The organism is Pseudomonas sp. MS01C9 (assembly GCF_058202755.1).
Genome location: NZ_CM177073.1, coordinates 4,649,193 through 4,704,870, shown reverse-complemented (window position 1 = coordinate 4,704,870; position 55,678 = coordinate 4,649,193). Strand labels below are relative to the sequence as shown.

Here is a 55,678-nt window from a genome sequence, read left to right as displayed (position 1 = left end):
GGCGAGGAAAATCACTTCAGGGTACTGCGCCCGCACATCGGCGATCAGCCACTGCCAGAACGGCAACGGCTTGGTGTGGGGGTTGTCGACACGGAACATCTTCACGCCTTCCTTGACCCAGCCCACCACGATGTCCCGCAGCTCCAGCCACAGGCTGGGAATGGCGTCCGCCGCGTAGAAGTCGACGTTGACAATGTCCTGGTATTTTTTCGGCGGGTTTTCCGCGTATTTGATCGTGCCGTCCGGCCGCCAGCTGAACCAGCCCGGATGCTGCTTGAGCCAGGGATGGTCCTGGGAGCACTGGATGGCGAAATCCAGGGCGATTTCCAGGCCATGGTCGGCGGCGGCTTCCACCAGGCGGCGGAAGTCTTCCCGGGTACCCAGTTGTGGATGGATCGCCTCGTGCCCGCCGTCCTCGCTGCCGATGGCATACGGGCTGCCCGGGTCATCGGGGCCGGCAGTCAGGGAGTTGTTGGGGCCTTTGCGGAAACTGCGGCCAATGGGATGGATCGGCGGGAAATACAGCACATCGAAGCCCATGTCCCGGATCATCGGCAGGCGTGAATGCACGTCATTGAAGGTGCCGTGGCGGCTGGGATCGTCTGTTATCGAGCGGGGAAACAGCTCATACCAGCTGGCGAACTCGGCTTCTTTGCGTTCTACGTCCAGCGGGTACTCGGGACTGATGCTCAGGTAGGGTCGATGATCGGCCAAGGACATGAGATCGGCACTGCGTGGTGCGAGAAACAGCGCCACCTGCTCTTCGGGCAACAGGCCCGAAAGCTCATGGTGCAACGCTGCCAACTCCTCGCTCAATTCGCCGTCGCTACGCTCGGCGGCCAGTTGCACCTGGTTGCGCCCTTCCTGCAATTCGAGGCTGATGGGCACACCAGCGCCGTACTTCTTCTCCAGTTCATAACGGAAGCTGGCGAACTGATCGAACCAGGCCTCGATACAGAACACGTAACGGCCCTGTTCGGGTACGTTGAACTGGCCTCGCCAGCTGTTGTTACCAAGGTCGGTCATGACCTCGCTGTTCCAAACCTCATCCTCCAGCGCCCGCCAGCGGATCCGCACGGCCAGCTTGTCATGACCGTCGGCGAAGACCTTGCTGGTCACGGTCACATCCCGCCCGGCGACGACCTTGGCGGCGAATTGCCCACCGTCGATCACCGGCATGGTGTTCTCAATGGCGATACGTGGCAGCAACAAGGCGTGGGACAGTGGCAAGTGCGGGTTGTACGCCAAGTCAGTCAAGTGTTCAGCAGTCATCGAGCATCGCTCCTTTTACGCCCCATGGACGTGCTTGTGACGATAAAAAACTCACTTAACCTCCGAACCGGGCCGGCGACCAAAAGTTCAGCGAGATTTACCCGGGACACTGGGGGGATCGAACCTGGTCCCGGATGGTCAACAAGGATAAGCACGACTCAAGCCATGTGCCTCACGGAGACCCGTCCCGATGAATATTCCCATCCCGGCCGAAACACCTGATCCGAACATCGACGACCCCACTTTGCCACCGCCTGGCCCCGACCCGGAGCCCATACCGGAAAAGGACCCGCCCCTCGACCCGCAGCCGCCCGTGGGCGACCCGCCGAACGAGAATTCGCCGGAGCGGGTTTGAGGCGTCATTCATAAGCATCATGGGGCGTTAGCGGCAACGGACTGTCAGCCACCGTCAAGGTCGGCTGGCAGGCCACGTCGCCAGCAGTTGTGTGCAAGATGGCGATGAAATCAGGGTTTGTCGTCTCGCTCCTTTTCCAGGGCCCGGACAATCACTGGCATCACGCTGAAGATCGCCAGTGCCAGCACCGTGCTCAATACCGCCGTTCCTTCCTTGCCCAGGCCCGCCGCCACGCCGATGGCCGCAGTCATCCACAAGCCGGCGGCCGTGGTCAGGCCCTTTACCTGGCCTTCGTCGCCTTCATTGTTTTTCAGGATAGTGCCGGCGCCGAGAAAACCGATGCCCGCCACCACGCCCTGTATCACCCGGCTCATCGCATCGGCCTGGGAACCGGACATCTGCGGTACCAGCACGAACAGCGCAGCCCCCAGGGCAACGAGCATATGGGTGCGCACGCCTGCGGCCTTGCCCTTGTGTTCTCGCTCGAATCCCAGGATGCCGCCCAGCAGCGCGGCCATCACCAGGCGCACGGTGACCCGGGTCATCTGTTGTGTGTCGCCGATATCGGCGAATTCCGACTGCATAGTGATCCAGACCTGATGCCACCAGGTTTCCATAGGTGCCTCCTCTTTCAGTCCATGAACGATGGACCGCAAACGACGCCAGAGGTGCGCCCGACCGCTGATCCGACGCAACGAACCCTGCCTTGCCGGCGACGCCTAACGCTTATCAACGTGAAGGAGTGACACCATGACTATGAACATCACTGACGGCATCTGCGAATTCCAGACAGCCGACGGCACGCTGGAGTGTTCCGCCAGCGAGCTGACGATCATTACCGACGCCGATAAAGCCATGTCCGCCGTGGACCTCAACGGCAAACGGATCTACCTCACCGAGGCCGAAGTCGACGCATTGACGGTAGCCGGAGCGAACGATGGGCGCCGCAACCTCAAGGCCACCGACAGCGGTTCGGCCATTTGAGACTCCCTGTGGGGCTGCCCTTCTTCCCTGGCACCCGGGTGGCAGGCGCAAACAGGATGGCAGCCTCGAGCAGATCAATCAGGGTGCATCAAAGTGTCGCAGGGCCTGGGCTACAGGCCATCTGATCCGGTTTTAATCGAAATACCTGAGCCTGTTATGCAAACAGTTTCGTGGTCATAGTGCCCCGGCCAGATAACGGCTGATGAGCGACCGACCATGAGCGACCGAATCCCCGTCCAGTTGATACAGACCTTCGACCCCACTCCAGGCAAGATAAAGGCCCGGAGCACCGATAACCTGATCCACACCCGCAGCTTCACCGGTTTGTTCCGCACCTTGCGCATGAGCGGCGCCGGGTTTCTGTTCCTGCTGTTCTTCGGCACCGTATGGTTGAACTGGGGCGGCCGCCAGGCGGTGCTCTGGGACCTGTCGGAAAGCAAATTCCACATATTCGGCGCGACGTTCTGGCCGCAGGATTTCATCCTGCTGTCGGCGCTGTTGATCATCGCCGCCTTCGGCCTGTTCGCGATCACCGTATTCGCCGGGCGGGTGTGGTGCGGCTACACCTGTCCGCAAAGTTCCTGGACCTGGATCTTCATGTGGTGCGAGAAGATCACCGAAGGTGATCGCAACCAGCGCATCAAACTGCAGGCGGCGCCCTGGAGCCTGAACAAACTGCTGCGTCGCTCGGCCAAGCACACACTGTGGCTGGGCATCAGCCTGCTCACCGGCCTGACCTTCGTCGGCTACTTCACACCGATCCGGCCGCTGGCCGAAGAGTTGCTCACCCTGCAGATAGCCGGCGTCAGCCTGTTCTGGGTGCTCTTCTTCACCGGGGCCACCTACCTCAACGCGGGCTGGTTGCGCGAAGCCGTGTGCATGCACATGTGTCCTTATGCACGGTTCCAGAGCGTGATGTTCGACAAGGACACGCTGACCATTTCCTACGACTCGGCCCGTGGCGAGATCCGCGGCCCGCGCAAGCGCGACGTGAAGCCGGCCAATATCGGCCTGGGGGATTGCATCGATTGCCAGATGTGCGTGCAGGTCTGCCCCACCGGCATCGACATCCGCGATGGCCTGCAAATGGAATGCATCGGTTGCGCGGCGTGCATCGACGCCTGCGACTCGATCATGGACAGGATGGGATACGCCCGCGGCCTGATCAAATACACCTCCGAGCATCAGTTGCAAGGGGGCAAGACGCATCTGCTGCGGCCTCGGCTGGTCGGCTATACCGCCGTGCTGCTGGTGATGATCGCGGCGCTGACGATCGCGCTGGTGCAGCGGCCCATGGTCTCCCTGGATGTGAGCAAGGACCGTGGCCTGTTCCGGGAAAACAGCCAGGGCCTGATCGAAAACATCTATAGCCTGAAGATCATCAACAAGACCCAGCAGCGCCAGGATTACCACCTGTCCCTGGTGGACGGCGACGGCTTCGTCCTGCAGGGCAAGACGCAACTGAGCCTGGCGCCGGGGGAGATCGTCGACGTACCGGTGTCGGTGGCGATGCTCAGCGAAAGGCCCCGCAGCGGCTCCCAGGACATGACCTTCAAGGTGACCGATAGCGACGACCCCGGCATCCACAGCGTGGCCAAGAGCCGTTTTGTCGCGCCGATGAACCGCTGAAGCATTAAGATGCCGCACGCGTGTGGACACGAGACTGAAACGCCGATCATCCATGGCCCCGAATCGTTCATGACTGGACCGAAAATGAAACGCTACGAGAAATTCGCCGACGACATCGCCGAACTGATCCGCTCCGGCATGCTCGGGCCAGGGCAGCGCGTGCCGTCGGTACGGTATGCCAGCCAGACCTATGGGGTCAGTCCGTCCACGGTGTTCCAGGCCTATTACCTGCTGGAGCGACGCGGCATGATCCGGGCCCGGCCGCGCTCCGGCTACTTCGTCAACAACCTTGCGCCGAGCCCGTTTTCAGAGCCCGTGATCAGCAGCCAGGTCCATGAGTCGACCGAAGTCGACGTCAGCGAGCTGGTATTCTCGGTCCTGGATTCGATCAAGGACCCGGCCACCATCGCCTTCGGCTCGGCGTTTCCCAGCCCGACGCTATTCCCGCTGCAACGCCTGTCCCGCTCGCTGTCCAGCGCCACGCGGGACATGGACCCGCGGGTGGTGGTCACGGACATGTCGCCTGGCAATCCGCAACTGCGCCGGCAGATCGCCCTGCGCTACATGGTCGGCGGGCTGATGCTGCCCATGGAGGAATTGCTGGTCACCAACGGCGCCCTGGAAGCCTTGAACCTGTGCCTGCAAGCCGTGACCGAACCCGGCGACCTGGTGGCCATCGAGGCGCCGGCGTTCTACGCCAGCCTGCAGGTGCTGGAGCGACTCAAGCTCAAGGCCGTGGAAATCCCGGTACACCCACGCGACGGTATCGATCTGGAAGTCCTTGAACAGACTCTGGAGCGTCATCCGGTCAAGGCCTGCTGGTGCATGACCAGTTTCCAGAACCCCATGGGCGCGACGATGCCCGAGGAGCGGAAAAAGGCGCTGGTAGCGTTGCTCAGTCGCCATCAGGTGCCCTTGATCGAGGACGACGTCTACGCCGAACTCTATTACGGCCAGCAGGCTCCAAAACCGGCCAAGGCCTTCGACACCGAAGGGTTGGTGATGCATTGCGGTTCGTTTGCCAAGAGCCTGGCGCCAGGCTATCGCATCGGCTGGGTCGCCGCCGGACGCTACGCGCAGAAAATCGAGCGGTTGAAACTCATGACGTCACTGTGCGCCTCGATGCCGGCCCAGGCCGCTATCGCCGACTACCTGCAACACGGCGGCTACGACCGGCACCTGCGCAAACTGCGCTACGCCCTGGAAGAACAGCAACGCGCGATGCTCGCCGCCATCGCCCGCTACTTCCCCCCACAGACCCGCGTCAGCCAGCCAACGGGAGGCTACTTCCTCTGGCTTGAACTGCCGGAGCTGACAGACTCGCTGAAACTGTTCCAGATGGCCCTGGCCCAGGGCATCAGCATCGCACCGGGCCCGATCTTTTCACCGACCCAGCGGTTCAGGAACTGCATTCGGTTGAACTATGGCAGCCCCTGGAACGAGGCGTCGGAGAAGGCCATGGAGACGCTGGGGCGGATCATCCGTTCGTTCTGAGACGGGTGGTCCGTACCAGCCTCACCGCGAGCGTGATTGCGATGGAGTCGGTACTGACGACACTCAGCGCCCGCCTCCCAGCTCCACGAACGTCCCGGTCGCATACGAAGCCTTGTCCGACAGCAACCAGATGATCGCTTCCGCCACTTCGTCCGGACGACCGCCCCGGGCCATGGGAATGGCCGATTCCAGCTTGCTGACCCGGTCCGGGTCGCCGCTCAGGGCGTGGAAATCGGTATAGATATAACCGGGGCGAACCGCATTGACGCGGATCCCCTCGCCGGCCACTTCCTTGGACAGACCGATGGTGAACGTGTCCAGGGCGCCCTTGGAGGCGGCGTAGTCGACATATTCGTTGGGCGAACCCAGGCGGGCCGCCACCGAGGAGACATTCACGATACTCCCGCCCTGCCCGCCGTGCCGGGGCGACATGCGCAGCACCGCGTGCTTGGCGCAGAGAATCGGCCCCAGCACATTGGTCTTCATGATCTTGAGAAGGCGGAACTCGGACATTTCATCGAGCCGGGACTTGTGGGCCACCGTGCCGGCATTGTTCACCAGGGCCGTCACCCGCCCCAGTTCGGCGTCGACCCGGTTGAACAGGCCGACCACCTCGTCCTCGATACTGACATCGGCCCGCACGGCGATCGCCTGGGCGCCCTTGGCGCGGACCTGTTCGAGCACGTCCTGTGCGGCGTTCTCATCGGCCTGGTAGTTGATGCAGATCCGATACCCCTGCTCGGCAGCCAGCAGCGCCGTGGCCGCGCCGATACCGCGGCCACCACCGGTGATGACGATGACTTTATCCACTTTGCTCTCCCGTTCCCCGGATAGACGTCCGGCCCAAGAATAACGTTCAGGCACGCTTTTGCACAAAGCGCTCCGCTTAGCGGGCCAGCGCCCGCAGATCCAGGTGTCCGTCCAGCAGCGGCGGGCACCAGTAGTAGCCGCCGGTGATCGGCCGGCTCATGCGATACAGCCCATCGGTGATGCCGTCTTCCAGGCCGCTCATGCGGCGCAATTGCGCCTCGAAAGCGTCGAGGGAAAAGCCGAAGGCCAGGAACATCAGGCCGGCACGATCGCCTTCGATCCACGGCATGGAGCGACGCACGACGAACGCCTGCGGGGTGAAGCTTTCCTGGGCGGTGCGTTTGACGTGGGCCGACTCCGGCGCGTCATCGAGTTCCTCGTTGTCGCTCAGGCGGCGTCCCATGATGTTGTCACGCTCATGGGGCTGCATCGCGGCAAAACCGTCCAGATCATGCTGCCATTGCTGGATCGCGGCGAAACTGCCGCCGCGCACGCCATCGACGCCCTGGACCAGGGCCGCGGCAACGGCGGCTTCGTCATGGGGGTTCTCGGTGCCGTCTTCGTAGCCGGTCAGGTCATGGCCGCTCATGTGGCGGAAGGTTTCGTTCATCTGCACAAGGCGCAACGCCGGGGCCAGCGCCGCTTCGATGGCGCGACTGCGATGCAGCAATTCGCCGCGGTCTTCGCCGTGCAGCCAGCACCACAGGGCATGCTGGGTCGATGGGTTGTCCACGCCCACGCCGGCCAGGGCAGGAAACGCCCGCAAGCCTTCGACCTGCGCACCCAGCGCCTGGACCAGCGACTCGCCGAAGCCGATCACCGCGCGGCCATCCAGTTGCAGCGACAACCGATCGATCGCAGCCGGCAGCGCCTCGACCGATTCCAGGGCGAAGAACAAATGACGAGCCTGAGGCGGGACAGGGGTGGCGAGAATGCCGGGCTGGTAGTAGCTCATGTGGACTCCTTTAGAAAGACTGCGAGTTTACCCGGCGGCCGTGGGTTTGTGGTGGTTGCGTGGGCTCGCGGACGCGCCCTGGCGACACAGGTTTGCTGTAGGACCACTCTTGCAACTTCGTCGGATGGCTCGGATCTTCGCCTGGCAAGCAAGTCTCCGGTTGCCCGGCAGCCAAAAACTTCCTAGATTGACCGCCCCCCCAAAGTGCGTCACGCACCGGGCTGCCGTACGCAGAGCGGCTGAACCCTCGCCCCCATGGAGAACGGTCGAACATGCAAATGGCCAAATCGATACTCGCCGGCACTTTCCTGCTGATCGGCGCAGTCCCCCAGGGCTTTGCCCAGGAACGCCTCGAAGACACGGTCAATGCGGTTATCCAGCCCTTGATGAAACAGCAGGACATCGCCGGCATGGCGGTGGCGATCACCCAGGATGGCAAACGTCATTTCTTCAATTACGGGGTCGCCTCGAAGGACACGAAAGCGACGGTCACCGACCAGACCCTCTTCGAAATCGGCTCGGTCAGCAAGACCTTCACCGCGACCCTTGGCGCCTATGCCCAGGCCCGGGGCAAGCTGTCCCTGGCGGACCCGGCCGGGCGCCATGCCCCGGAGCTGCAAGGCAGCGCCCTGGAACATGCCAGCCTGCTCAACCTCGCGACCTACACACCCGGTGGGTTGCCATTGCAGTTTCCCGACGATGCAGACCGCCCGGACCGGATGTTCGGGTATTTCAAGACCTGGAAACAACTCTACCCGGCCGGTACCCAGCGGCTCTATTCGAACCCGAGCATCGGCCTGTTCGGCTATCTGGCGGCCCGCAGCCTGGGTCAGCCATTCGATGAGGCGATGGAGAAGGTGCTGATGCCGGCGCTGGGCCTCAAGCATGGTTATCTGCATGTACCCGCGCAACAGTCGGGCCGATACGCCCAGGGATATGCGAAGGATGGCAAGCCTGTCCGGGTCGGGCCCGGCGCGCTGGATTCCGAAGCGTATGGCGTGAAGATCAGTTCGTCGGACCTGATTCGTTTCGTCGAGGCCAACCTGCACCCGGAAAAACTCGGCGCCGATCTGCAGCAGGCCATCGGCACCACCCACACCGGTTTCTACCAGGTTGGAGGTATGACCCAGGGCCTGGGCTGGGAGTTCTACCCTTACCCGGTCAGCCTGGAGCAACTGCTGGCCGGCAATTCTCCCCAGATGGCCCTCACCCCGCAGAAGGCGACGTTGCTCCAACCGCCTCGCCCCGCACCGGACAATGCCTGGATCAACAAGACCGGTTCCACGGGAGGCTTTGGCGCCTACGTGGCGTTCGTACCGGGCAGGGACATGGGCATCGTGCTGCTGGCGAACAAGAATTATCCCATCGAGGAACGGGTGAAAGTCGCCCATAGGATCCTGACGGCACTGGACAGCCAATAACGAGGGCCACGAGTTACCTGTGTCGAGGGGATTTACCCCGCTGGGGCGCGCAGCGGCCCTGGAATTCTGGCAACCTGGTGTATCAAGCAGATCGGGGTGGCCGCTCGGCAGGGCTGCTGTGCAGCCCAGCGGGGATAAATCCCTTCGCCACAAGGGCGGTCGGCCTAGCGGAAAATCAGTCCTCCAGCGGCTTCGGCGCCTTCGTTGCCTTGGCCGGCTTGGTGGCTTTGGCATCCTTGGCCGGGGCGGCTTCGGTGACGGGAGGTGGAGCGGGAGGCGTGGCTTGCTTTTCGGTCGCGGGCAGCTTGTCGACGGTGTCGAAGATGTCTTTCAGCTCGATCGCCCCGGAATGTTCAAGCTTCTTTTCCCCATCCTTGCCCACCAGGATGACCTTGGTCTGGGCGCCGGCCCCCAACTTCAGAGAACGGATCAAGGCCATGGTGCTCTGCGGGTCCAGGTCCTTGCCGTCCCGCTGCCCTATTGTGTTGAGCACGGTGTAAAGCACCATGTTGCGCTCGGAAAAGCCTTGCTTGCCTGCCGGTTCCTCCAGGGCCTTTTTCAGGCTGACCCAGGTCGGGTCGACGGTGCTGGGAGCGATGACGATCAGCGGGCGGGTTTTGCCTGTCTCCGCCATCAGGGGCGAGTCGCCATCGGCGGCGAACAAAGGGCCGGCGAAGGCCAGCAAGGTAGCGAAGGTCAACGACCGAATGAGCATGCGCCTCTCCTTTTGATATTCACGCTGTACTGATTGCACAGGGCGGCGAATGTTCCGCGAGAGAGTCCCCCGATACTGCGCCTGTCTGCCTTGAAGCTTAGGCCAGCGGGTCCATTGCGCAACCGGGATACCAGAGCGATCTTGCCCACTGAAGTCGTGGGCCAGTCGGCGAAGATGCTGGATGTGCAGCGGCTTTCACGGTCGAGGCGCGCCCACCGAAAAGGGTCGAGGGTGCTGCGCCTGGGTCAGGTGGCGGATCAGAACGCCAGTTTGAACCCGATCATTGCCAGCATCACCGCCAGGCACGGGCGCAGCAGCTCGTCGGAAATGCGTCCCGACAGATGACTGCCAAGGTAGATGCCGGGCAACGAGCCAACCAGCAGGAAGCCCAGGATGTGCCAGTCCATGTTGCCCATGCTCGCATGGCCGAGGCCGGCGACGAGGGTCAGTGGCACGGCGTGGGCGATTTCGGTGCCCACCAGGCGCCTGGTCACCAGGAACGGGTAAAGCACGAACAAGGCAACGGTACCCAGGGCGCCGGCACCGATGGAGGTCAACGCGACCATCGTGCCCAGCACCACGCCGGTGACGACTGTCAGCAGGTTGAGTCGCGAGCCGGTGGGATTGTAATGGCCGCCCGCGCGGTCATGGGCGAATTGCAGCAGGCGCTTCTTGAACAGAATCGCCAGGGCCGTGGCGAACAGTACGAACCCAAGGGCCTGCTTGATGATCGCATTCATCGCATCGGGAGAACTGTGCAGGGTGCTGAGAAACCACAGGGTCAGGCCCACCGCTGGCACGCTGCCCAACGTCAGCCAGCCCGTGATGGCCCAATCGATGTTGCGGTTCCTGGCGTGAACCAGGACGCCGCCAGACTTGGTGATGGCCGCATAAAGCAGATCCGTCCCCACCGCAGTCGCAGGGTTGATACCAAACCACAGCAGGATGGGGGTCATCAGCGAACCGCCACCCACGCCGGTCATTCCGACGATGAAGCCGACCACCAGGCCCGCTACGACTAAACCGACATTACCGAAATCCATCAACCCGTCTCAGCGCAACCGCGTGAAAAATCTGGCCGCGAGCATAGCGATTTTTCTTATAACCCCCTATATCGATGTGATCTATCTTTATGCCTTTTCTACCTATTGAACCGGTAGGAAATTGAGGAACAGCAGGCTCTGGGCATAGTTGAGGCCGATACGCCGGTACCGCTCGTCCAGCATTTGGGTCAGCAAATCCAGGCGCGCGACGATTTTCCCGAACTCCACAGCGAAACTCAGGTTGCTGCCCTCCTCCGAGATCTCGTTGGAAAACAGCAACAATTTGCCATCTTTATCCTGCCGCTGGCTCAACAGCCAGGTGGCTTTTTCGATGTTGCGCGCCGCGTTGCTGACAAAGCGCGGGTCAATGGTGTCGGTCATGTAGAACTCGAGCCGATTGCCATGGGCCGTCACCAGCATGCTGCCGATGGCGTAGATGAAGGCGCCGACCCGGTCGCCGAGAAACTCGGGGCTCATGGCATAGCTCAAGGCCGCCAGGTCCTTCTTTCCACCCAGGGTCGGCAATGGCTGCTGTTGCTCGATGGCCATGCGCACCTGCTTTTCCGCGCTGCGTGCGTCAAGGAAGCCGGACTTGCGCAATTCTTCAGGGTTGCGCAGGTACAGCTTGTTCATCAGCAGATACAGACTTTGCAGGTTGTCATGCATTGCCAGCGTCGCCATGCGATCGACGCTGGTCTGCAGAAACTCCTGGGGCTTGGTGTTGCTGAACTGCGTGACCATGTCCTGCCCCTGCTGATGACTGCAACCGACATTGGACAACGCCAGCGCACCGACCAGAAGCGCCGGGCAGCAACGTCGCAAGACCATCAGTGGGCAAAAAACACCGGCCATCGAATCTCGATCTGGGCATGGGGAGGCGGTGGGGCTCGCCGCTTCCTGGCCATGGATAGAGCGGCAAAAATCATAAAAGTGCGGTGCCCGGCGAAATCAGCTCAGTACGAGGAAAGCTGCGCGCACCTAATTAGTCTTACTTTTTAATTGAAAAATCCTGGTTAATGGCTATAAATCCTCTCGCAGCACGCAAATAGAAAGACTACTGAACAGAAAAACCTTCAGCGCTGTCCGACCAGTAACGGACTCGACGCGTTCAAAACAACAACAAAACCACAGGAAGGTCTCACCATGCTTGAATCCAGACATTTGCTCACGGCCCTCGGAGTCGCTCTGATGATCGCCACCCCTGCTTCCCAGGCCGCAGGCCTGACCAATGAACACGGCCCGTTCGGCAAGACCGATGATGGCTCTCCGGTCGAGAAGTATGTGCTGCGCAACAGCCATGGCATGCAAGCCACCGTGATCACCTACGGCGCAATACTCCAGTCGCTGGTCGTACCGGACAAAAACGGCAAGGCCGCCGACGTGGTACTCGGTTTCGACGACGTCCAGGGTTATCAGAAAAACGGCAGCGTGTATTTCGGCGCCACCATCGGCCGCTTCGGCAACCGCCTGGCCGATGGCGCCTTCGAGCTGGACGGCAAGCGTTACCAGGTACCGCAGAACGACCATGGCAATTCCCTGCACGGCGGGCCGCAAGGCTTCGACAAACGAGTGTGGAAGGCCGTGCCCCATGACGGCAAGGATTCGGTGGGGGTGACCCTCACGTACCTGTCGGCCGATGGCGAGATGGGCTTCCCCGGCGCGCTGAAGACCGACGTCACCTACAGCCTCAACGAACAGAACGAACTGCGTATCGACTACCAGGCCACCACCGACAAGCCCACGGTGCTGAACCTGACCAACCACAGCTACTTCAACCTCGCCGGGGCCGGAAACGGCGACATCCTCAAACAGGTGGCGACACTCCACGCCAGCCATTACACGCCCGTGACCGGCAAGCTCATCCCTACCGGTGAAATGGCCCCCGTGGCAGGCACCCCGATGGACTTCACCAAGCCCATCGCCATCGGCACCCATATCAAGGCTGACCATCCACAGCTCAAGTTCGCCGAACCGAAACAGGGTGGCTTCGACTTCAACTGGGTCCTGGACGCCAAGGGTGATGTGAGCAAACCGGCCGCCGATGTCTACGACCCGCAATCGGGACGGCGCCTGCAGCTCTATACCACCGAGCCTGGCGTACAGTTCTACACCAGCAACTTCCTCGACGGCACGGTCAAGGGCAAGCAAGGCAAGACCTACCCGCATTGGGGCGCGTTTACCCTGGAAACCCAGCACTTCCCCGACTCGCCCAACCAGCCGAATTTCCCTTCGACACGGCTCGATCCGGGCCAGACCTACACCCAGACCATGGTGCTGAAGTTCTCCGCCAAGTAAGCCGCCCCCCGATCGCTCCCACATCCGCCGCCTGGCGTGTGGGGGCGAGTCTCGCTGCGAAAGGGAATGGCGCAGGCCTCCCGTCGATCCACCAGAACACTTGGTCTATCCTGCTGCCACACGTCTGATGTTCAAGCACATAGGAGACAGGCATGAAGACTCTGGAGTTGGCTGGCGTGTCGGTACCCGTCATCGGCCAAGGCACCTGGCGCATGGGAGAGGAGCCGTCCCAGCACAAGAAGGAGGTCGCGGCCCTGCGCCTGGGCATCGAGCTGGGCATGACCCTGATCGACACAGCGGAAATGTATGCCGAGGGTGGCGCCGAGACGGTGGTGGGCGAAGCGATCACCGGCCTGCGGGACCAGGTGTTCCTGGTGAGCAAGGTCTACCCACACAACGCCAGCCGCAAGGGGATCCCCCTCGCCTGCGAACGCAGCCTGCGGCGGCTCGACACCGACTACATCGACCTCTACCTGCTGCACTGGCGCGGCCAGTATCCACTGGAAGAGACCGTCGAGGCCTTCGAACGCCTGCGCGAGGAAGGCAAGATCGGCCGCTGGGGCGTATCGAACTTCGACGTCGCGGACCTTGAGGAACTGGCCTCCCCTGCCTGCGCCACCAATCAAGTGCTGTACAACCTGCAAGAACGCGGCATCGAATACGACCTGCTGCCCTGGTGCCAGCGATCATCCATGCCGATCATGGCGTACTGCCCGGTCGGCCAGGGCGGACGTCTGCTCAAGGACCACACCCTGGCGCAGATCGCCGAGCGTCATGGGGCAACCCCGGCCCAGGTTGCCCTGGCCTGGTTACTGCGCCAGGACAACGTCATCGCCATCCCCAAGGCCGTGCAATCGGAACACGTGCGCCTGAATGCCGAAGCGGCGAACCTGAGGCTCGAACCCCAGGACTTCGCCGCCCTCGACCTGATCTTTGCGCAACCCCGAGGCAAGCAACGGCTGGCGATGGTTTGAAGCCAGGCTCTGGACGCAATTTTCATTGATCCTCTTTCGAAGGAACATCACCGCACCTGTTCCTTTTCCTGACTGACCGGTGGATGCAAGATGACGTTAGCGTTGCTGCTCGCCCTGTTTCCCATCGCACTGTTGATCGCCCTGGGGGCCTGGCTCAGGCAATCGGGCTTCCTGGCCGACAGTTTCTGGCCGCAGGCCGAACGCCTGGGTTACTACGTCTTGTTGCCATCGCTGTTCGTCCATGGCCTTGCCACCGCTCAACTGAGCGAGGTGCCGGTACGCGAGATGTTCGTGGCGCTGGTGATGTCGACTGTCACGGTAGCGATGCTGCTGGCGGGTTCGCGGCGCCTGTTCCAAGGCACTGACGCGGCCTTTACCTCGGTGTTCCAGGGTGGCGTGCGCTTCAACAACTATGTCGGCGTCTCTGCGGCGGCAGGTTTGTTCGGCACCTCGGGCATTGCCTTGGCGGCGGTGGCGAATGCGGCGATCGTACCGACGGTGAATATCCTCTGCGTACTGATCTTCGCCCGTTTTGGCCCAGGCGGACGGCTACCGCTGAAGCGGGTGGCCAGGCAGTTGGCGACGAACCCGCTGATACTGGCGTGCGCGGCGGGCACCCTTCTGCAAGGCACCGGTACGGGGCTCCCGCCGGGAGCGGACGCCGTGCTCAAGGCGCTCGGCCAGGCCTCGCTGCCGCTGGGCCTGCTGTGTGTCGGGGCCGCCCTGGAACTGAAAACGGCCCGGGCCTGGCTCAAGCCCATCGGCATGTCCTCGTTCACCAAATTCATCATCATGCCGGCCGTGACCCTGATCGCGTGCCGCCTGGTTGGCCTGCAGGGCGACGCAGCGATTGCCGTGTTGCTGTTCCAGTCGCTGCCGACCGCCTCCTCGTCCTACATCATGGCCCGGCAAATGGGCGGTGATGCCCCATTGATGGCCGGCATCATCGCCGGCCAGACACTGATCGCCGCCCTTGCCCTGCCGGTCGCGGTGCTCACCCTTTCGCCCTGGGTGACAGGCAACGGCTGACTTCGCAACAGGTTTCATGACTCCCCTCCGAAATCCGGCGGCGCTGCTAGGCTGGACTTACCGGTACTCACAAAAACAATAGTCTGGGGAGAAATTCATGTTCACGACAGTCCGTCGATTCAGCCGTTGCATCTGCATTGCCGCAGCCCTTGGCGTCACCACGCTCGCCACACCGGCCCTTGCGCTGGACACCGTCAAGTTCATGGCCCCTGGCTCCGTGGGCGGGGGCTACGACCAGACCGCACGGATTCTCGGCAAGGCCCTGGTCGAGGCCAAAAGCGCCAAATCCGTCACCTTCGAAAACAAGGGGGGCGCCGGTGGCACCCTGGGCCTGGCGCAGTTCGCCAACGGCAGCAAGGGTGACCCCAACGCCCTGCTGGTGGTGGGCGCGATCATGGTCACGGCCGTGGAGCAGAACAAGCCCCAGATCACCCTCAAGGATGTGACCCCCATCGCCCGGCTGTTCACGGAGTACAACGTGCTTGCCGTCCGCCAGGACTCGCCCTACAAAAACCTCGCAGACCTGCTCAAGGACTTCAAGGCCAACCCTTCCAGCATCAAGTGGGGCGGCGGCTCCAAGGGCTCCATCGACCACATCGGCATCGCGGAACTGGCCGGCAAGATGGACGTCCCGGTCAACCAGGTGAACTACGTCGCCTACGCCGGTGGCGGCGAAGTGGTTGCCGCCACCTTGGGCGGACATATCACGGTGATCACCGGCGGGTACGCCGAGCTGGCCAAGTACGTGCAGTCCAAGCAGTTCCGCTTGCTGGCCATTGGCGCCCCCAACCGCGTCGAAGGCATCGATGCCCCCACCCTCAAGGAGAACGGCTATGACGTGGTCATCGGTAACTGGCGCGGTGTCTACGGCGCGGCAAACCTGACGCCGGCACAGCGCCAGGAAGTGACCGACGCGGTCATGGCCGCCACCCACAGCAATATCTGGCAGGAGAACATCAAGGCCAACGCCTGGACCCAGAGCATTCTGACCGGCGACGAATTCGGCAAATTCGTCGATGAGGAGCATGCCCGCCTGCGCGCCATGCTGGTCAAGGTCGGGCTGCTCTGACATGGCTCGTCCGAACGGGATTGTGCCGGCTCAACTGGCAATCGGCCTCGGCGTGATTGCCATTGGCTCGGTCCTGGCCATCGGCGCCTTGCGATTTCCCCCCGAAATGGGCTTCGTCATCCTCGGGGCCCACGTCTATCCCTGCGCCGTCGCCGCCTTCCTGGGCGGCGTGGGGGTGCTGCTGAGCTACCAGGCGATCACCGGGGGCTTTCGTGACCTGTCGACAGACAGCAAGGCCAGCGGTGCGCGGGTCGGCGCAAAGCCGGGAGCGGCCTGGGTGACCGCCGGCATCCTGGCCATCGCGCTGCTCATCGATGTCATCGGCTTCGTACTGGCCGCCGCCCTGCTGTTCGCCTGCGCCGCCCGTGGGTTCGGCAGCCGGCATCCCTTGCGCGACCTGGCCATCGGCATCGCCCTGACCTTGCCGATCTACTGGCTGTTCAACACCGGGCTGGGGGTCGCGCTGCCTCCCCTCGTCAATGCCTGGATCTGACCTGAGTCGAAGGAGATAACGCCGTGGATATTCTCTTGAGCCTGGCCTCGGGTTTCGCTTCGGCGCTGGACCCGGTCAACCTGGCATGGGGTTTCATCGGCTGCCTGCTGGGCACGGCCATCGGCGTGCTGCCAGGTATCGGACCGGCGCTGACGGTGGCCCTGCTGTTGCCGATTACCGCCAAGGTCGACCCTACCGGGGCCTTGATCATGTTCGCCGGGATCTACTACGGCGCCCAGTTCGGCGGCTCGACCACCTCCATCCTGCTCAATACCCCGGGGGAGTCGTCCTCCATGATCACCGCCCTGGAGGGCAACCTCATGGCCCGCAACGGGCGCGCGGGGCCCGCCCTGGCCACGGCCGCCATCGGCTCGTTCTTCGCCGGGACCGTCGCCACCGTGTTGCTGACCCTGTTCGCCCCCGTCGTGGCAACCCTGGCGCTGAGATTCGGGCCGGCGGAGTATTTCGCCATCCTGGTGCTGTCGTTCACCACGGTATCGGCGGTCCTGGGTGCGTCGATGCTGCGAGGTTTCGCGTCGCTGGGCATCGGCCTGACCATCGGCCTGATCGGCCTGGACTCGACCTCAGGCATCGCCCGCTACACCCTGGGCGTGCCCGAACTGGTCGATGGCATCGAAGTGGTCCTGGTGGCGGTTGGCCTGTTCGCCGTGGCCGAAGCCTTGTACAGCCTGCTCTATCAACAGGAAGAGTCCGCAGGGCGGCACCGCATGACATCGTTGTGGATGACCCGGGCCGACTGGAAACGCTCCGTCCCCGCCTGGATCAGGGGAACCCTGATCGGCTTTCCCTTTGGTTCCATCCCGGCCGGGGGCGCGGAAATCCCTACCTTCCTGTCCTATTCGGCGGAACGCAAGTTGAGCAAGCATCCGCAGGATTTCGCCGCCAGCAAGGGCCAGGGCGCCATCGAGGGCGTGGCCGGCCCCGAAGCGGCCAACAACGCCAGCGCCACGGGTTCGCTGGTTCCCCTGCTGACGCTGGGCATCCCCACCTCGGCCACCGCGGCGATATTGCTGGCAGCGTTCCAGAACTACAACCTGCAACCGGGCCCGATGCTGTTCCAGACGTCCGGTGAGCTGGTCTGGACGCTGGTGGCGTCGCTGTACATCGGCAACCTGATCCTGCTGGTGCTCAACCTTCCCCTGGTGGGGCTGTGGGTCAAGCTGTTGCAGATTCCCCGGCCTTATCTCAACGCGGGCATCCTGGTATTCGCCTCCATCGGCGTGTACGGCATGCGTCATTCCTCGTTCGACCTGCTGCTGATGCTGGCGATCGGTTGGGGCGGGGTGCTGATGCGGCGTTTCGATTTTCCCGTGGCGCCGGTCATCGTCGGCATGCTGCTGGGGCCGATGGCCGAGAAACAGCTGCGCAACGCGCTGTCCATCAGCCAGGGCGACTGGACGGTGTTCCTGACTCAACCCATTTCGGCCACCTTCCTTGCCCTGACCCTGTTGGTACTGGCGGTACCTCACTTGCTGCACATGCGCGGCATCCGCTTGCATGAGGACGACTGAGATGTCGTGTCGATTCGCGAATCCGCATCGTCCGGGCAGTCTGCTCAGAACAGCCCCATCTGCCCGCCCACCAGGGTCATGAAGTCATCCCCCACGAACGGCAGGATCGCATCCGCCACCGGTTGCAGTTGCTTGGTCACGTAGTGGTCGTAATCGATGGGCGCGCTACGGGTCTCCAGGGGCTCGGGACCGGCAACGGTGATGACATAGCTGATCCAGCCGCCACTCTGGTATTGCCGCGGACGGCCCTGGCGCTCGTTGTACTCGTCGGCGATGCGGGCGGCCCGAACGTGGGGCGGGACATTGCGCTCGTAGTCGTCCAGGGGGCGGCGCAGGCGCTTGCGGTAGACCAGCCGGTCATCGAACGCCCCGGCCAGCGTGCGCTGGACATAATCGCGCACGTAGTCCTGATACGGCTTGCGGTGGAAAATCCGCTCGTACAACTCTTGCTGGAATTGCCGGGCCAGGGGCGACCAGTCGGTGCGCACGGCCTCCAGCCCCTTGTAGACGATCTCGTCGCTGCCGTCGGCGCGGGTCACCAGACCGGCGTAGCGTTTCTTGCTGCCCTCCTCGGCCCCGCGGATCGTGGGCATGAGGAAACGCTTGAAATGGGTTTCGAACTGCAGCTCCAGCGCACTCTCCAGGCCGAACGTCTCACGCACATGCGCTTGCCACCACTGGTTGACGTAGGCCACCAGTTCCCGGCCGATGCTGGTCGCCTCCTCCTGATCGTGGGCACGGCGCAGCCAGACGAAGGTGGAATCGGTATCACCGTAGATCACCACATGCCCTCGGGCTTCGATCAACTGCCGGGTCTGCTGCATGATCTGGTGGCCGCGCAAGGTAATGGACGAGGCCAGCCGCGGATCGAAGAAGCGACAGCCACTGGAACCGAGCACCCCGTAGAAAGCGTTCATGATGATCTTCAAGGCCTGGGACAACGGCGCGTTGTGTTCGCGCTTGGCGGTTTCCCGGCCTTCGGCGACCCGCGCCACGATGGACGGCAGGCAATGGCGGGTGCGCGAGAACCGGGCGCCGCGAAAGCCCGGGACCGACTCGCTATCGTCGGGGTGGCGCAGGCCTTCGATCAAGCCCACCGGGTCGATGAGGAAGGTGCGGATGATCGACGGATACAGGCTCTTGTAGTCCAGCACCAGGACCGACTCATAGAGTCCCGGCTGGGAATCCATCACGAAGCCGCCCGGACTGGCCTCGGGCGGACGCTGGCCAAGATTCGGCGCAACGAACCCCTGGCGGTGCATCAGCGGCATGTACAAGTGCGTGAAGGCCGCCACCGAACCGCCGCTGCGATCCGCCGGCAGGCCGGTGACGCTGGCGCGCTCCAGCAGGAACTTGAGCAGTTCGGTCCTGGCGAAAATCCGCGTCACCAGCTCGCAGTCCTTGAGGTTGTAGCGGGCCAGGGCCGGTTTGTCCTCGGCGAACATGCGATTGATCTCGTCCATGCGCTGATAGGGGTTATCGATGGACTTGCCCTCCCCCAACAGCGTCTGGGCGACATTTTCCAGGCTGAACGAGGGGAAACTCCAGGTCGCCGAACGCAGGGACTCGATGCCGTCGATGATCAGTCGTCCGGCCGCCGAGGCAAAGAAGTGATTGTTGCGCGCACCGTGTTCGCGCCATTGCATCTCTTCCCCGCCTCGCCCCAGGCGCAACGGCACGGCCAGCCGCCGGGCATGCTCATGCAACACACGCAGATCGAACTGCACCAGGTTCCAGCCGATGATCGCGTCGGGGTCGAAGCGAGCGAACCAGTCATTGAGCCTCTTGAGCAGCAGCGTGCGGGACTCGCAGTATTCAAGCTGGAAGTCCACGCCACTGTCATCGCCATTGGGCGGGCCGAGCATGTACACCTGTCGTTCGCCGCAGCCTTGCAGCGCGATGGAATAGAGCTCGCCCTGGGCGGTGGTTTCGATGTCCAGGGACACCAGGCGCAAGGTGGGACGGTATTGCGCGGCCGGCTTCATCTGCGCATCGAGCAGCAGGCCGTCGGCACTCGGCGTGCCGCCGAACCAGACCGGCGCGGTGATGAAGCGCTCCATCAGGTAGCGCTCCGGCGGCCGGATGTCGGCCTCGAACACCTCCACGCCGGCACGACGCAGGGTGGTATCGAGCCGCATCAACTGGGCGTGTTGCCGGCAATACAGGCCCAGCACCGGGCGATGCTCGAAATCCAGCAGATCGAGGGGGCGCAATTCGACGTCCTTCTCTCCCTGCAGCAGCGCTTGCGCCTGCCCCCCCTGGACCTGCGGCACGAACGCCACCGACGGCTGCATCGCCAGGCGCACGCGCCGGGGGCCGGCGTCGGTCGCCAGCCAGAACTCGACTTCGGTGCCGGCCGGGGTATCGCGCCAATGCCGGGTCAGGACGAAGCCCTGCTGTAAATCCACCGCTGCAACCTCGAATCATGCGTGTAGCCGGATTCTACCTGTGGCGAGGGGATTTATCCCCTCGCCACAATGGCGCAAGGACAGGCGAATTCACCGGCCATGACGCTTTTGGACGATTGGCCGCCGCTTTATCGCTTGCTCTGCGTCGTTGGGTCTACGATTCTTTAAGCACTGAACGAAAAGTGCCCGCGCAACTTTTCCGAACCCCATTACCCGCACAAGAACAACACCCGAGGCCCGCCATGAAAACCGTCGCACAGTTGCTCCGGATGAAAGACGAGAAGAACCAGCAAGTACACACCGTCTCCCCGGACGACATGGTGTTGCAGGCCCTGATGCGCATGGCCGAAAAGAATGTCGGCGCCTTGCTGGTGGTGAAGAACGACGAAGTGCTGGGCATCATCAGCGAGCGCGACTATGCGCGCAAAATGGTCCTGCATGGCCGCTCATCGGTGGGCACCCGGGTGAGCGAGATCATGGTGTCGCCCGTGATCACCATCGACCCGCACCAGAACGTCGAGACCTGCCTGAGCATCATGACCGAGAAGCACCTGCGGCACTTGCCGGTGGTGGAGGATGGCAAGCTCGTCGGCCTGCTCTCCATCGGCGACCTGGTCAAGGAAGCCATTGCCGAACAGGCCGATCTGATTCGCCAGCTGGAACAGTACATTCGCGGCGAATGACTTCGGCCTTGCGGGTTGCTCGTGCTCGATGACCATCTATAGTCTAGAGAATTTCTGCCGAGCATCCCGATGGCCGATACCCAGCGATTGATCATCTGCGAACATTGCGATGCGGTATACGAGCCGGTGGTGCTCGTCGCGCACCAGAAAGCCTCGTGCGTGCGATGTGGCGCGGTGATCCAGCGCTACAACAGCCTGACCGTCGAAAAACGCCTGGCCTTGAGCATCACGGCGGCGGTGCTGTGGGCGTTCGCCAACATCTATCCAGTGATGAGCATCCGTCTCCAGGGCCTGAGCAACAGCGCTACCCTGTGGGACTCCATCGTAGCCCTGAGCCAGGGACCGATTGCCTTCATCGCCCTGGTGACGGCGGTGGCGATCATCGTCGCCCCGGCCTTCCAGTTGGCGCTTTTGCTCTGGGTACTGGGCTACGCCCATGCCAATCGACGGGCGCCCGGTTTCAACCTGTGCATGCGCGGCCTGGAAACCTTGCGGCCATGGAGCATGCTCGAGGTCTGCCTGCTGGGTGCGCTGGTGGCGGTGATCAAGCTCGCCGGGATACTGGATGTGTTACCCGGCATCGGCCTGTTCGCCCTGGCGGCCCTGAGCCTGTTGATCATCCGGATCGCCGGTCGCGATGTCCGCGACCTGTGGGACAGCCTGTGAACGGCGCACCACGTCAGACACCGCCCATGGCGGCCGACCTGAACCTGTGCCTGTGCCACGGCTGCGGCCTGGCCTGCGACATGAGCGACGAGCCCGAGCGCTGCCCGCGTTGCGATGCCGTCCTGCATCGACGCAAACCCGACGCCCTCACCCGCACCTGGGCCTATATGCTGGCAGCGATGGTGTTCTATATTCCGGCCAACATGCTGCCGGTGATGAATACCCGGATGCTCGGGGACGGTGCCGACAGCACGATCATCAGCGGTGTCATCGAGTTCTGGCACAGCGGTGCCTGGGACATTGCCCTGATCATCTTCATTGCCAGCATCGCCGTGCCGGGTATCAAGTTCGTGGTGCTCACGCTGCTGCTGGTCACCGTGCAACGACGCAGCGACTGGGCCCAGGTGCAGCGGGCCAAGCTGTACCGCCTGGTGGAAGTCATCGGCTACTGGTCCATGCTCGATGTGCTGGTGGTGGCGTTGGTGGCCGCGCTGGTGAAGTTCCAGGCCTTGAGCGATATCGAACCGCGACCGGGGATCCTGTTCTTCGGCCTCGTGGTGCTGTTTACCATGCTGTCGGCCATGAGTTTCGACCCGCGGCTGATCTGGGATACCCCATCGAACGAGGAGGCCATGGATGAAGTCGCAAGTCACTGACGGACAGACGCCGGCACCGGGCCGCGGCCATGTCACCACCCGACGCTGGTCGGTGTCGCTGGTCTGGATCGTGCCGATCATCGCAGTGCTGGTAGGGGTATCGCTGGTGGTCCATAACTGGCTGCAGGAAGGCCCGACCATCACCATCACCTTCAAGACCGGCGAAGGCCTGACCGCCAACAAGACCCCGGTGAAATACCGCAACGTGGTCATCGGCCAGGTCACCGATGTGCAACTGAGTGAAGACCAGAAAAATGTCACCGCCACGGTCAAGCTCAACAAGACAGCCGAGACCTTCACCCACGAAGACTCGGTGTTCTGGGTCGTACGGCCGCGGATCGGTGCGGGCGGCATTTCCGGGATAGACACCTTGCTGTCCGGGGATTTCATCGGGGCCGACGCGGGTCATTCGAAAGTGCGCGCCAAGTCGTTCATCGGTCTGGAGGCACCGCCACCGATCACCTACGGCGAACCGGGCAAGCGTTTCACCCTGCACTCCCAGGACCTCGGTTCCCTGGACATCGGCTCGCCGGTGTACCTGCGCAAGATCCCGGTGGGCCAGGTGGTGTCCTACGCCCTGGACGCCGAAGGCAAGGGCGTCGACATCGAGGTGTTCATCAATGCGCCGAACGACGCCTACGTCACCGAAAACACCCGGTTCTGGAATGTCAGCGGCGTTGACCTGAACGTGGGCGCCAACGGCTTCGCCGTCAGGACCGAGTCGCTCTCGGCATTGCTGGTAGGAGGCATCGCCTTCAGGGCTCCCGAATACAGCCCCAACGATACGCCGGCCGCCGAAAACAAGAACTTCGAGCTGTTCGCCGACCAGCAAAGCGCCCTGGCGCCGCCCAGTGGCAAGCCACAATACCTGGCCCTGCGCTTCGACCAGGCGCTGCGCGGCCTGCGGGTCAACGCGCCGGTCGAATTCCTTGGCGTGGAGGTTGGCCGGGTGGTCGCCATCAACCTGGATTTCGACGAGAAGCAGCGCGGCTTTCCCATCAACGTCGGCGTGGTGATCTATCCCCAGCGCCTGGGCAAAGCCCACGAGAAGCTGCTCAAGGCACTCAATCACAACCCCGAGGACGAAGCCGCATCAGCCCGCCTGATGGGCAGCTTCGTCGAACGAGGGCTGCGCGCCCAGGCCCGCAGCGGCAATTTGCTGACCGGGCAGTTGTACATCTCGCTGGATTTCTACCCCAAGGCCGAAAAAGTCGCGTTCGACCCTTCCGCCCGTCCGATCCGCATCCCCACCATCCCCGGCAGCCTGCAGCAATTGCAGGAACAACTGCAGTCGGTGGTCGAACGGATCGACAAGTTGCCGCTGGAAAGCATCGCCAGCAACCTGGATGGCAACCTGGTGGAACTGCGCAAAGGCCTGGCCCAGTTCAACAGCAAGACCTTGCCAAGCGTGCAGAACACCTTGCAGGACGTGAGCAAGACCCTGCAATCGGCCAACTCCACCCTGGCCGAGGATTCGCCGCAACGCGAGCAACTGACCCAGACCCTGGACGACCTGGGGCGCATGTCACGCTCGCTGCGTGAACTGTCCGACTACCTGAGCCGCAACCCCGAATCGCTGCTGCGCGGCCGTCCCAAGGATGCCCCGGCGCAGAACCTCAGGTTGCCGGTGAACGAATGACTACAGGAGCCCGCCCCATGCCGTCGATGCTGAAACTCACCGTGGTTGCCGTGGCGCTGCTGCTCGGTGCCTGTCGCAGCGACCCGGTTCATTACCACACGCTGAGCCCGGCCCAGCCGATGAGCCAACGGCACGCCCAGGTGGATATCCGCCTCGAACAGGTCAGCGTTCCGCCCCAGGTGGATCGCACCCAGATGGTCATTCGCCAGGGCAACAGCGGGCTGGCGATCCTGGAAACCGAATGGTGGGGGGCCAGCCTGGCGGACGAGTTGCGCAGCAGCCTGGAGGAACAGTTGAGCAACCCTGGCGCGCCCAAGGGACTGCTGCGGGTGGACGTGCAACGCTTCGATTCGATTCCTGGCCAATACGCTCGAATGGATGTGCAATGGCGCTTGCGCAGCCCAGGCAACGAGAACCCTGCGCTCATCTGCCGCAGCTCCCTGCAGACCCCTGCGGGAAAAACCATCGACGATCTGGTGATTGCCCACCAGAACAACGTCCGCCAATTCGTCGACCTGGTCGTGCGGGCGGTGAACCTCCAAGCCTGCCCATGAGCGGATGAAGCGCCTGGTTCCCGGGCCGCAAGCCTGCTTTCTTACGGCCAGTGCAACGACAGTACCGGCGCAATGCGCGGATGCTGGTCGATGCGCTCAAGTACCCCATGGAACTCAGGTCGCATGTCGCGCATGGCCTCCCGCGTTCCGACCCACTTGGTGATGACTGCGGCAAGAATGTCCAGTGCCCCCGGCTCGGCACCGCTGAAGTACGGCTGCGCCGCAAACTGGTCGGCAAACAGCGCCCAGTTGCGATACAGGCGTTGGCGGGTGCCCGTCACCAATTGCTGCCGGGTCGCCTCGTCCGCTTCGGTGAGCCAACGCTGCGGGAAATCGATGATGCCAATGGGCGTGTAGCAATTGGCGGCGATATAGACCAGGCCCCGTATGGCTTGAGCACGCGCCATCGGCTCCTGGGGCAGCAGCTTCGAGTCCGCAAAGGTCAGCCCCAGGTGAATCAGAATCGCCGCAGCCTCGGTCAGCACCGAGCCATCCGGCAATTGCAGGGTGGGCACCTGTTTCTGTGGGTTCAACGCCTCGAGTCGCTTTGTCGCCTCGTTGTCTTCGGTCGAATAGGCATCGATCCGCCGATAAGGCACGCCACACAGGTTCAACGCGACTTCCACGGCCGAGGAACCGGATTGTCTGTGGCCGAATAACTGATACATGAGCCTGCCTCCTGGAAGGGTTCAGTCGATAGAGCATTCCGGGTCACGGGATGTTCCACCTCGCGGACGACCTGTCTATCCACCCGCCAGGTATCACCGCCATCGATGTTCACCATCATGTCAATGAAGTTCTCTTGATGATTGCCCGGCGCAACAATGGCTCCACACCAACCCACTGCACCCCCGGAGCACACCATCATGAAACGCCAAGTCATCCTCAGCCTCGCTTTTTCGGTCCTGGCAGCCAACGTATTCGCCGCCTCTTCCCACCCGATCGTTGCCGAAGGCGGCTCTGATCGACTGATTGAAAACCGCGTCGCCGAAGGTGGCTCCGACCGCCTGATCGAGAACCGCGTCGCCGAAGGTGGCTCCGACCGCCTGATCGAAAACCGCGTCGCCGAAGGTGGCTCCGACCGCCTGATCGAAAACCGCGTCGCCGAAGGTGGCTCCGACCGCCTGATCGAAAACCGCGTCGCCGAAGGTGGCTCCGACCGCCTGATCGAAAACCGCGTATGACTTGTCGGTTCCCCGTAATGCCCGTCAGTGTCTCAATGGAAGCCCGGTCCGATCACCGGGCTTTTTCATGGATGCACACTAGCGCGCCATGCACCGCCGGTAACGCTCATCCACCCGCTTGGCGAACCACGCCGTGGTCAGCTTGCGCGTGATCTTCGGGCTCTTGAGTACGATGCCCGGCAGGACCGCCCGGGGCAGCGGTTTACCCTCGGCCTTCTCAGCCAGCTCGAACACCCTCTTGTAAAGCTTGCTGTCTTCGAACACCAGACTGTCGCCCAGCTCCAGTTGATCGCGGATCGTCGGATTGCGCATCCCCAACGACTTTGCGAGTGTGCGCACGGCCAGCTCCGTGCTGCCAGGCATGATCGAATCATGCAGGATCAGGTCACCGTCGAGCGCCAGGGGAATGCCCGAAGCACGACTCACCGCGTGCTGGAACGCCGCGTTGCGGCTGGCATACCAACCGGCATTGAAGTCGGCGAACCGATACAGCGGCTCGGTGTAGCTCACCGGGTACCCCAGCAGATGGGCGATACCGAAATACATCCCGCCACGACGGCTGAACACTTCCCGACGAATCGAGCCTTCCACCGCGTAGGGATAATCCCGGGCATTGGCCTGGGCGAAGGCGATACTGACCTGCATCGGCCCACCGGTGTGTACCGGGTTGAATCCATCGAACAGCGTCTTGCCCAGCGGCACCATGCCGATGAAATCATCGAAAATCCCGCTCAGCTCCTTTTCATTGCGCGCCCCATTGAGCCGGTCGCTGTAGCTTTTGCCGTTGGGCGAGCGCACCTGGAGCGCGGCGCTGACCAGCACCCCCGGGATGTGCAGCTTCGCCGCGCGACGGTCGATTTCCTGCCGGGCTATCTTGCCCAACCCTGGCACCGGCGGCTCGGCCTGGAAAGTGGACTCTTGTTCGGTCACCGCCAGCACCGCGCAGATATTCTGCCTGGTGGGAGCGATCCGCTGCGCCGCGAACGCAACGTAGATGTCCGTGGCCCAACCTTCGCGATCCGCGAGCCGGGCCGGCAACAACCGCACGATCTGTGCCTTGACCTCGGCGGGCTGACGTTCAGGTTCCTGCGGCTGGCGACTGCCGCAACCGACCAGGGCCAACGCTGCGCAAAGGCCGATCAACCAACGATTGAATTGCATAAAGCTCCAACGGATTCATGATACCGACGACGGTTCGACATCCTTGGGAGTGAGCTTTTGCGCGAAAGTGCCCTATCGTTCGACACCGGCCCCCCATGGGCCGCCGACCTCACGCAAGAGCCCGCGCCAACCGGCTTGCCGATGTTCATCACTGTACCGCTCACAAGGTCAACGACCCTTCGATGCAGGTCACCACCGCGCCGCCGATCCAGACCTCCTCGCCCACCTGTTCCACATGGATCCGGCCGGCCCGGCCCATGGTCAAGCCCTGGCTGACCACATAGGACGAAGGTGCCAGCCCCTTTCCCAGCATCCACTGGGCAAGGCCGGCGTTCAGGCTGCCGGTGGCCGGGTCCTCCGGCATGCCGTCGCCGGCGATGAAACCACGCACTTCGAATTGCGCAGCGTCGCCGTCCACGGCCCGGTCCCAAGGCGCGATGACCCCCACGGCCAGGTCCAGCAATTGGTGGTAATCCGGCTTGAGCGCCAAGACCTGTCGTCGGTCCTTGAGCATCAGGGCCAGCCAACCGGCGCCATTGTCGACCCACTGCGCGTCGACAATGGCGTCGGCCGTCAAGCCAAGCCCGTTGCGCACCCGCTCGAGCATATCGGCGTCCAGCGGGCCGGACCTGAGCAAGGGCGGCGCCAGGAACGCCAGGCCGTGTTCACTGCGGCGAATCCTGACCAGGCCGACGCCGCACTCTTGCAGGATCTCCTGCCCTTTCGGTACGCCTCCGGCCTGCAGCCAGGCATGGCAACTGCCCAGGGTCGGATGGCCGGCAAAGGGCAATTCGGTGGAGGTGCTGAAGATACGCAACCGGTAATCCGCCGCCGGATGCCGTGGAGCCAGCACAAAGGTGGTTTCGCTGAGGTTGGTCCAGTTGGCAAAGGCGATCATCTGCTCATCGCTGAGTCCATCGCCCCCCAGCACCACGGCCAGCGGGTTGCCCTTGAGCGGCACTTCGCTGAAGACATCCAGCTGCTTGAAATCGAATCGGCGCGTCATCGAGAGGGTCACTCTGGGATCTTCAGGCCGCGCACCACGGCCGGCCGCGCCAGGAAGCGCTCCAGTACCCGCGTTACATTGGGGAAATTCCGGATCCCCACCAGGTCGCCGGCCTCATAGAACCCGATCAGGTTACGCACCCATGGAAACGTCGCGATGTCGGCGATGGTGTAGCGCTCGCCCATGATCCAGTCCCGCCCTTGCAGGCGACCGTCGAGCACCTTGAGCAGGCGCTTGCTTTCCTCGACATAACGGTCGCGAGGCCGCTTGTCCTCATAGTCCTTGCCGGCGAACTTGTTGAAGAAACCCAACTGGCCGAACATCGGCCCGATCCCGCCCATCTGGAACATCAGCCACTGGATCGTCTCATAGCGTGCGGCCGATTCGTGGGCCAGCAACTGGCCACTTTTGTCCGCCAGGTAAATCAGGATCGCCCCGGACTCGAACAACGCCAAGGGCTGGTCTCCCGGCCCATGGGGGTCGAGGATCGCCGGGATCTTGTTGTTGGGGTTCAGAGAAAGGAACTCCGCGGACAACTGATCGTTGTTGCCAAAGTCCACCTTGTGGGGTTCGTAGGGCAGGCCGATCTCCTCCAGCATGATGGAGACCTTGACGCCGTTGGGGGTAGGCAGGGAATAGAGCTGGATCCACTCCGGGTACTGGGGGGGCCATTTCCGGGTGATGGGGAATGGGGTCAGGTTGGGCATGGGGCGCTCCGCAACGAATGGCAAATGCTGGAGCATAATTCAGGATGGTTCGGCAGGCATCAGCGAATCGTTCCTTGGTCGACTCCCTCAGTCGCGGGCCAGATGGGCGCGTCATGGGAATCACATCGGTTCTTCTTATATCCGCAACATCCTGTCGCTAACGTTTGCCCCAATCTCAAGGAAGATGCCGCGGCGCTATCGAACCAAAGGGTTCGAGGAGACTCTGAGCAATGCCCGGAGGATTCGAAGCGGGTATGTACGACAGGGAAAAACAACGCAGGCCCCAGGCTTCTGCGTTGCCAGGGTTTGTCAGCCCGGTTCGCAACCCGATTCGAGACAGCCCAGGACCATGATCCGATGACCCGTCCCTCGCGTTTCGCCCGGCATTTCAAACGCCGCCCATGGCTGCTGTTGCCGACACTGCTGGTCACCTGCGGCCTGGCGCTGTCGCTGGAGTCCAGCGTCAGCAGCGCCCAGCCGGCCGATGGGGTCCAGACTCTGGTATTCCTGCGCCACGCCGAGAAGCCCGCTGGCGGCCTGGGCCAACTCAACTGCCAGGGTCTCAATCGCGCCATTGACCTGGCGACTCTGTTGCCGGAAAGGTTCGGCGAGGCCGACTACGTGTTCGCCGCCAATCCCACCCGCAACGTCGAAGAAGGTGAGCTAGATCATTCCTATAGCTACATTCGGCCGCTGATGACCATCAGCCCCAGCGCCATCAAGCTCGGGCTACCCGTCAACATCGACTATTCGGCCAACGACACCAGTGACCTGGCGAGCGAGCTGATGGCCGACAAATACCACAACGCAACGATCTACACCGCCTGGTCCCATGGCTATCTGCCGGAACTGATCAACAAGGTGGCCGCCAAGGCCATGGGCAGGAAGCACACCATTACCGACGACTGGGCGTCAGGGGACTTCGATTCGTTGTACGTGCTGACCCTGACCTGGCACAACGGCAAGGCGAGCCTGTCCAGCCGCAGCTACAAGCAGGGCCTGGATAACGGGCAGAAGACCTGTCCCACCTGACCTGCCGGCATTTCCTGCAAACCGGGCCGATCACGAAATGGGCACGCTGAGGTATGATGCGCCCACTTTCCAACTCACCGGACTCTCTTCATGTCTCCAATCTCTGCCGCCCCCGACCGGAGCTGGTCGTTCTGGTGGAAACCCGCCCTGTTCCTGCTGGTGGCCTGCGTCGGCCTCTACTACGTCAAGTGGTCGCCTTATTACCTGAAGGCGTTCGTCGCCGCCGACAGCCACAACATCGGCAACTCCATCCTCAACGACGCCCAGACCGCGCCACTGATGGCCGCCCTCGCCTACGCCAAGGTGTATTTCCTGGCCATCTGGAAAGCGGCGGTACTGGCGGTGATCCTCGGTTCCCTGCTGCAGGTCCTGATTCCCCGTGACTGGCTGTTGCGCCTGTTCGGCCAGGCCGGCTTCGCCTCGACCTTGCGCGGCGGGCTGTTCGCCCTGCCCGGCATGATGTGCTCATGCTGCGCCGCACCGGTAGCGGCCAGCATGCGCCGGCAGAACGTCTCGGTGGGCGCGGCGCTGGCTTTCTGGATCGGCAACCCGGTGCTCAACCCTGCCACCCTGGTCTTCATGGGCTTCGTGCTGGGCTGGGGCTTCACGGCCCTGCGCCTCGTGGCGGGCATCGTCCTGGTGTTTGGCGTGTCGATGGTGGCCCAGAGCATCGCACGGCCTGAAGTCCTGCCCGAAGCCGCCGTGGAAGCGGTGGCCGAGGCCCGCACGATCGATGCCCAACCCTTCATGCTCCGCTGGGCCCGGACCCTGTGGCAGTTGTTCTGGAGCACCATTCCGATCTATGTGCTGGCGGTGCTGGTATTGGGCGCGGCGCGGGTCTGGCTGTTCCCCCATGTCGACGGCGCCATGGCCGACAGCCTGGTGTGGCTGGTACCGCTGGCCATTGTCGGCACCTTGTTCGTGATCCCGACCGCGGCGGAAATCCCTATCGTCCAGACGATGATGTCCCTGGGCATGGGCACCGGCCCGGCCGTGGCATTGCTGATGACCCTGCCGAGCATCAGCCTGCCGTCGCTGCTGATGCTGCGCAAGGACTTCGACGCCCGCGTGCTGGTGACTGTGGCGCTGCTGACCATACTGGTGGGCATTGTCTTCGGGCTGATCGGGGCGGTGTTGCTCTAACCGGCCCCGCACTGCACTGCGCAATGACTGTGAGGGCCGGTTTGCCTGCCCTCACAGTCGTTCCGGGAGAGGGTTGTCATTCATGCCGGATGGCTTGAACGCATCCTCCGCCGAGCTCAGCCCTGGCGGGACGCCCGCTCACGCAGATATTCCAGCACCGCCGCCTGCTCCCCGGAAAACTCGATCCGCCCGCCCTTCTTCTCCCGCTGGAACACGTACATCGGGTCGTAGTACTCACGCAGCAAGCCTTCGATCCAGCCGCGATGCAGGTCGACGGCACCGCTATCGGCCTGCTCGGCCAGGGCTGCTTCCATGATCGCCATCAAGCGACGATGGCGATCGCCACCCAGGCGCTTGTGGATGTTGTCCAGGCTCGCCAGCAAGCGCTCGGAAAACAACGCAAACCCTTCTTCGCCATGCACGGCGACAAACTCGGCGCTCAAGTCGACGACGTAATCGCGCAGGATCCGCTCGACCCGCCGCTCCACGCTGTCTTCGAGCCAGACCATGGGAACCTGCTGCATGCGCTGGTACAAAGGCAGCGGCAAGGCACAACTGCCCACCATGCGGCTTTCATCTTCCACCACGAACTGGCCAATACCGGCGGCACGTTTTTTCAGCACATCCACCGCCAGGCGGTTCTCGAAATCGATGTTCGAAGGCTGTCCGGTAGCCCGTTTGCCGAAGCTGGAACCCCGGTGATTGGCGTAGCCTTCCAGGTCCAGGCCGTTGCCCAGCTGGTTCAGCACTTCGGTCTTGCCGGTGCCGGTCATGCCCCCCAGCAATACCAGGTCGCATTCGGCAACCGCCTGCTCGACGGTGTCCAGCAGGAAGGTACGCATGGCCTTGTAGCCACCGCCGACCCTGGGATACTCGATACCCGCTTCGTCCTTGAGCCATTGCTGGACGATCTGCGAGCGCAACCCACCACGAAAGCAGTACAGCAGGCCGTCCGGGTGAGCCCGGGCGAACGCCGCCCAGGCCTCGATGCGTTGCGCCTTGATCTCGCCGCTGACCAATTGATGCCCCAGCACAATGGCCGCCTGCTGGCCCTGCTGCTTGTAGCAGGTACCGACACGCTGGCGTTCGTTGTCCGTCATCAGCGGCAGATTGACCACGCCGGGGAACGCGCCTTTGTGGAATTCGATGGGCGCGCGGGTATCCATCATTGGCCGGTCGTTGAGGAAGATATCGCGGTAATCGGTAATGTCACTGGACATCAGGACACCTCGACCGCGTTTGTCTGTCGTTCCACCAGTTCCCCAATCGGCTCCAGTGCCAGGCCCAGCTCTGCGGCCATGGCCAGGAAGGACTCGTTCCCCTCCGGGGTGACGGCGATCAGCAATCCGCCGCTGGTCTGCGGATCGCACAAGACTCGCTTGTGCAACTCCTGGAGTCGACCGATCTTGCTGGCGTAACTGTCATAGTTGCGCAGCGTGCCACCCGGCACGCAGCCCTGGTCCAGGTAGTATTCGACGCCTGGCAGACGCGGTACCGCGTCATAGCGGATGCGCGCCGTCAGCCCGCTGCCGTCAGCCATTTCCACCAGATGTCCGAGCAGGCCGAAACCGGTGACGTCGGTCATCGCCATGACGCCGTCGAGCTTGCCGAAGCGGCTGCCGGGCTTGTTGAGGGTGCACATCCAGTCACGGGCCAGGCCCACGTCGGCGGCCCGCAACTTGCCCTTCTTTTCCGCCGTGGTGAGGATGCCGATGCCCAGGGGCTTGGTCAGGTAGAGCAGGCAGCCAGCGGTGGCGGTGTCGTTGCGCTTCATGTGGCGCTTGCTCACCAGGCCGGTGACGGCAAGGCCGAAGATCGGCTCGGGCGCGTCGATGGAATGACCGCCTGCCAATGGGATTCCCGCCTCGTCACAGACCGAACGACCGCCGCGAATCACTTCCCGGGCAATCTCCGGGGCCAGCACGTTGACTGGCCAGCCGAGAATGGCGATCGCCATCAACGGATCACCGCCCATGGCGTAGATATCGCTGATGGCATTGGTGGCGGCGATGCGGCCGAAATCGAACGGATCGTCGACAATCGGCATGAAAAAGTCGGTGGTCGATACCACCCCGCGCTCCTCGTCGATGGCGTAGACCGCTGCATCGTCCCGGGAGGCATTGCCGACCCACAGCCGGGGGTCGAGGTTCTGCGCGCCGCTGCCGGCCAGGATCACTTCCAGCACCTGGGGCGAAATCTTGCAACCGCAACCGGCGCCGTGGCTGTACTGGGTCAGGCGAATAGGCTCGCTCATGGGCATACCTCTTGTCAGTCAAGATGGGCGATTCTACAGCAACGCCGATGCTTCGGTGCTCACGCCGATGGCGCATCCATCGGGCCTTACCGATGGAATTTTCATCGATGCCCGGAATCACTTGAACATCAGTCGCGCATTCAGCCAGGAGATTGCGATGTCCCTGCCCCCTGCAACCGACCACGGCACACACCTGGACTACGGTCTGGACACCTTGTTTGGCCGCGAGACCAAGAGCGTTCATTGCCGTTTCGACGTCAAACGCCTCGATGACGCCGAGCCGCCATGGTTCGCATTGCGCGTGCAACCGCCCCTGCCCGAGGACCTGGAAAAGGCCCAGATCGTCGTGTTCAGTGCCGAAGGTCGAAAGGTCAGCGGTATTGTCCGACGCACCGAACGCCTGGCCGATGACTGCCTGCAGCTGGATGTCGAACCTGACTGAAGCGGGCAGTCTCGCTGTAAAGACCCTGTCCGACGCTGGAGTCCGGAGCGACGCCCGTGGGATGATCGGCGTTCAAACACGCCTCCCTGCGGAGAGTTTCGATGTCGTTGCTGAATAAACACGCAAGCGCCCTGCTGCTGACGGTCCTGGCCAGCCTGATGGCATTGCCGGCCCACTCGGCCTCGCCCAAGGACCCTGGAGACCTGCCCGTGCGGAAAGTCTCGATGCTGGGCGGGAAATTTGCCTTCACCCTGCCCAAGGGATTCGCGGCGACACCGCTGCCCGCCGGGGAGGCCGCCCAGGGCACCGCCGGGGCCACGGGGACGATGTATAGCAATGCCACCAGCAAGACCGTAGTGATCACGGCCGAAAACACTATTCTCGACGGTGCGAACGTGAAGGACGACGATGGGCCATTCCTCGACAGGACCATGGCCGATTTCGCCGCCCAGCGCACCAAGGCCCTGCCCGATGTCAAGGTCCTGGGCGAAAAAAGCCTGACCCGCAAAGGCACCGGCCTCGGCCTGCGCCAGCTCGATACCAGTGCCACCCAGGGCGGCGGACCGACCCTGGATACCACCTTGCTGGCCGCCTCCGGCACACGCATGGCCGTGGTGCAGATCATCTCCCGGGCCAGGGACAAGGCCGGCCATGAGGCACTGGTCAAGCAGATCGTCGCCGGGAAATGAGTTATCGCCCTGGCCTCGACCAGCATCGAGGCCATGGGGACCGGGGCTTTCGTGCGATCGTCTCTGGAGCGAAGCGCCCCATGGCGCCAGGATTCAGCCAGGGGCGCTCAGGGATTGAGGCGCTCCAGCCAGGCCCGCAGGTCCTGCACCTCCAGGGCGCTGATCGTGTGGCCAACGCCTGGGTAGGCGTGGAATTCGGGCTCCAGGGCCAGGGTCTTGAGGAAGGTGTCGGCCTCGGTACCGTCATGGTAGGGAATGATCGGGTCGGCCGTGCCATGGCCGATGAACACAGCCAATGCCCGTCGCGACTCATCGGGGGTCAATTCGGTCCGCAATCCGGAAAGTACCCTGCCGCCCATCGCGGCAATGCCGCCGACGGCCTCGGGATGCCGCAGGGCGACTTCGTAGCTCATCATAGCGCCCTGGCTGAAGCCCACCAGGTAGACTTTGCTGGCGTCGGTGCGATACTTGGCCCGAGCCTTGGCGATGAAATCCAGCAGCATCTGGCCGCTGGCCTTCAAGTCCGACGAATCGCCCTCGTAGGCGCCCTCGCCTTTCTTCGCAAACCACTGGTAGTGGCCAGGCTCCATGACTTTCGGAGCGCGGACCGAGAGGTAGTTGTAGTCCCCGGGCAACTCGTCCTTGAGCTCGAACAGGTCCTGTTCGTTGCTGCCGGAACCGTGCAGGAAGATCACCAGAGGCCGATCCCTGGCCTGCTCATCGACATGAGCCAGGTAATTGAGGGGCAGGTCCGTGTGCAACGAGGGTTGCGCCTGGACCATGGCAGGCAGCAGCAACAACAGGGCGAGGGCTTTGAGCATCGATCTTCCTCCATCGTTTCGATAGCCGCGCGGCAACGACCGCGCGGTGAGGTAGACAGCACTTATCAGTCGTTGATCAGTTTGCCGGTGCGAATCGGTTCAAGCCCGGCCACTTTCGCCTGCCAGATACCCGGTTGGGTATAGCGTCCACGGTCCAGGGCGAACAGCACGCCACAGGTACCGGCCCGTACCGTGGAAACCCGATCAGTCAACGGATCGACCACCTCGAACAACGGATCGCCCCGCTCCACCCATTCACCGGCCTCCCGCAGGAAGCTCACCACACCGTGGTGTGGCGCGAACAGGTACTCGGTGCCTTCGAACGGAAACCCTTCGCAGCACTGCTCCGGCGCGGGCGGCCAGTCGCCACCGATGAAGCCTTGCTCAGCCAGGAAACCGAGAATGGCTTCGCAATTGGCCCGCGCCTGCTCCACTCGGGTATCGCCCATGCCGCCCAGTTCCAGCGTGGTTGCCAGGTTGGCCGCCGGAATCGCGGCGTCGGGATACGCCTTGGCCAGGCGCAGCCAGGGGGTCGAACAGGACTCGTCGAACGAGCTGCCACCGGAATCCTCGCACAACAGCGCCACCCCGGCCTTCAACCGGGCCGCCAGCGAGCGCCATTGCGGCCAGTGTTGCGGCAAGGCGTAGAGGTGAATCGCCGCCTCGAAATCGCAATGCAGGTCCAGGGTGATATCGGCGTCGCAGGCATGGCGCAACAACAGGCGATGCAACGCCTCGAGTTGCGAAGGAGGCGTCGGCAGTTCATCCAGGACTTGCAACATGGTCTGGCGGATCAGAGTGATGTTGGCAGCCGGATCGTCGCCCAGGCGATCACCGATGCGTTGTGCCACCGGGGCACTGAGCTCCACGAAGGAGCGATTGAAATTCTTGCCGCTGCCCAACTCGAAACGGCCCATGTGGGCGCTTTGCAGATGCTGGTCCAGGCCTATGGGGTTGGCCGCCGGCACCAGCTCGACCACGCCCTTGAGCAGCCCCTGGGCCTCGAGTTCGTTGAGCCGCTGCTTCAGCTCCCAGGCCGTACGCATGCCGGGCAGCTCGTCGGCGTGCAGGCTGGCCTGGATGTAGGCCTTGCGCGGACCATGGCCATAACGAAACACACTGAGCCGGCGCTCGGTGCCCAGGTGGCTCCAGGGCAGGGTATGGTCGATGCGTTGCATGAAATCTCCAGAAAGGTGGCTCACCGGTCGACGGTGGCCACCATGGTGTCTCTACGATTAATGGCCGTACACATCGAAGGCGAAGTACTTGTCCTGCACCTTCTTGTATGTGCCGTTGGCACGGATCTCGGTGATGGCGGCGTTGAATTTCTCGGCCAGGGCCTTGTCACCCTTGCGCACCGCAATACCGGCACCGCCACCGAAGTACTTGGGATCCTCGTAGGTCGGGCCCACGAAGGCGAAGCCTTTGCCGGCATCGGTCTTCAGGAAACCTTCGTCGAGGTTGACCGAGTCGGCCAGCATGGCGTCGAGGCGCCCGGCCACCATGTCCAGGTTGGCTTCCTGCTGGGAGGTGTAGCGCACCAGGTTGATGCCCGCGGGCACCAGTACGTCAGTGGCGAAACGATCATGGGTGCTGGCGCGCAGCACACCGACTTTCTTGCCCTTGAGCTCGGTCAGCGGGTCCTTGACCTCGGAGCCTTCCTTCATCACGAAGCGCGCCGGGGTATGGTAGTACTTGATGGTGAAGTCGACATTCTTCTTGCGGTCGTCGGTGATGGTCATCGACGACAGCACCGCGTCGATCTTCTTCACCTTGAGCGCCGGGATCAGGCCGTCGAACTCCTGCTCGACCCAGATGCACTTGACCTTCATCTGCTCGCACAACGCATCGCCGATATCCACATCGAAGCCCGCCAGCTTGCCGTCGGCCGTCTTCATCGAAAAGGGTGGGTAGCCGGCTTCGATCCCGAGTCGGATCGGCTTGGCGTCTTCGGCTACGGCCGACAGGGACAATACGGACAGTGCCAGGGCACCGAACATCGCTAGCTTCTTCATTCTTTCTCCTGCGTGCGCTGATTTTATTTTTTGACGGAATTGGCAGTTTCGACGGCATGGCCGGCCACAGCATCAGGTCGGCAAAAACCGAAGAGGCCGGCAGTCTAGAGGGGCACACAGGCGGGGAATTATGTCGAAGCGACAAATAATTACAGAAAGCCCCGGACCTGTTGGAAGGCCCCGGGGTTTACGAAACAACCTACAGGCGCCCTGGCAAGGAAATGGCTCCCTCACCATGGCTCCCAGCGTCAGCAATCGCAGCCAATCGCCGTTTCCGCCACCCGCTCCACCGAACCGGTCAGGCGGAAACCTTCATCGAGCCAGCCCATGATGCCGCCGATCATTTCCTTGACCGGATAGCCCAGGGTCGCCAGGCGGACCGCTGCCTTGTTGGCGCCGTTGCAATGCGGGCCCGCGCAATACACCACGAACAATGTGTCTTGCGGATACGCCGCCAGCGCCTGGGCAGTGATGGAACGAGTCGGAAGGTTGATCGCCCCGGGTACATGCCCGCGCTCGAAGGCCAGGGGGCCACGTACATCCACCAGCACAAAATCCACCTTGCCGGCCTGCTGGCTGGCATGCACGTCGGAACAATCCGTTTCGAAGGTCAGGCGACGGCTGAAATGCTGCAGGGCAACGTCGGATGGGGCAGCAGGCACTTCACTAACCAGGCTGGTCATCGCAGGTACTCCAGTAGAGGGCTTAGAGAGACTTTATCCGCCTGCAGCTTACCGCTACAGTGGCGTACAAGACACTCTGTGGGAATTTTCCGCCAAATGCATCCCAATCCCGGTCTGGTGGCCATCCTTGCCTACGACGGCCTCTGCACATTTGAATTCGGCATTGCCATCGAGATCTTCGGCCTGGGCAGGCCCGAGTTCGATTTTCCCTGGTACGAACACCGGATCGTTGCCGTCGATGACGGTCCGATGCGGGCCCTGGGCGGCTTCCAGGTCCTGGCCGATGGCGGCATGGAGTTGCTCGAGGCAGCCCGGACCATCGTCGTGCCGGGTTGGCGCAGTCGCAGCGAGCCGCCGTCCGAGGCGTTGCTCGACGCCTTGCGCAAGGCACATGCACGAGGCGCGCGCCTGCTGTCGATCTGCTCCGGGGTGTTCGTACTGGCGGCGGCGGGATTGCTGGACGGATTGGGCGCCACGACCCACTGGCGCTACACCGATGAACTGGCCGAGAGTTTTCCCGCCGTCCTGGTGGACCCGGACGTGCTGTACGTGGATTCGGGCCAGGTCATCACCTCGGCGGGCAGCGCGGCCGGCATCGATGCCTGCCTGCACCTGGTGGCACGGGATTTCGGCGCCCAGATCGCCAATGCGGTGGCGCGCCGCCTGGTCATGTCCCCCCAACGCACCGGCGGCCAGGCACAGTTCATCCCCTCGCCGGTCAGCCGCACGCCGCGCGGCGACCTGTCGGGCATCATGCAGTGGGCCCGCGAGCGCCTCCACGAACCCTTGGGCGTACGCGAACTGGCCAGCCAGGCGGCCATGAGCGAACGGACCTTCCTGCGCCACTTCACCCAGGCCTGCGGCCAGTCACCCAAGGCGTGGTTGCAACATGAACGCCTGGCACGAGCCCGCGAATTGCTGGAAAGCACCGAAGACACCACCGACAACATCGCACAGCTGTGCGGCTACCGCTCGGTGGAGAGTTTTCGCGTGGCGTTTCGCAGCGTCGTCGGAGTGGCGCCTTCGGTCTACCGGGAGCGGTTCGGGCGCGGATGATCGTCCGGGCCTGGCCATGTAACCGCTGTCCCTGCCCTTCGTGACGAGTGCCGACCCGCTGGGCCCGGCACGTCGGCGACAGGATGATTGCGGCTGTTGGAGGCTGCGGCAGATTGTGCCGTGACTCGCCATCAACACGATCTTTCCTGCGATTGCATGAGGCAAGAACGAGACAGTTGCGCAGCGTAGCGCAGGCCCTGGGGGATGATTTCGAGCCGTGCCTTGCCACTGATAGCCATCGTATAGCTGCCATCGAGGCGACGGGTCAGTGCGAAGTCCGGCATGTAGATCACCTCACCGATATTCGGAGCCGGGCGGGTACGCAGCGCGGGGAAAGCCTTCCTGCCGATGTTCATGAAGCGTCTGGGCGCCATGGATGTCGGCATCGGCAAATCCTTCCACGGTCCGGAAGGACTGGCGGCTGGGGCTCGGATAAACCCACGGCGTTCGAGCACATTCGTGTCCTCGATCCCGAGGCCAGGCCGGACGCCGTCGCCGAGATCCTCAAGCGAGTCAGGATGCGCTTCCCGACCCTGGCGGACATTGAAGTGGCGGAGACCTGGGGAGGCTACGTGGACGGGTTTTCGGGTTTCTACCTGGCGGCGGGCTGTTCCGGCATTGCCGCGCCGGTGACGACTGTCCCGTCCGACACAAGCCTGCTGGCCAAGATGAGCGCGGCGCGGTGGATGGCTCAGGCGGATCCAGGCCTATCGGTCGGTTTCGCCCTCGGGCAGGGACTTTCCACGAACCCGCCTCAAGGTTTGCGCAGCAGGTAGGTGTCCATGATCCAGCCATTGGCCTGCCGCGCAGCCTTGCGGGTGCGCTCGATATCGTCGGCCACCTCCCCCAGCCGACCGGCGATGAGGATTTCGTCCGGTGTGCCCACATAGGCGCCCCAATAGATGTACACGTCCGGATCGTTCACCTGGCGATACGCATCCTCGGCATCGAGCATCACCACCCTGCTGCTCGCCTGTCCCGCCTGCCCCGACGCCAACCGGCGTCCGGTGGTGATCTCCAGCGATCCGCCAATGCTGTTCAAGGGAACCTTGTGTCGCGCAGCCAGGGCCTGGACACTGGTGATCCCGGGAATGACCTCGAATTCGAAATCGCAACGCCCCGTATCGAGAATCGCCTGCAGGATACGAACCGTGCTGTCGTACAACCCCGGGTCGCCCCATACCAGGAACCCGCCACACTGCCCATCGGACAGTTCTTCGTCGATCAGTCTTTCGAAAGTCGCCTGCTTGGCACGGTTGAGTTGTTCGACACTGTCCAGGTAGTCCCGGTCGTCGCGTTGGCGTTCAGGACTGTAGGCTTCGACGAAACGATACGTGCGATCCACGATGTAACGCCTACAGATTTCATGCCGCAGATCCATCAGCTTTTGCTTGTCGGCCCCTTTGTCCATGAGAAAGAACACGTCGACCCGGTTCAGGGCTTTCACCGCCTGCATCGTCAGGTAATCCGGATCGCCGGCCCCGATGCCGATGACTGATAACTTCTTCATGCTCAGGACTCCTGCCCAGGGGTCAGGGTGCGTAATCGCCAGACCCCGTTGAAACGCAACTCCAGGGCGGACAACGGTTCGATGTCGATACGGTTGAACGCCGATGCCGGACAGTGCAGTACATTCACCAGGGCCGCGCGGATCACGAACGGATGGGTGACAGCCAGCAGGTGTCCCGGCTCCTCTTCCAGGCTGGCGAGCCAGTCTGCGACACGGCGACACAACCGAGTGACCGACTCACCGCCATGGGGCGCGGCATCGGGATCGTCCAGCCAGCCCTGCAGGCGTTCCGGCTCTGCCTTGAGCAACGCGTCGACCGACAGCCCGCGCCATCGACCCAGGTCACAGTCGGCCAGGGCCTCGACCACCCGGAACTGCGCTCCATACAGCGCGGCTGTCTGGCGGGCGCGCAGTTCCGGTGCGCAGAGCAGTTGCCGGACATGTTCATACCCGCTGCCCGCCTCCGGACGCCTGTCCAGCCAGGCGGCGTCCAGCGGCTCGTCGGTCGCGAAGCACCCGCGTTTCTGGGCGGCGGTGCGCCCATGGCAGATCAAGGTCAGGCGGGTGGCTTGCATGCAGGTTCTCACGCAATCGGGATAGTCGGGAAAGGCCATGCTGGGCCGTCTGTGTGTTCGGCACCTTATATGAAATCAAATATCCGAACCAAAAAGGCGTTATTTCGGACACGAAAAAAAGCTTTGGCTGACACTCCAGCTGAAACCAGCGCGAGGCCCCGTCCTACGGCGTTTTCGCACCATTTTCGAGCATTTTAAACGGAACGTAAAAACCGCTGGACATGTAGCTCCCGCTACATAAATACTATTTTCAGGACTTATGTAAGAAATCCAACACCCATCCACGCAAGGAGCACGGATGCCTCCCCTCAGAGACCTTATTACCGATCCCGGCCTGGTATTGACGCCGTCGGAACGCAAGGTCGTACGTGCCCTGCTCGATCATTATCCACGCAACGGCCTGGGCCCGATGTCGCGTCTGGCCGACCATGCCGGCGTGAGCGACCCGACCATCGTGCGGCTGGTGAAAAAACTCGGGTTCGGCGGTTATGCCGAATTCCAGGATGCGCTGCTGGTGGACATGGACCATCGCCTGCGCTCCCCCCGCACGCTGCTGCAACCCCGGGCCAAACTGCAACAGGGCGATACCTGGAGCCAGTACCTGGCGGCCAGCCACCAGATTCTGGTTGAAACCCAGGCTCTGACCCAACCCGAAGACGTACGCATCCTGGTGCAGTGGCTGCTGGACAGCCGGCATCAGGTGCATTGCTTCGGCGGACGCTTCAGCAGCTTCCTGGCCCACTACCTGCTCACTCACCTGCGCCTGCTTCGTGCCGGCTGTTTTTCCCTCGAGGACAACGCCCAGTTGCCTGACCGGCTGTTCGATGTGCAACGCCAGGACGTGGTGTTGATCTTCGATTATCGTCGCTACCAGGCCCAGGCCTTGCGCGTGGCCAGCGCGGCCAAGGAACGTCATGCCCGGGTCGTGCTGTTCAGCGATATCTACACTTCGCCCTTGCGCGAACTGGCCGACCTGATCATCAGCGCGCCGGTGGAGTCGTCGGTCTCGGCCTTCGACAGCCTCGTGCCGGCCCTGGCCCAGGTCGAGGCGCTGGTCGCCTGCCTGACCCTGCAGTGCCCGGCGCTGGCCGAACGCCTGGAAGGCATCGATGCCCTGCGCGCAGAGTTCAACACGCACCTGTTGGAGGAAAAATAAGGATGTTCTCGCTCCCCCACCGCTCACCCAGGGACCTGCCGTTCACCCGCGACCACACCGCCTTGCTGCTGGTGGATATGCAACGGGCCTGGCTGGAACCGCAATTCGATGCCCACCTGGACACCCCCGAGGCAGACTATTTCATCCGTCGCGCCCGCGAACGGGTGATTCCCAACCAGCAGCGTCTGCTCCAGGGGCTGCGGGCGGCGGGGCAGAACGTACTGCATACCCACATCGAAAGCCTCACCGCCGACGGTCGCGACCGCTCCCTGGACCACAAGTTATCGGACATGCACTTGCCCAAGGGCAGCCCCGAGGCACAGATCATCGCCGAGCTTGCCCCACTGGAAAACGAGATCGTCTTGCCCAAGACGTCTTCGGGCGTGTTCAACTCCACCAACATCGACTACGTACTGCGCAACCTGCAGACCCGGCACCTGATCGTCGCCGGCATCGTCACCGACCAGTGTGTCGACATGGCCGTACGCGACGCCGCCGACCGTGGCTACCTGGTCACCCTGGTGGAGGATGCCTGCGCCACCTACACCGAACAACGCCACCTGGCCTGCCTGAATGCGATCAAAGGCTACTGCTGGATCGCCGACACCGACACCGTGCTCGGCCGCTTGCAGGAGATGCAGCCGTGAGCCGTCTCGACCGCGCAGCGCCCCTGGCACAGCTTCCCGTCACCACGCTGGTCAGCACCGACCTGATCGGCGTGACCCGAGGCCGCTCGTTCCCCAGCGATGAGCTGCCCCACTACGTCACCGCCGGTTGCGGCTGGGTGCCGGCCAACAGTGCGCTGACCCCCCAGGACATCATCGCATCGGTCAATCCGTGGGGCGCTTATGGCGATCTGCGACTGATTCCGGACCTGCCTAGCCGGGTAACCGTCGACCAGGGGCCCGACGCCCAGGCGCCGGCGCTGGACTACATCCATTGCGACCTGCGGGAAACCGACGGTCGCCCCTGGTCCGCTTGCCCGCGCACGCTGTTGCGCGACGAAGTGGAACGCTACCGGGCCGAGCTCGGCCTGCAGGTACTGGCCGCGTTCGAACATGAATTCAGGCTGGACACCTCCCAGCCCCAACCCGATCGCCTGGCCTTCAGCCTCCAGGCCCAGCGCCAGCAGGCCGGGTTCGCCGGATGGTTGCTCGGCGCATTGCGGGCCGGTGGTGTCGAACCGGAGATGTTCCTGCCCGAATACGGCAAGCATCAGTACGAAATAACCTGCCGCCCCGCCCTTGGCGTCGCCGCGGCCGACCGCGCCGTGAACGTACGGGAGATTACCCGGGAAATCGCCCGGCAGATGGACCTGGCGGTGAGCTTCGCCCCCAAGACGTCGGCCGATGCCGTGTGCAACGGCGTGCACCTGCACCTGAGCCTGCAAGATCTGGACGGCGAGCCGGTGCTCCATGACGCTGCCAGCGCCAACGGTCTTTCCAGCCTCGGTCGACACTGGGCGGCCGGGGTGCTGCATTACCTGCCGGCCCTGTGCGCCTTGACCGCGCCGACCCCGGTGTCCTACGAACGCTTGCAACCGCACCACTGGAGCGCTTCCTACGCGTGCCTGGGACAGCGCAACCGCGAAGCGGCCCTGCGGATCTGCCCGACCGTCAGCCTGGGAGCCAGGCCGGTCGCCAACCAGTACAACCTGGAGTTCCGTGCCATGGACGCCACGGCCTCGCCGCACCTGGCGATGGCGGGGTTATTGATCGCCGGGAGGCTGGGTATCGAACAAGGGTTGGCACTCAATGCCGTCACCGATGAAATACCCGACGATTTGACTGAGGAACAGCGCCGCAGTCGTGGCATTATCGCCCTGCCGACCGACCTGGCCCAGGCCCTGGATTGCCTGCGTAACAGCGGGGCGCTGCTCGAAGCCCTGCCCGGCCCGCTGGTCGAAACCTACTTCGCCTTGAAGGCCGAGGAGCTGGCCTTGACCCAGGCGCTGTCACCTGCCGAGCGTTGTGAGCACTATGCGCGAATCTATTGAGTGTGCCGAATCGGGCCTGTACACCGAGCCAGCCTACCGGTTGCTTCGGGAGAACGCCGAGCACCCACTGATCCTGGTGTGCGAACACGCCAGTCGGTTCATCCCCGGGGCGTTGAACGACCTGGGCCTGGATGAAACGGCCGCCCAGGAACACATTGCCTGGGACATTGGTGCCCTGGCACTGGCCGAATGCCTGTCCGAGACCCTCGGCGCAACCTTGCTGTCGGCCAACTATTCACGGCTGCTGATCGACCTGAACCGCCCGCTGCACGTGCCGGACAGCATTCCAGCCCAGAGCGAGATCTACCAGATTCCCGGCAACCAGTCCCTGGACGAGGCCACGCGTGCCTACCGCCAGCAGTGCCTGTTCCACCCGTTCCATGACCGGTTGCGCTCGTTGATCGACCAGCGCCTGGCCGACCAGCGACCGGTACGGGTGGTGGGCATCCACAGCTTCACCCCGGTGTTCTACGGTCAGCCCCGCAGTCTTGAAGCCGGCGTGCTGTTTGCAGAAGCGGCGGACTACGCCCAGCGCATCGTCGACGGGCTGAGCCGGCATTCGCTGCGGGTGGCGGGGAACCAGCCCTATCGGGTCAGCCCCTTGAGCGACATGACGGTTCCTGTGCATGGCGATGGACGCGGCCTGGATTCGGTGCTGATCGAGGTCCGCAACGATTTGCTGCGCAGCCCCGAAGAAGTACGGGCCTGGAGCGCCTGCCTGGCGCCGTTGCTGTAGAAAACAGCGGCAAGACATCCTGAAAATCCATGATCGGCTGAAAAGGAGAACGGCTTGTGAGTATCGAGGCATTTGGCTACAAACAGGAATTGAAACGCAGCCTGTCACTGACGGACCTGGTGGTGTACGGGATGATTTTCATGATCCCTATCGCGCCGTTCGGCGTGTACGGCTACGTGAACGCGGAGGCGCCGGGGATGGTGCCGCTGGCGTACATCATCGGCATGGTGGCGATGCTGTTCACCGCGCTGAGCTATGGCAGCATGGCCCGGGCCTTTCCGGTGGCCGGCTCCGTCTATTCCTACGCACAACGGGGTCTCAACCCACATGTAGGCTTTATCGCCGGCTGGCTGATGCTGCTGGACTACCTGCTGATTCCCCCGCTGCTGTATGTCTACGCCGCCATGGCGCTGAATCACCTGTACCCGGAGATTCCCAAGGTCGGCTTCATCCTGGCCTTCCTCGTGAGCGCGACCTTCGTCAACCTGCGAGGCATCACCTTCACCGCCCGGATGAACATCATCTTCCTGCTGGCGCAGCTGGTGGTGCTGGGGATTTTCCTGGCCTATGCCTGGAATGCCCTGCACGGTGGCGCGGGTAACGGCCAACTGACCCTGGCGCCGCTGTACAGTCCGGAGCATTTCAACTTCGCCCTGCTGATGCAGGCCGTGTCGATCGCCGTGCTGTCGTTCCTGGGGTTCGACGCCATTTCCACCCTGGCCGAAGAAATCAAGGGCGATCCGGGTCGCAGTGTCGGCAAGGCCGCGATGCTCACGCTGCTGGTCATGGGGGTGATTTTCGTGGTGCAGACCTGGATCGCCACGGACCTGGCGGCCGGCATGGGCTTCAAGTCCGCCGATACCGCTTTCTATGAAATCGCCGAACTGGCCGCCGGCAGCTGGCTGGCCACCATGACGGCCGTCGCCACCGCGCTGTCCTGGGGCGTGGCCGTGGCCATCACCTCCCAAGCCGCGGTGTCGCGCCTGTTGTTCGGCATGGCCCGAGACGGCAAGTTGCCCAAAGTGCTGGCCAAGGTCCATCCAAAACACAACACCCCGTACCTGAGCATCTACCTGGTGGCGGTGCTGTCGCTGCTGATCTGCTACCTGTTCATCAATGCCGTGGATACCCTGACCTCACTGGTCAACTTCGGCGCACTGAGTGGTTTCATGCTGCTGCATGTCACCGTGATCAACCATTACTGGCGTCGCCAGCGGTCCGGACAAGTGGTCCGCCACCTGATCTGCCCACTGATAGGCTTCTGCATCGTCGCGGCCATCATGTACAACATGGGCGTGGACGCGCAAAAGCTCGGCCTGGTCTGGATCGCAGCGGGCGTCGTCTATCTGTGCCTGCTCAATAAATTCGGCGCCAGCACGGCCCTGCCCGATCCGGCAGGTCATTGAGGTTCAGCGATGATCGCAAGGGGGTGTCGGTCATCGCGCTGCGACAACACAACGGTTACGACGCGTGGACATCGACAGTGATCGTCAAGCCCGGTGCAGATCACCGGGCTCAGGAACAGGAGTGCAATCCATGCTGGCCTTACGTCCAGTTCAACCAAGCGATTTGCCGCAACTGCAGCAACTGGCCCGTGACAGTCTGGTGGGGGTGACGTCGCTTCCAGACGACATCGAGCGCCTGCGAGAAAAAATCCTCGACTCGTGCGCCTCGTTCGAGGCTGATGTGCGAGCACCTGGCGGGGAAAACTATTTTTTCGTGTTGCAGGACCTGGTCTCCGGGCGCCTGGTGGGCTGTTCCGAAATCCTCGCCAGCACCGGTTGCAACGAACCGTTCTACAGCCTGCGCAACCGCCCATTCTCCAGCGAGTCCCGGGAGTTGAACATCCAGCATGGCGTACCGGCACTGTCGCTGTGCCAGGATCTGCAGGGCCAGACGCTGCTGCGCGGTTTCCACATCGACGCCGACCGGGTGCGCACGGCGGAATCGGAGTTGCTGTCCAGGGCCCGCCTGATGTTCATCGCCGCGCATCCGCAACGCTTCGCCGAATCGGTCATCACCGAAATCGTCGGTTACAGCGACGATGACGGCCAGTCGCCATTCTGGGATGCAATCGGCCAGCACTTCTTCGACCTGCCCTACGTCGAAGCCGAACGGTTGTGCGGCCTGCAAAGCCGATCCTTCCTCGCCGAATTGATGCCCCAGTACCCGCTCTATGTGCCGATGCTGCCGCCCGAGGCCCAGGCCTGCATCGGTCGGGTTCATCCCGATGGCCAGGAAGCCTTCGACATCCTGGCGCGCGAAGGCTTCGAGACCAACAGCTATGTAGACCTGTTCGACGGCGGGCCAACCCTGCACGCCCGTATCGCCAACATCCGCTCCATCGCCCGAAGTCGCATGGTCCAGACCTGGAAGAGCTCGCAGATTGACGCCCGGGGCCGCTACCTGGTGAGCAACGACCGCCTTGCAGACTATCGCGCCATCGTGGCCGAGCTGGATGTCGCCGCCGAGGGGCCCGTGGCCCTGACGCCCGACATGCTCGCCGCGCTGGACATCGACGAAGGCGAACGGATCCGGGTGATCACCCTATGAACGTCACGGGAAGTCCTGTCCTGGTCCTGCGCCCAGGCCGACACGACGAAGGAGCCGCATCATGATTGTCCGCCCGGTCGCCATTACCGACCTGCCGTCCTTGCTGGAACTGGCGCGCTGCGCCGGGCCGGGGTTCACCAGCCTGCCGGCCAACGAGGAACGCCTGGCCCACCGCGTACGCTGGGCCCAGCGCACCTTTGCCGGGCAGGTCGAGCGCGCCGACGCCGACTACCTGTTCGTGCTGGAGGACGACGACCGCCAAGTGGTTGGCATCAGCGCCCTGACCGGTGCCGTCGGGCTGCGGGAGCCGTGGTACAACTATCGGGTCGGGGTCACCGTCAGCTCGGCCCCGGAACTGGGCATCCAGCGGCAGATCCCCACCCTGTTTCTCAACAACGAGATGACCGGGCAATCGGAAATCTGCTCCCTGTTCCTGCACCCCGCCCAGCGTCACGGCCATAACGGGCGCCTGCTGTCCCTGGCGCGCCTGTTGTTCGTCGCCGAATTCTCCCAGCTGTTCGGCGAGAAACTCATCGCCGAGCTGCGAGGCCATGCCGACGAGAACGGTTGCTCGCCATTCTGGGACAGCCTGGGACGACACTTCTTCAAGAAAGACTTCAGCTATGCCGATCAGTTGTCCGGCATGGGCAACAAGTCTTTCATTGCCGAGTTGATGCCGCGCCAGCCGCTGTATACCTGCATGCTCACCGAACAGGCACAGGCCGCCATTGGCCGTGCCCATCCGAACACTGAACCGGCCCTGAAGATTCTCGGCGCCGAGGGCTTCAGCCATAAGGGCTACATCGATATCTTCGACGGGGGCCCGGTGATCGAGGCGCCAGTGTCGAAGATCCGCAGCGTGCGTGACAGCCAGTCACTGGCCCTGGCCATCGGCACGCTGGACGAACAGGCACCGGTCTGGCTGATCCACAACCGGCGCCTGGCGAACTGCCGCGTCACCAGCGCCCGGGCCCATCAGCACGGCCACAGCCTGCTGGTCGATCGCCTTACCGTCAAACGCCTGCAGATGCAGCCGGGCGATACGGTGCGCGCCGTGCCGCTGCTCGGTCAGGGACGCCAGGCTGCGGCGGCTTAGCGCGGGCCTGCAACGCTCGCGGCGCAAAACACAAGACATATCACCGTGCAGCGGGATCGTTGTATCTTTCCATCAGCCATCGCCCGCGAACTCACCGTACTTGCACGCAAGGCATAGCCCATGCGCATTCGTCATCCTCCTTGCGCTTGCCACGTGATAGCCTTTGGCTCCTTCGGCGTTGACACTTTTGCTCAAGCCCTTCCATTCCATTGGTGGAACTCATATGTCCAGGCTTTCCCATCAAGATTTACGCCGTAGCTTTCGTCAACTGCTGGCTTCCCGGACCTGCTATCACACCGCCTCGGTGTTCGACCCGATGTCGGCGCGCATCGCCGCCGACCTGGGTTTCGAAGTAGGGATCCTGGGAGGATCGGTCGCGTCGTTGCAAGTATTGGGGGCGCCGGACTTCGCGCTGATCACCCTGAGCGAATTCGCCGAACAGGCCACCCGCATCGGTCGCGTGGCCCAATTGCCGGTCATCGCCGATGCCGACCATGGCTATGGCAACGCCCTGAACGTGATGCGCACCATCATCGAGCTCGAGCGTGCCGGGGTGGCCGCCCTGACCATCGAGGACACGCTGCTGCCGGCCCAGTTCGGGCGCAAGTCCACGGACCTGATCAGCGTCGCCGAGGGCGTCGGCAAGATCCGCGCGGCGCTGGAGGCCCGGGTCGATCCGGAAATGGCGATCATCGCCCGCACCAACGCCGGCATCCTGCCGGTCCAGGAAGTCATCAGCCGTACCCAGCAATATGAACGTGCCGGGGCGGACGGGATCTGCATGGTGGGTGTCCAGGACTTCGATCACCTGGAAAAGATCAGCGAGAACCTGAATGTGCCGCTGATGCTCGTCACCTACGGCAATCCGCTCCTGCGGGACGACAAGCGCCTGGCCGAGCTGGGCGTGCGGGTTACCATCGATGGCCACGGCGCCTACTTCGCCGCGATCAAGGCCACGTACGACAGCCTTCGCGAGCAACGGCAGATCTTCACCCAGGCATCGGACCTCAGCGCCACCGAACTGACCCACACCTACACCCAGCCCGAGGAATATATCCGTTGGGCCGAGGAGTACATGAGCGTCAAGGAGTAAGAAAACGCACTGTCCGGGAAGCGGCCATCGCGAGCTCGCTCCCACAGTAGGTTTGCGGTGCGACACCTGCCTCGCCCCCCACACTCCTTGTGGGAACGAGCTTGCTCGCGATGGCGGTGGTTCAGCTTGCATGCGTGCCGGATGTAGCAACGCCATCGCGAGCACGTTCGCACCCACAGGGGATCTGTGATGAGCGCGATGGCGTTGCCAGGGTGAAGCAGGCCTTCAGCGCCCGCTACGCAACATCTCCTTGGGCACGTATTTGCCGATCTCGAACTTGCCGATGGCCGCGCGGTGGACTTCATCGGGGCCGTCCGCCAGACGCAGGGTCCGTTGCATGGCGTACATGTAGGCCAGCGGGAAATCGCCGGAAACCCCCGCGCCGCCGTGGATCTGGATCGCACGGTCGATGACCTTCAGGGCGACGTTGGGCGCAACCACCTTGATCTGGGCGATTTCGCTCTTCGCTACTTTGTTGCCGACCGTGTCCATCATGTAGGCCGCCTTCAAGGTCAGCAGGCGAGCCATGTCGATTTCCATCCGCGAGTCGGCGATCTTGTCGATGTTGCCGCCCAGGCGTGCCAACGGCTTGCCGAAGGCGGTACGGCTGACGGCACGCTTGCACATCAATTCCAGTGCCCGCTCGGCCATGCCGATGGACCGCATGCAATGGTGGATGCGCCCGGGGCCGAGGCGCCCCTGGGCAATTTCAAAGCCTCGTCCTTCACCCAACAGGACGTTTTCGTATGGTACCCGCACGTTGTCGAACAGCACTTCGGCATGGCCGTGGGGGGCGTCGTCGTAACCGAACACCGGCAAAGGCCGGACGATCTTGACCCCGGGGGTATCCACCGGCACCAGGATCATCGAATGCTGGGCGTGGCGCGGCGCATCGGGGTTGCTCAGGCCCATGAAGATCAGGATCTTGCAGCGCGGGTCGCAGGCGCCCGAGGTCCACCACTTCTTGCCGTTGATCACCCACTGGTCGCCGTCGCGCTCGGCCCGGGCAGCCATGTTGGTCGCGTCCGAAGAGGCCACATCCGGTTCGGTCATGGCGAAGGCCGACCGGATCTCACCCCGCAGCAGCGGTTCCAGCCAGCGCTGCTTCTGCTCTTCATTGGCGTAACGCACCAGGACTTCCATGTTGCCGGTGTCCGGCGCCGAGCAGTTGAACGGTTCCGGCCCCAGCAGCGAGCGCCCCATGATCTCTGCCAGTGGCGCGTATTCCAGGTTGGTCAGGCCGGCGCCCAGCTCGGACTCGGGCAGGAACAGGTTCCACAGGCCTTCTGCCTTGGCCTTGGCCTTGAGCTCTTCCATGATGGCCGTGGGTTGCCAGCGGTCGCCCTCGGCCACTTGTCGTTCGAACACTGCTTCGGCCGGGTAGACGTAGGCATCCATGAACGCCGTGACGCGTTCACGCAGTTCCTGAACCTTGGGGGAATAGGCAAAATCCATGGGCAGCACCTTCTTGGCAGAGGTTGTTTTAGGTCATGAAATCGATGCTAGTTCAGCTACGAAAATTTACCTAACCTATTCTCGGCGTGTATTAACATTCATCACCGATATATGTTTCACTGATTCGCATCGCCTTCCGGCACCTCACCAAGTCCAAGAACAAGAGTGCAGCGCAATGAATCTGAGCAAGGTCGACCTCAACCTTTTCATCGTCTTCGATGCGATCTACACCGAAGCCAACCTGACCCGCGCCGGGCAGATCGTCGGCATCACCCAGCCGGCAGTGTCCAACGCCCTGGCGCGCCTGCGGGAAACCTTCAACGACCCGCTGTTCGTGCGCACCGCCCAGGGCATGGTGCCCACGCCCATGGCCCAGAACATCATCGGCCCGGTGCGCAATGCCCTGTCGCTGCTGCGGGTGTCGGTACAGGAAAGCCGGATCTTCAACCCGCTCCAGGCGGTCAAGACCTACCGCATCAGCATGACCGACCTGACCGAAGGGGTGATCCTGCCGCCGTTGTTCCAGCGCCTGCGCCGCCTGGCGCCCACGGTGGCCATCGAAAGTTTCCTGTCCAAGCGCCGGGAAACCACCAAGGAACTGGCCGCCGGCCGCCTCGACTTTGCCGTGGACGCGCCGCTCAACACCGACCCTCAAGTGCGTCACGTCAAGCTGATGGAAGACCGTTATGTGTGCGCCATGCGCAAAGGCCACCCCTTGGCGAGCAAGGAAAAACTCAGCCTCGATGACTACCTGGCCCAGACCCACGTGCATATTTCCAGCCGACGCAACGGCCTGGGCTATGTGGACCTGGCCCTCGGCAAGATGGGTATCCAGCGCAAGATTGCCCTGCGCTCCCAGCATTACCTGATGGCCTCGCAGGTGCTGCAGCAGACCGACATGGTCATGACCGTCCCCGAACGCTTTGCGCGTCGCCATGACCTGCACGCCTTCCTGCTACCGGTCAACGACGTGCCGCCGGTGGAGACCCACCTCTACTGGCATGAAAGCACCGACCAGGACCCGGCCAACCGCTGGATGCGCGAACAGATGATCGAGCTGTGCCAGCAGGTGACGGCGCACGAGAAGAAGCTCGACAAAGTCTGAAGGATCAAATGGTGGGAGTGCGCAAGCCCGCTCCCACCGATTCATGCTCCAACGTAGCGCAGCCCCCATGCTTGACGTGAACGTCAACCTGCCATTAGCTTAGCGCCAGCACCTTTCGTTTCGAGCGCGTCCATGAGCAGCCAGACCTACAGCATCTCCGATCTTGCCCGGGAGCTTGATATCACGACCCGAGCAATCCGCTTCTATGAAGAACAGGGCCTGCTGAGCCCTGAGCGACGAGGCCAGGAACGCATCTATTCACCACGGGACAAGGTCAGCCTCAAGCTCATCCTGCGCGGCAAGCGCATCGGGTTTTCCCTGGCCGAATGCCGCGAACTGATCGAACTCTACGACCCTTCCAGCGGTAACCAGAAGCAGTTGAACAGCATGCTGGCGAAAATCGCCGAGCGCCGGGAACAACTCGAACAGCAACTGCTGGACATCGAGCAGATGAAGCTGGAACTCGATACGGCCGAGGAACGCTGCATCCAGGCACTGGAGCAAACGCTCAAGGGACAGGAAGCTGTCCAGTAACGACCCAATAACGACGCCAGCCCCTTTGGGAGCGGGCGCATCCACTACCACAGGTCAATCTCCATGTCCCTTCCCTCCTTTGTACGCTTGATCGAAGTCGGTCCCCGTGACGGCCTGCAGAATGAAGCCCACCCCATCAGTGTCGCCGACAAGGTACGCCTGGTGGATGCCCTCAGTGCCGCTGGCCTGGGTTACATCGAGGTCGGCAGCTTTGTCTCGCCCAAGTGGGTGCCCCAGATGGCCGGCTCCGCCGAAGTGTTCGCGCAAATCCAGCGCAAGCCCGGCGTGACCTATGGCGCCCTGGCACCGAACCTGCGGGGTTTCGAAGACGCTCTGGCGGCCGGCGTGAAGGAAGTGGCGGTGTTCGCGGCTGCGTCCGAGGCGTTCTCGCAGCGCAACATCAACTGCTCCATCAAGCAAAGCCTGGAACGCTTCGCGCCGATCATGGAGGCCGCCGGGCAAAACGGCGTCAGCGTGCGGGGCTACGTGTCCTGTGTGCTGGGCTGCCCGTATGAAGGCGCGGTCAAGCCCGAGCAGGTGGCATGGGTCGCCCGGGAGCTGTATGCGATGGGCTGTTACGAAGTGTCCCTGGGAGACACCATCGGCACTGGTACCGCGGGCGCCACACGCAAGATGTTCGAGGTGGTCGGTGAGCAGGTGCCTCGCGCCAGGCTCGCCGGGCATTTCCACGACACTTACGGTCAGGCCATGGCCAACGTCTACGCCAGCCTGCTGGAAGGCATCGCGGTGTTCGACAGCTCCATTGCCGGCCTCGGTGGCTGCCCCTACGCCAAAGGCGCCAGCGGTAACGTCGCCACCGAGGACGTGCTGTATCTGCTCAATGGCCTGGGCATTGAAACCGGCATCGACCTGGACGCCTTGATCGCCGCGGGCCGACAGATCTGCAGCGTGCTCGGTCGTCCGACCGGCTCACGGGTCGCCAAGGCCCTCAGTGCACAGTGAAGGTGTTACCGCCCCCCTTTGGGGGACGGCCAAACGAGTAACACGGAAACAATTTGTCAGATCTACACTGCCGCGATTTTCCCATGAAAATCTCAAGACATTGATTTAAAAGGATTTTTAAAAGTTGGCACGGCACCTGCTATCTCTCTGGCATAACAAGAATAAAAAAGCGGCAAACCTAATAAAAACAAGACGAAACGACTCTGACATAACAAAAACAACACGGCAGAGACGCAGCTAACAGATTTTTTTGGAGAAGGTGTGCTTTTCAGGGTGCTTCCAGAAGCAACCCGCAACCGGGCAGAGAACAATAAGACTACCCTCAGGTAGGACCCGAATCGGTTGGATCGCTAAGCGAAAAAGCAGATCAGCGCTCAAAAAAATACGTTTGCTCTTGATCCCGGATGGGGATCGCCCAAAACAGCGGTAAAGGGTCACGGTCACCAAAAACAACAACAGGCCGCCCCTCAATAATAAAAAGAGCACGCGACGACAAAATTAAAGGGGAGCTTCGGCTCCCCTTTGTGCTTTGCATCTTCCCTATCTTCCCGCCAGATTGCCCGCGATAGCGGAGTGTCAGACAACCCGGTTGTCGACAGATGCACAGCCATCGCAAGCAAGCTCGCTTCCAACGTGTTGCCCCTAGCTCGACTCCCCGCGCAGTTCCTCGATGCTGATCTCGCGCATGCGGAATTTCTGGATCTTGCCGGTCACGGTCATGGGGAATTCCTCGACAAACCTGAAATGACGCGGCACCTTGAAATGGGCGACCCGCTCCTTGCACCAGTCCTGCAACGCCTCGCCGGTGGCACTGTGACCAGGATGGAACTTGATCCAGGCAACGATTTCTTCACCATAGCGTGGACAAGGGATGCCTATCACCTGCACATCCGCCACGGCCGGGTGGGTGAAGAAGAGCTCTTCCAGTTCGCGGGGGTAAACATTCTCCCCACCACGGATGATCATGTCCTTGTTACGCCCGACAATGCAGACGTACCCCTGCGCGTCCATGGTGGCCAGGTCGCCGGTGTGCATCCAGCCGTCCCGGTCGATGGCCTCGGCGGTTCCCTGGGGATTGTTCCAGTAGCCGAGCATCACGCTGTAACCACGGGTACACAATTGGCCAATGCTGCCACGGGGCACGATATCGCCGGCGTCGTCGATGATCTTGCTTTCCAGCTGCGGCTGGGTCCGACCCACGGTGGCCACGCGTAGCTCCAGCTCGTCTGAAGGACCGGTCTGCAGCGATACCGGACTGGTTTCCGTCATGCCGTAGGCGATCTGGACTTCGGCCATGTGCATCTCGCCGATGACCCGCCGCATCACTTCGATCGGGCAGGTCGCCCCGGCCATGATGCCGGTGCGCAGGCTGGACAGGTCGAATTCGCCGCGCTGCGGCTGGTCCAGCATGGCGATGAACATGGTCGGTACGCCATACAGCGCGGTGGCCTTTTCCTCGGCCACGGTGCGAAGGGTCAACAGCGGGTCGAAGGCATCGTTGGGGTAGATCATCGTGCTGCCATGGGTCATGCAGCCCAGGTTGCCCATGACCATGCCGAAGCAATGATAGAGCGGCACCGGGATCACCAGCCTGTCGGCGACGCTCAGGCCGAGGCTTTCGCCGACCATGTAGCCATTGTTGAGAATGTTGAAATGACTGAGGGTTGCGCCCTTGGGGAAACCGGTGGTGCCGGAGGTGTATTGGATATTCACCGGCTGATCGAAATGCAGGCTGGCCTGGCGCTCGGCCAATTGACCGGGGGGCACCGCCGCGCCCAGGCCCGACAGTTGCGACCAGGGCAGGAAACCGGAGGGCGGCCGGGCATCGAGGCTGATCACACCTCGCAGATCCGGCAGGCGTTCGCTGCGCAGCTGGCCGATCGATTGCTCTGCCAGCTCAGGCACGAGGGTCTGCAGCATGGCGTGGTAGTCGGAGCGCTTGAACGCCCCGGCGCATACCAGCCACTGGCAGCCGGATTGCTTGAGCACATACTCCAGCTCACCGCTGCGATAGGCAGGATTGATGTTGACCAGGAT

55 protein-coding genes and 1 pseudogene (2 of these 56 only partly in view) are annotated in these 55,678 nt (G+C 62.9%); 33 read left to right on the top strand and 23 right to left on the bottom strand.

Annotated features, from left to right (window positions below; all coding sequences use genetic code 11):
- A protein-coding gene (locus AC1M7R_RS21485; protein ID WP_072394228.1) for an alpha-1,4-glucan--maltose-1-phosphate maltosyltransferase crosses the window boundary here: on the bottom strand, positions 1–1,272 show its 5' portion. 726 nt of this gene lie to the left of the window's left edge; the window shows 1,272 of its 1,998 coding nt (coding positions 1–1,272); its start codon is at positions 1,270–1,272; its stop codon lies beyond the left edge, outside the window.
- Positions 1,273–1,462: 190 nt separating this feature from the next.
- On the opposite strand from AC1M7R_RS21485, the gene AC1M7R_RS21480 reads away from it, so the two are divergent.
- Entirely contained in the window at positions 1,463–1,627 is a 165-nt protein-coding gene (locus AC1M7R_RS21480; RefSeq protein WP_165887612.1) for a hypothetical protein, read from the top strand.
- 110 nt (positions 1,628–1,737) lie between these two features.
- Here AC1M7R_RS21480 and AC1M7R_RS21475 read toward each other — a convergent pair whose 3' ends face one another.
- Positions 1,738–2,244 carry an MgtC/SapB family protein gene (locus tag AC1M7R_RS21475; protein WP_053154456.1) on the bottom strand — a complete coding sequence of 169 codons (507 nt, stop codon included), beginning with the start codon at positions 2,242–2,244 and terminating at the stop codon, positions 1,738–1,740.
- A 133-nt stretch (positions 2,245–2,377) separates the two neighbouring features.
- Here AC1M7R_RS21475 and AC1M7R_RS21470 point away from each other — a divergent pair, with 133 nt between their 5' ends.
- From AC1M7R_RS21470 to mapR, 3 genes are all read left to right on the top strand, one after another.
- Positions 2,378–2,611: a DUF3203 family protein gene (locus AC1M7R_RS21470; protein WP_053154459.1), complete on the top strand. Its 234-nt coding sequence runs from the start codon at positions 2,378–2,380 to the stop codon at positions 2,609–2,611.
- A 216-nt stretch (positions 2,612–2,827) separates the two neighbouring features.
- Positions 2,828–4,240 carry a cytochrome c oxidase accessory protein CcoG gene (gene ccoG / locus AC1M7R_RS21465; RefSeq protein WP_072394225.1) on the top strand — a complete coding sequence of 471 codons (1,413 nt, stop codon included), beginning with the start codon at positions 2,828–2,830 and terminating at the stop codon, positions 4,238–4,240.
- An 84-nt stretch (positions 4,241–4,324) separates the two neighbouring features.
- Positions 4,325–5,734 carry a GntR family transcriptional regulator MpaR gene (gene mapR, locus AC1M7R_RS21460; RefSeq protein ID WP_076407203.1) on the top strand — a complete coding sequence of 470 codons (1,410 nt, stop codon included), beginning with the start codon at positions 4,325–4,327 and terminating at the stop codon, positions 5,732–5,734.
- A 63-nt stretch (positions 5,735–5,797) separates the two neighbouring features.
- Here the strand turns inward: mapR and AC1M7R_RS21455 are convergent, their stop codons facing one another.
- Positions 5,798–6,544 (bottom strand): SDR family oxidoreductase, encoded by a 747-nt coding sequence (locus AC1M7R_RS21455; protein WP_072394219.1) that lies wholly within the window; start codon positions 6,542–6,544, stop codon positions 5,798–5,800.
- A gap of 76 nt (positions 6,545–6,620) precedes the next feature.
- A complete protein-coding gene (locus tag AC1M7R_RS21450) occupies positions 6,621–7,499 on the bottom strand; it encodes a Dyp-type peroxidase (protein WP_072394216.1) in 879 nt (292 codons plus the stop codon).
- A 272-nt stretch (positions 7,500–7,771) separates the two neighbouring features.
- On the opposite strand from AC1M7R_RS21450, the gene ampC reads away from it, so the two are divergent.
- On the top strand, positions 7,772–8,920 hold the full coding sequence (gene ampC, locus AC1M7R_RS21445) for a class C beta-lactamase (protein WP_083526333.1): 1,149 nt from the start codon (positions 7,772–7,774) through the stop codon (positions 8,918–8,920).
- A gap of 175 nt (positions 8,921–9,095) precedes the next feature.
- Here the strand turns inward: ampC and AC1M7R_RS21440 are convergent, their stop codons facing one another.
- The 3 genes from AC1M7R_RS21440 to AC1M7R_RS21430 form a co-directional block, all read right to left on the bottom strand.
- On the bottom strand, positions 9,096–9,635 hold the full coding sequence (locus tag AC1M7R_RS21440; protein ID WP_490609904.1) for a DUF4174 domain-containing protein: 540 nt from the start codon (positions 9,633–9,635) through the stop codon (positions 9,096–9,098).
- A 257-nt stretch (positions 9,636–9,892) separates the two neighbouring features.
- A complete protein-coding gene (locus AC1M7R_RS21435) occupies positions 9,893–10,678 on the bottom strand; it encodes a sulfite exporter TauE/SafE family protein (RefSeq protein ID WP_072430421.1) in 786 nt (261 codons plus the stop codon).
- A gap of 102 nt (positions 10,679–10,780) precedes the next feature.
- Complete coding sequence (locus tag AC1M7R_RS21430; RefSeq protein WP_231991149.1) at positions 10,781–11,506, bottom strand: hypothetical protein; 726 nt, start codon at positions 11,504–11,506, stop codon at positions 10,781–10,783.
- A 315-nt stretch (positions 11,507–11,821) separates the two neighbouring features.
- Here AC1M7R_RS21430 and AC1M7R_RS21425 point away from each other — a divergent pair, with 315 nt between their 5' ends.
- The 6 genes from AC1M7R_RS21425 to AC1M7R_RS21400 all read left to right on the top strand — a co-directional run bounded on the left by AC1M7R_RS21425 (position 11,822) and on the right by AC1M7R_RS21400 (position 18,070).
- Entirely contained in the window at positions 11,822–12,973 is a 1,152-nt protein-coding gene (locus AC1M7R_RS21425; RefSeq protein ID WP_072430419.1) for an aldose epimerase family protein, read from the top strand.
- Between the two features lie 152 nt (positions 12,974–13,125).
- Positions 13,126–13,947 (top strand): aldo/keto reductase, encoded by an 822-nt coding sequence (locus AC1M7R_RS21420; RefSeq protein ID WP_072394200.1) that lies wholly within the window; start codon positions 13,126–13,128, stop codon positions 13,945–13,947.
- A gap of 90 nt (positions 13,948–14,037) precedes the next feature.
- Positions 14,038–14,976 carry an AEC family transporter gene (locus AC1M7R_RS21415; RefSeq protein WP_490609903.1) on the top strand — a complete coding sequence of 313 codons (939 nt, stop codon included), beginning with the start codon at positions 14,038–14,040 and terminating at the stop codon, positions 14,974–14,976.
- A 97-nt stretch (positions 14,977–15,073) separates the two neighbouring features.
- The gene (locus AC1M7R_RS21410) at positions 15,074–16,045 is read left to right on the top strand and encodes a Bug family tripartite tricarboxylate transporter substrate binding protein (protein WP_072394194.1); all 972 of its coding nucleotides are present in this window, start codon (positions 15,074–15,076) and stop codon (positions 16,043–16,045) included.
- A 1-nt stretch (position 16,046) separates the two neighbouring features.
- Positions 16,047–16,538: a tripartite tricarboxylate transporter TctB family protein gene (locus AC1M7R_RS21405; protein WP_072394190.1), complete on the top strand. Its 492-nt coding sequence runs from the start codon at positions 16,047–16,049 to the stop codon at positions 16,536–16,538.
- 23 nt (positions 16,539–16,561) lie between these two features.
- Complete coding sequence (locus AC1M7R_RS21400) at positions 16,562–18,070, top strand: tripartite tricarboxylate transporter permease (protein ID WP_072394187.1); 1,509 nt, start codon at positions 16,562–16,564, stop codon at positions 18,068–18,070.
- Positions 18,071–18,114: 44 nt separating this feature from the next.
- Here the strand turns inward: AC1M7R_RS21400 and AC1M7R_RS21395 are convergent, their stop codons facing one another.
- Positions 18,115–20,478: a DNA polymerase II gene (locus AC1M7R_RS21395; protein ID WP_072394184.1), complete on the bottom strand. Its 2,364-nt coding sequence runs from the start codon at positions 20,476–20,478 to the stop codon at positions 18,115–18,117.
- A 242-nt stretch (positions 20,479–20,720) separates the two neighbouring features.
- On the opposite strand from AC1M7R_RS21395, the gene AC1M7R_RS21390 reads away from it, so the two are divergent.
- The 5 genes from AC1M7R_RS21390 (at position 20,721) to AC1M7R_RS21370 (ending at position 24,676) form a co-directional block, all read left to right on the top strand.
- On the top strand, positions 20,721–21,161 hold the full coding sequence (locus AC1M7R_RS21390; protein ID WP_053154498.1) for a CBS domain-containing protein: 441 nt from the start codon (positions 20,721–20,723) through the stop codon (positions 21,159–21,161).
- Positions 21,162–21,230: 69 nt separating this feature from the next.
- Positions 21,231–21,827 carry a paraquat-inducible protein A gene (locus AC1M7R_RS21385; protein ID WP_072394182.1) on the top strand — a complete coding sequence of 199 codons (597 nt, stop codon included), beginning with the start codon at positions 21,231–21,233 and terminating at the stop codon, positions 21,825–21,827.
- A gap of 26 nt (positions 21,828–21,853) precedes the next feature.
- The gene (locus AC1M7R_RS21380; RefSeq protein WP_072394169.1) at positions 21,854–22,483 is read left to right on the top strand and encodes a paraquat-inducible protein A; all 630 of its coding nucleotides are present in this window, start codon (positions 21,854–21,856) and stop codon (positions 22,481–22,483) included.
- Complete coding sequence (locus tag AC1M7R_RS21375; protein ID WP_490609902.1) at positions 22,464–24,122, top strand: PqiB family protein; 1,659 nt, start codon at positions 22,464–22,466, stop codon at positions 24,120–24,122. The genes AC1M7R_RS21380 and AC1M7R_RS21375 overlap by 20 nt, the downstream gene beginning before the upstream one ends.
- A gap of 17 nt (positions 24,123–24,139) precedes the next feature.
- Entirely contained in the window at positions 24,140–24,676 is a 537-nt protein-coding gene (locus AC1M7R_RS21370) for a PqiC family protein (protein ID WP_490609901.1), read from the top strand.
- A 41-nt stretch (positions 24,677–24,717) separates the two neighbouring features.
- Here the strand turns inward: AC1M7R_RS21370 and AC1M7R_RS21365 are convergent, their stop codons facing one another.
- A complete protein-coding gene (locus AC1M7R_RS21365) occupies positions 24,718–25,344 on the bottom strand; it encodes a glutathione S-transferase family protein (RefSeq protein ID WP_072394160.1) in 627 nt (208 codons plus the stop codon).
- A gap of 198 nt (positions 25,345–25,542) precedes the next feature.
- Between AC1M7R_RS21365 and AC1M7R_RS21360 the strand changes: the two are divergent.
- Positions 25,543–25,857 (top strand): annotated as a pseudogene (locus AC1M7R_RS21360) (phage infection protein); the annotation flags it as partial.
- An 81-nt stretch (positions 25,858–25,938) separates the two neighbouring features.
- Here AC1M7R_RS21360 and AC1M7R_RS21355 read toward each other — a convergent pair.
- The 3 genes from AC1M7R_RS21355 to AC1M7R_RS21345 form a co-directional block, all read right to left on the bottom strand.
- Positions 25,939–27,021 carry a DUF1615 domain-containing protein gene (locus tag AC1M7R_RS21355; RefSeq protein WP_165887616.1) on the bottom strand — a complete coding sequence of 361 codons (1,083 nt, stop codon included), beginning with the start codon at positions 27,019–27,021 and terminating at the stop codon, positions 25,939–25,941.
- A gap of 160 nt (positions 27,022–27,181) precedes the next feature.
- Positions 27,182–28,027: a PhzF family phenazine biosynthesis protein gene (locus tag AC1M7R_RS21350; protein ID WP_072388770.1), complete on the bottom strand. Its 846-nt coding sequence runs from the start codon at positions 28,025–28,027 to the stop codon at positions 27,182–27,184.
- Positions 28,028–28,035: 8 nt separating this feature from the next.
- Entirely contained in the window at positions 28,036–28,734 is a 699-nt protein-coding gene (locus tag AC1M7R_RS21345; RefSeq protein WP_072430567.1) for a glutathione binding-like protein, read from the bottom strand.
- Positions 28,735–29,091: 357 nt separating this feature from the next.
- Between AC1M7R_RS21345 and AC1M7R_RS21340 the strand changes: the two genes are divergently transcribed.
- Positions 29,092–29,766, top strand: a complete 675-nt coding sequence (locus AC1M7R_RS21340; protein ID WP_072388773.1) for a histidine phosphatase family protein — start codon at positions 29,092–29,094, stop codon at positions 29,764–29,766.
- Between the two features lie 90 nt (positions 29,767–29,856).
- Complete coding sequence (locus AC1M7R_RS21335) at positions 29,857–30,909, top strand: permease (protein ID WP_490609900.1); 1,053 nt, start codon at positions 29,857–29,859, stop codon at positions 30,907–30,909.
- A gap of 116 nt (positions 30,910–31,025) precedes the next feature.
- Here the strand turns inward: AC1M7R_RS21335 and mnmH are convergent, their stop codons facing one another.
- Both mnmH and selD read right to left on the bottom strand, forming a co-directional pair.
- Positions 31,026–32,129, bottom strand: a complete 1,104-nt coding sequence (gene mnmH / locus AC1M7R_RS21330) for a tRNA 2-selenouridine(34) synthase MnmH (protein WP_072388777.1) — start codon at positions 32,127–32,129, stop codon at positions 31,026–31,028.
- A complete protein-coding gene (selD, locus tag AC1M7R_RS21325; protein ID WP_072388779.1) occupies positions 32,129–33,163 on the bottom strand; it encodes a selenide, water dikinase SelD in 1,035 nt (344 codons plus the stop codon). Before selD ends, mnmH begins: the two co-directional genes overlap by 1 nt.
- Positions 33,164–33,320: 157 nt before the next feature.
- On the opposite strand from selD, the gene AC1M7R_RS21320 reads away from it, so the two are divergent.
- A complete protein-coding gene (locus AC1M7R_RS21320; RefSeq protein WP_490609899.1) occupies positions 33,321–33,605 on the top strand; it encodes a hypothetical protein in 285 nt (94 codons plus the stop codon).
- A 101-nt stretch (positions 33,606–33,706) separates the two neighbouring features.
- Positions 33,707–34,294 (top strand): DcrB/PsbP domain-containing protein, encoded by a 588-nt coding sequence (locus tag AC1M7R_RS21315; RefSeq protein WP_271905042.1) that lies wholly within the window; start codon positions 33,707–33,709, stop codon positions 34,292–34,294.
- A gap of 107 nt (positions 34,295–34,401) precedes the next feature.
- On the opposite strand, the gene AC1M7R_RS21310 is transcribed toward AC1M7R_RS21315, so the two are convergent.
- From AC1M7R_RS21310 to AC1M7R_RS21295, 4 genes are all read right to left on the bottom strand, one after another.
- Positions 34,402–35,115, bottom strand: a complete 714-nt coding sequence (locus AC1M7R_RS21310; protein WP_072430411.1) for an alpha/beta hydrolase — start codon at positions 35,113–35,115, stop codon at positions 34,402–34,404.
- A gap of 65 nt (positions 35,116–35,180) precedes the next feature.
- Positions 35,181–36,293, bottom strand: coding sequence for a succinylglutamate desuccinylase/aspartoacylase family protein (locus AC1M7R_RS21305; RefSeq protein ID WP_490609898.1), 1,113 nt, complete (start codon positions 36,291–36,293; stop codon positions 35,181–35,183).
- Positions 36,294–36,350: 57 nt separating this feature from the next.
- On the bottom strand, positions 36,351–37,130 hold the full coding sequence (locus tag AC1M7R_RS21300) for an ABC transporter substrate-binding protein (RefSeq protein ID WP_072388787.1): 780 nt from the start codon (positions 37,128–37,130) through the stop codon (positions 36,351–36,353).
- Between the two features lie 248 nt (positions 37,131–37,378).
- Positions 37,379–37,813: a rhodanese-like domain-containing protein gene (locus AC1M7R_RS21295; protein WP_072430409.1), complete on the bottom strand. Its 435-nt coding sequence runs from the start codon at positions 37,811–37,813 to the stop codon at positions 37,379–37,381.
- 96 nt (positions 37,814–37,909) lie between these two features.
- Here AC1M7R_RS21295 and ftrA point away from each other — a divergent pair, with 96 nt between their 5' ends.
- On the top strand, positions 37,910–38,869 hold the full coding sequence (gene ftrA, locus AC1M7R_RS21290; protein ID WP_072388791.1) for a transcriptional regulator FtrA: 960 nt from the start codon (positions 37,910–37,912) through the stop codon (positions 38,867–38,869).
- Between the two features lie 131 nt (positions 38,870–39,000).
- On the opposite strand, the gene AC1M7R_RS21285 is transcribed toward ftrA, so the two are convergent.
- From AC1M7R_RS21285 to AC1M7R_RS21275, 3 genes are all read right to left on the bottom strand, one after another.
- Complete coding sequence (locus tag AC1M7R_RS21285; RefSeq protein WP_076407210.1) at positions 39,001–39,255, bottom strand: hypothetical protein; 255 nt, start codon at positions 39,253–39,255, stop codon at positions 39,001–39,003.
- Between the two features lie 368 nt (positions 39,256–39,623).
- Positions 39,624–40,379: a precorrin-6A synthase (deacetylating) gene (gene cobF, locus AC1M7R_RS21280; protein WP_072388795.1), complete on the bottom strand. Its 756-nt coding sequence runs from the start codon at positions 40,377–40,379 to the stop codon at positions 39,624–39,626.
- 2 nt (positions 40,380–40,381) lie between these two features.
- Complete coding sequence (locus AC1M7R_RS21275; RefSeq protein ID WP_072388797.1) at positions 40,382–40,954, bottom strand: histidine phosphatase family protein; 573 nt, start codon at positions 40,952–40,954, stop codon at positions 40,382–40,384.
- A gap of 298 nt (positions 40,955–41,252) precedes the next feature.
- Here AC1M7R_RS21275 and AC1M7R_RS21270 point away from each other — a divergent pair, with 298 nt between their 5' ends.
- The 8 genes from AC1M7R_RS21270 (at position 41,253) to AC1M7R_RS21235 (ending at position 49,584) form a co-directional block, all read left to right on the top strand.
- Positions 41,253–42,110, top strand: a complete 858-nt coding sequence (locus tag AC1M7R_RS21270) for a MurR/RpiR family transcriptional regulator (protein WP_072388799.1) — start codon at positions 41,253–41,255, stop codon at positions 42,108–42,110.
- Between the two features lie 2 nt (positions 42,111–42,112).
- Positions 42,113–42,757, top strand: a complete 645-nt coding sequence (locus tag AC1M7R_RS21265; protein ID WP_072388801.1) for a cysteine hydrolase family protein — start codon at positions 42,113–42,115, stop codon at positions 42,755–42,757.
- On the top strand, positions 42,754–44,106 hold the full coding sequence (locus AC1M7R_RS21260) for a type I glutamate--ammonia ligase (RefSeq protein WP_072388803.1): 1,353 nt from the start codon (positions 42,754–42,756) through the stop codon (positions 44,104–44,106). The genes AC1M7R_RS21265 and AC1M7R_RS21260 overlap by 4 nt, the downstream gene beginning before the upstream one ends.
- Positions 44,090–44,842, top strand: a complete 753-nt coding sequence (locus AC1M7R_RS21255; protein ID WP_072388805.1) for an N-formylglutamate amidohydrolase — start codon at positions 44,090–44,092, stop codon at positions 44,840–44,842. Before AC1M7R_RS21260 ends, AC1M7R_RS21255 begins: the two co-directional genes overlap by 17 nt.
- Positions 44,843–44,898: 56 nt before the next feature.
- The gene (locus tag AC1M7R_RS21250; protein WP_072458024.1) at positions 44,899–46,248 is read left to right on the top strand and encodes an APC family permease; all 1,350 of its coding nucleotides are present in this window, start codon (positions 44,899–44,901) and stop codon (positions 46,246–46,248) included.
- A 130-nt stretch (positions 46,249–46,378) separates the two neighbouring features.
- On the top strand, positions 46,379–47,395 hold the full coding sequence (locus AC1M7R_RS21245; protein ID WP_072388809.1) for an arginine N-succinyltransferase: 1,017 nt from the start codon (positions 46,379–46,381) through the stop codon (positions 47,393–47,395).
- A gap of 61 nt (positions 47,396–47,456) precedes the next feature.
- A complete protein-coding gene (gene astA, locus AC1M7R_RS21240; protein ID WP_072388811.1) occupies positions 47,457–48,491 on the top strand; it encodes an arginine N-succinyltransferase in 1,035 nt (344 codons plus the stop codon).
- A gap of 223 nt (positions 48,492–48,714) precedes the next feature.
- Positions 48,715–49,584 (top strand): isocitrate lyase/PEP mutase family protein, encoded by an 870-nt coding sequence (locus tag AC1M7R_RS21235; RefSeq protein ID WP_072388815.1) that lies wholly within the window; start codon positions 48,715–48,717, stop codon positions 49,582–49,584.
- Positions 49,585–49,809: 225 nt separating this feature from the next.
- On the opposite strand, the gene AC1M7R_RS21230 is transcribed toward AC1M7R_RS21235, so the two are convergent.
- Complete coding sequence (locus tag AC1M7R_RS21230) at positions 49,810–51,039, bottom strand: acyl-CoA dehydrogenase (protein ID WP_072430405.1); 1,230 nt, start codon at positions 51,037–51,039, stop codon at positions 49,810–49,812.
- Positions 51,040–51,214: 175 nt separating this feature from the next.
- On the opposite strand from AC1M7R_RS21230, the gene AC1M7R_RS21225 reads away from it, so the two are divergent.
- From AC1M7R_RS21225 to AC1M7R_RS21215, 3 genes are all read left to right on the top strand, one after another.
- Positions 51,215–52,144 (top strand): LysR family transcriptional regulator, encoded by a 930-nt coding sequence (locus tag AC1M7R_RS21225; RefSeq protein WP_072388821.1) that lies wholly within the window; start codon positions 51,215–51,217, stop codon positions 52,142–52,144.
- Between the two features lie 132 nt (positions 52,145–52,276).
- Positions 52,277–52,678 (top strand): MerR family transcriptional regulator, encoded by a 402-nt coding sequence (locus tag AC1M7R_RS21220; protein ID WP_072388823.1) that lies wholly within the window; start codon positions 52,277–52,279, stop codon positions 52,676–52,678.
- A gap of 63 nt (positions 52,679–52,741) precedes the next feature.
- On the top strand, positions 52,742–53,641 hold the full coding sequence (locus tag AC1M7R_RS21215; protein ID WP_072388825.1) for a hydroxymethylglutaryl-CoA lyase: 900 nt from the start codon (positions 52,742–52,744) through the stop codon (positions 53,639–53,641).
- 642 nt (positions 53,642–54,283) lie between these two features.
- On the opposite strand, the gene AC1M7R_RS21210 is transcribed toward AC1M7R_RS21215, so the two are convergent.
- Positions 54,284–55,678: the 3' portion of an AMP-binding protein gene (locus tag AC1M7R_RS21210; protein ID WP_165887619.1), read on the bottom strand. Its footprint extends 303 nt past the window's final position; only the last 1,395 of its 1,698 coding nucleotides appear in the window; the start codon falls outside the window, past its right edge — the gene reads right to left on this strand; its stop codon occupies positions 54,284–54,286.

Bases quoted from the DNA above. Each gene is read 5' to 3' on its own strand.
- AC1M7R_RS21220 (WP_072388823.1), top strand. From the start codon at position 52,277: ATGAGCAGCCAGACCTACAGCATCTCCGATCTTGCCCGGGAGCTTGAT.
- AC1M7R_RS21215 (WP_072388825.1), top strand. From the start codon at position 52,742: ATGTCCCTTCCCTCCTTTGTACGCTTGATCGAAGTCGGTCCCCGTGAC.
- astA (WP_072388811.1), top strand. From the start codon at position 47,457: ATGATTGTCCGCCCGGTCGCCATTACCGACCTGCCGTCCTTGCTGGAA.
- AC1M7R_RS21480 (WP_165887612.1), top strand. From the start codon at position 1,463: ATGAATATTCCCATCCCGGCCGAAACACCTGATCCGAACATCGACGAC.
- ccoG (WP_072394225.1), top strand. From the start codon at position 2,828: ATGAGCGACCGAATCCCCGTCCAGTTGATACAGACCTTCGACCCCACT.
- AC1M7R_RS21285 (WP_076407210.1), bottom strand. From the start codon at position 39,255: ATGCCGACATCCATGGCGCCCAGACGCTTCATGAACATCGGCAGGAAG.
- AC1M7R_RS21435 (WP_072430421.1), bottom strand. From the start codon at position 10,678: ATGGATTTCGGTAATGTCGGTTTAGTCGTAGCGGGCCTGGTGGTCGGC.
- AC1M7R_RS21380 (WP_072394169.1), top strand. From the start codon at position 21,854: ATGGCGGCCGACCTGAACCTGTGCCTGTGCCACGGCTGCGGCCTGGCC.
- AC1M7R_RS21340 (WP_072388773.1), top strand. From the start codon at position 29,092: ATGACCCGTCCCTCGCGTTTCGCCCGGCATTTCAAACGCCGCCCATGG.
- AC1M7R_RS21230 (WP_072430405.1), bottom strand. From the start codon at position 51,039: ATGGATTTTGCCTATTCCCCCAAGGTTCAGGAACTGCGTGAACGCGTC.
- AC1M7R_RS21355 (WP_165887616.1), bottom strand. From the start codon at position 27,021: ATGCAATTCAATCGTTGGTTGATCGGCCTTTGCGCAGCGTTGGCCCTG.
- AC1M7R_RS21405 (WP_072394190.1), top strand. From the start codon at position 16,047: ATGGCTCGTCCGAACGGGATTGTGCCGGCTCAACTGGCAATCGGCCTC.
- AC1M7R_RS21225 (WP_072388821.1), top strand. From the start codon at position 51,215: ATGAATCTGAGCAAGGTCGACCTCAACCTTTTCATCGTCTTCGATGCG.
- AC1M7R_RS21275 (WP_072388797.1), bottom strand. From the start codon at position 40,954: ATGCAAGCCACCCGCCTGACCTTGATCTGCCATGGGCGCACCGCCGCC.
- AC1M7R_RS21265 (WP_072388801.1), top strand. From the start codon at position 42,113: ATGTTCTCGCTCCCCCACCGCTCACCCAGGGACCTGCCGTTCACCCGC.
- AC1M7R_RS21385 (WP_072394182.1), top strand. From the start codon at position 21,231: ATGGCCGATACCCAGCGATTGATCATCTGCGAACATTGCGATGCGGTA.
- AC1M7R_RS21245 (WP_072388809.1), top strand. From the start codon at position 46,379: ATGCTGGCCTTACGTCCAGTTCAACCAAGCGATTTGCCGCAACTGCAG.
- AC1M7R_RS21365 (WP_072394160.1), bottom strand. From the start codon at position 25,344: ATGTATCAGTTATTCGGCCACAGACAATCCGGTTCCTCGGCCGTGGAA.
- AC1M7R_RS21235 (WP_072388815.1), top strand. From the start codon at position 48,715: ATGTCCAGGCTTTCCCATCAAGATTTACGCCGTAGCTTTCGTCAACTG.
- AC1M7R_RS21430 (WP_231991149.1), bottom strand. From the start codon at position 11,506: ATGGTCTTGCGACGTTGCTGCCCGGCGCTTCTGGTCGGTGCGCTGGCG.
- AC1M7R_RS21315 (WP_271905042.1), top strand. From the start codon at position 33,707: ATGTCGTTGCTGAATAAACACGCAAGCGCCCTGCTGCTGACGGTCCTG.
- AC1M7R_RS21255 (WP_072388805.1), top strand. From the start codon at position 44,090: ATGCGCGAATCTATTGAGTGTGCCGAATCGGGCCTGTACACCGAGCCA.
- AC1M7R_RS21420 (WP_072394200.1), top strand. From the start codon at position 13,126: ATGAAGACTCTGGAGTTGGCTGGCGTGTCGGTACCCGTCATCGGCCAA.
- AC1M7R_RS21335 (WP_490609900.1), top strand. From the start codon at position 29,857: ATGTCTCCAATCTCTGCCGCCCCCGACCGGAGCTGGTCGTTCTGGTGG.
- ftrA (WP_072388791.1), top strand. From the start codon at position 37,910: ATGCATCCCAATCCCGGTCTGGTGGCCATCCTTGCCTACGACGGCCTC.
- AC1M7R_RS21295 (WP_072430409.1), bottom strand. From the start codon at position 37,813: ATGACCAGCCTGGTTAGTGAAGTGCCTGCTGCCCCATCCGACGTTGCC.
- AC1M7R_RS21425 (WP_072430419.1), top strand. From the start codon at position 11,822: ATGCTTGAATCCAGACATTTGCTCACGGCCCTCGGAGTCGCTCTGATG.
- cobF (WP_072388795.1), bottom strand. From the start codon at position 40,379: ATGAAGAAGTTATCAGTCATCGGCATCGGGGCCGGCGATCCGGATTAC.
- AC1M7R_RS21370 (WP_490609901.1), top strand. From the start codon at position 24,140: ATGCCGTCGATGCTGAAACTCACCGTGGTTGCCGTGGCGCTGCTGCTC.
- AC1M7R_RS21300 (WP_072388787.1), bottom strand. From the start codon at position 37,130: ATGAAGAAGCTAGCGATGTTCGGTGCCCTGGCACTGTCCGTATTGTCC.
- mapR (WP_076407203.1), top strand. From the start codon at position 4,325: ATGAAACGCTACGAGAAATTCGCCGACGACATCGCCGAACTGATCCGC.
- AC1M7R_RS21305 (WP_490609898.1), bottom strand. From the start codon at position 36,293: ATGCAACGCATCGACCATACCCTGCCCTGGAGCCACCTGGGCACCGAG.
- AC1M7R_RS21345 (WP_072430567.1), bottom strand. From the start codon at position 28,734: ATGCCCAACCTGACCCCATTCCCCATCACCCGGAAATGGCCCCCCCAG.
- AC1M7R_RS21320 (WP_490609899.1), top strand. From the start codon at position 33,321: ATGTCCCTGCCCCCTGCAACCGACCACGGCACACACCTGGACTACGGT.
- AC1M7R_RS21410 (WP_072394194.1), top strand. From the start codon at position 15,074: ATGTTCACGACAGTCCGTCGATTCAGCCGTTGCATCTGCATTGCCGCA.
- AC1M7R_RS21440 (WP_490609904.1), bottom strand. From the start codon at position 9,635: ATGCTCATTCGGTCGTTGACCTTCGCTACCTTGCTGGCCTTCGCCGGC.
- AC1M7R_RS21470 (WP_053154459.1), top strand. From the start codon at position 2,378: ATGACTATGAACATCACTGACGGCATCTGCGAATTCCAGACAGCCGAC.
- mnmH (WP_072388777.1), bottom strand. From the start codon at position 32,129: ATGTCCAGTGACATTACCGATTACCGCGATATCTTCCTCAACGACCGG.
- AC1M7R_RS21390 (WP_053154498.1), top strand. From the start codon at position 20,721: ATGAAAACCGTCGCACAGTTGCTCCGGATGAAAGACGAGAAGAACCAG.
- AC1M7R_RS21375 (WP_490609902.1), top strand. From the start codon at position 22,464: ATGAAGTCGCAAGTCACTGACGGACAGACGCCGGCACCGGGCCGCGGC.
- AC1M7R_RS21350 (WP_072388770.1), bottom strand. From the start codon at position 28,027: ATGACGCGCCGATTCGATTTCAAGCAGCTGGATGTCTTCAGCGAAGTG.
- AC1M7R_RS21270 (WP_072388799.1), top strand. From the start codon at position 41,253: ATGCCTCCCCTCAGAGACCTTATTACCGATCCCGGCCTGGTATTGACG.
- AC1M7R_RS21450 (WP_072394216.1), bottom strand. From the start codon at position 7,499: ATGAGCTACTACCAGCCCGGCATTCTCGCCACCCCTGTCCCGCCTCAG.
- AC1M7R_RS21475 (WP_053154456.1), bottom strand. From the start codon at position 2,244: ATGGAAACCTGGTGGCATCAGGTCTGGATCACTATGCAGTCGGAATTC.
- ampC (WP_083526333.1), top strand. From the start codon at position 7,772: ATGCAAATGGCCAAATCGATACTCGCCGGCACTTTCCTGCTGATCGGC.
- selD (WP_072388779.1), bottom strand. From the start codon at position 33,163: ATGAGCGAGCCTATTCGCCTGACCCAGTACAGCCACGGCGCCGGTTGC.
- AC1M7R_RS21310 (WP_072430411.1), bottom strand. From the start codon at position 35,115: ATGCTCAAAGCCCTCGCCCTGTTGTTGCTGCTGCCTGCCATGGTCCAG.
- AC1M7R_RS21415 (WP_490609903.1), top strand. From the start codon at position 14,038: ATGACGTTAGCGTTGCTGCTCGCCCTGTTTCCCATCGCACTGTTGATC.